At 60.0% G+C, this 57,671-nt stretch carries 46 protein-coding genes and 1 riboswitch (1 of these 47 running past the window's edge); of the genes, 24 read left to right on the top strand and 22 right to left on the bottom strand.

All coding sequences use genetic code 11. From position 1 onward, the window contains the following. From DWW12_RS02420 to DWW12_RS02400, 5 genes are all read left to right on the top strand, one after another. On the top strand, nt 1-10 hold the final stretch of the coding sequence (locus DWW12_RS02420; protein WP_117854811.1) for an ATP-binding protein. The gene continues 1,634 nt to the left of window position 1, outside the view; 10 of the gene's 1,644 nt are visible here — the last part of the coding sequence; its start codon lies off the left edge, out of view; its stop codon occupies nt 8-10. Nucleotides 11-12: 2 nt separating this feature from the next. Next, complete coding sequence (locus DWW12_RS02415) at nt 13-966, top strand: MoxR family ATPase (protein ID WP_117854810.1); 954 nt, start codon at nt 13-15, stop codon at nt 964-966. A 35-nt stretch (nt 967-1,001) separates the two neighbouring features. Next, the gene (locus DWW12_RS02410; protein WP_117854808.1) at nt 1,002-2,174 is read left to right on the top strand and encodes a DUF58 domain-containing protein; all 1,173 of its coding nucleotides are present in this window, start codon (nt 1,002-1,004) and stop codon (nt 2,172-2,174) included. Between the two features lies 1 nt (nt 2,175). Then, nucleotides 2,176-4,488, top strand: coding sequence for a transglutaminase domain-containing protein (locus DWW12_RS02405; RefSeq protein ID WP_158564350.1), 2,313 nt, complete (start codon nt 2,176-2,178; stop codon nt 4,486-4,488). 159 nt (nt 4,489-4,647) lie between these two features. Beyond that, nucleotides 4,648-8,751, top strand: coding sequence for a leucine-rich repeat protein (locus tag DWW12_RS02400; protein ID WP_147345455.1), 4,104 nt, complete (start codon nt 4,648-4,650; stop codon nt 8,749-8,751). 5 nt (nt 8,752-8,756) lie between these two features. Here DWW12_RS02400 and DWW12_RS02395 read toward each other — a convergent pair whose 3' ends face one another. Together DWW12_RS02395 and DWW12_RS02390 are read right to left on the bottom strand one after the other, a co-directional pair. After that, nucleotides 8,757-9,485 (bottom strand): uracil-DNA glycosylase, encoded by a 729-nt coding sequence (locus tag DWW12_RS02395; RefSeq protein ID WP_117854803.1) that lies wholly within the window; start codon nt 9,483-9,485, stop codon nt 8,757-8,759. A gap of 88 nt (nt 9,486-9,573) precedes the next feature. Beyond that, a complete protein-coding gene (locus tag DWW12_RS02390; protein WP_117854802.1) occupies nt 9,574-10,476 on the bottom strand; it encodes a DMT family transporter in 903 nt (300 codons plus the stop codon). 158 nt (nt 10,477-10,634) lie between these two features. On the opposite strand from DWW12_RS02390, the gene DWW12_RS02385 reads away from it, so the two are divergent. Continuing rightward, nucleotides 10,635-11,501: a LysR family transcriptional regulator gene (locus tag DWW12_RS02385; protein ID WP_117797711.1), complete on the top strand. Its 867-nt coding sequence runs from the start codon at nt 10,635-10,637 to the stop codon at nt 11,499-11,501. 29 nt (nt 11,502-11,530) lie between these two features. Here DWW12_RS02385 and DWW12_RS02380 read toward each other — a convergent pair whose 3' ends face one another. Further along, complete coding sequence (locus DWW12_RS02380) at nt 11,531-12,913, bottom strand: MATE family efflux transporter (RefSeq protein WP_117854800.1); 1,383 nt, start codon at nt 12,911-12,913, stop codon at nt 11,531-11,533. A 203-nt stretch (nt 12,914-13,116) separates the two neighbouring features. On the opposite strand from DWW12_RS02380, the gene DWW12_RS02375 reads away from it, so the two are divergent. Beyond that, the gene (locus DWW12_RS02375) at nt 13,117-13,929 is read left to right on the top strand and encodes a putative RNA methyltransferase (RefSeq protein ID WP_117854798.1); all 813 of its coding nucleotides are present in this window, start codon (nt 13,117-13,119) and stop codon (nt 13,927-13,929) included. Between the two features lie 124 nt (nt 13,930-14,053). Here DWW12_RS02375 and DWW12_RS02370 read toward each other — a convergent pair whose 3' ends face one another. Beyond that, nucleotides 14,054-14,455 carry a hypothetical protein gene (locus DWW12_RS02370; RefSeq protein WP_117854797.1) on the bottom strand — a complete coding sequence of 134 codons (402 nt, stop codon included), beginning with the start codon at nt 14,453-14,455 and terminating at the stop codon, nt 14,054-14,056. Nucleotides 14,456-14,890: 435 nt separating this feature from the next. On the opposite strand from DWW12_RS02370, the gene DWW12_RS02365 reads away from it, so the two are divergent. Continuing rightward, the gene (locus DWW12_RS02365; protein WP_117854795.1) at nt 14,891-15,595 is read left to right on the top strand and encodes a class I SAM-dependent methyltransferase; all 705 of its coding nucleotides are present in this window, start codon (nt 14,891-14,893) and stop codon (nt 15,593-15,595) included. Nucleotides 15,596-15,643: 48 nt separating this feature from the next. On the opposite strand, the gene DWW12_RS02360 is transcribed toward DWW12_RS02365, so the two are convergent. Further along, complete coding sequence (locus DWW12_RS02360; protein WP_117854793.1) at nt 15,644-15,940, bottom strand: hypothetical protein; 297 nt, start codon at nt 15,938-15,940, stop codon at nt 15,644-15,646. Between the two features lie 76 nt (nt 15,941-16,016). On the opposite strand from DWW12_RS02360, the gene DWW12_RS02355 reads away from it, so the two are divergent. From DWW12_RS02355 to DWW12_RS02340, 4 genes are all read left to right on the top strand, one after another. Then, on the top strand, nt 16,017-16,505 hold the full coding sequence (locus DWW12_RS02355; protein ID WP_117854792.1) for an N-acetyltransferase: 489 nt from the start codon (nt 16,017-16,019) through the stop codon (nt 16,503-16,505). Between the two features lie 257 nt (nt 16,506-16,762). Next, entirely contained in the window at nt 16,763-18,766 is a 2,004-nt protein-coding gene (locus DWW12_RS02350; protein WP_117854790.1) for a translation factor GTPase family protein, read from the top strand. Nucleotides 18,767-18,859: 93 nt separating this feature from the next. Then, complete coding sequence (locus DWW12_RS02345; protein ID WP_117854788.1) at nt 18,860-19,978, top strand: ATP-binding protein; 1,119 nt, start codon at nt 18,860-18,862, stop codon at nt 19,976-19,978. Beyond that, nucleotides 19,971-22,484: an excinuclease ABC subunit UvrA gene (locus DWW12_RS02340; protein WP_199570636.1), complete on the top strand. Its 2,514-nt coding sequence runs from the start codon at nt 19,971-19,973 to the stop codon at nt 22,482-22,484. Before DWW12_RS02345 ends, DWW12_RS02340 begins: the two co-directional genes overlap by 8 nt. A gap of 41 nt (nt 22,485-22,525) precedes the next feature. Here the strand turns inward: DWW12_RS02340 and DWW12_RS02335 are convergent, their stop codons facing one another. The 5 genes from DWW12_RS02335 to DWW12_RS02315 all read right to left on the bottom strand — a co-directional run bounded on the left by DWW12_RS02335 (nt 22,526) and on the right by DWW12_RS02315 (nt 26,636). After that, nucleotides 22,526-23,626, bottom strand: a complete 1,101-nt coding sequence (locus DWW12_RS02335) for an AAA family ATPase (RefSeq protein ID WP_117854785.1) — start codon at nt 23,624-23,626, stop codon at nt 22,526-22,528. Nucleotides 23,627-23,737: 111 nt separating this feature from the next. Further along, nucleotides 23,738-24,337: a tRNA (cytidine(34)-2'-O)-methyltransferase gene (locus DWW12_RS02330; protein ID WP_117854783.1), complete on the bottom strand. Its 600-nt coding sequence runs from the start codon at nt 24,335-24,337 to the stop codon at nt 23,738-23,740. Nucleotides 24,338-24,436: 99 nt separating this feature from the next. After that, entirely contained in the window at nt 24,437-25,567 is a 1,131-nt protein-coding gene (locus DWW12_RS02325; RefSeq protein ID WP_117854782.1) for a GTP-binding protein, read from the bottom strand. A gap of 86 nt (nt 25,568-25,653) precedes the next feature. Next, nucleotides 25,654-25,995 carry an arsenate reductase family protein gene (locus DWW12_RS02320; RefSeq protein WP_117854780.1) on the bottom strand — a complete coding sequence of 114 codons (342 nt, stop codon included), beginning with the start codon at nt 25,993-25,995 and terminating at the stop codon, nt 25,654-25,656. A gap of 17 nt (nt 25,996-26,012) precedes the next feature. Beyond that, nucleotides 26,013-26,636, bottom strand: coding sequence for a flavodoxin family protein (locus DWW12_RS02315; protein ID WP_117854778.1), 624 nt, complete (start codon nt 26,634-26,636; stop codon nt 26,013-26,015). A gap of 334 nt (nt 26,637-26,970) precedes the next feature. On the opposite strand from DWW12_RS02315, the gene DWW12_RS02310 reads away from it, so the two are divergent. Further along, nucleotides 26,971-27,291, top strand: a complete 321-nt coding sequence (locus tag DWW12_RS02310) for a DUF3784 domain-containing protein (RefSeq protein WP_117635527.1) — start codon at nt 26,971-26,973, stop codon at nt 27,289-27,291. A 284-nt stretch (nt 27,292-27,575) separates the two neighbouring features. Here DWW12_RS02310 and DWW12_RS02305 read toward each other — a convergent pair whose 3' ends face one another. Together DWW12_RS02305 and DWW12_RS02300 are read right to left on the bottom strand one after the other, a co-directional pair. After that, complete coding sequence (locus DWW12_RS02305; protein ID WP_117854777.1) at nt 27,576-29,108, bottom strand: diguanylate cyclase domain-containing protein; 1,533 nt, start codon at nt 29,106-29,108, stop codon at nt 27,576-27,578. A gap of 124 nt (nt 29,109-29,232) precedes the next feature. Further along, complete coding sequence (locus DWW12_RS02300) at nt 29,233-31,950, bottom strand: EAL domain-containing protein (RefSeq protein ID WP_117854775.1); 2,718 nt, start codon at nt 31,948-31,950, stop codon at nt 29,233-29,235. 319 nt (nt 31,951-32,269) lie between these two features. Here DWW12_RS02300 and DWW12_RS02295 point away from each other — a divergent pair, with 319 nt between their 5' ends. Beyond that, a complete protein-coding gene (locus DWW12_RS02295; protein ID WP_117854773.1) occupies nt 32,270-33,139 on the top strand; it encodes a patatin family protein in 870 nt (289 codons plus the stop codon). Nucleotides 33,140-33,362: 223 nt separating this feature from the next. On the opposite strand, the gene DWW12_RS02290 is transcribed toward DWW12_RS02295, so the two are convergent. From DWW12_RS02290 to thiM, 3 genes are read right to left on the bottom strand one after another with little or no spacing between them, the layout of a single operon-like run. Next, nucleotides 33,363-34,058 (bottom strand): thiamine phosphate synthase, encoded by a 696-nt coding sequence (locus tag DWW12_RS02290; protein WP_117736476.1) that lies wholly within the window; start codon nt 34,056-34,058, stop codon nt 33,363-33,365. Then, nucleotides 34,055-34,396: a thiamine-binding protein gene (locus DWW12_RS02285; protein ID WP_225093307.1), complete on the bottom strand. Its 342-nt coding sequence runs from the start codon at nt 34,394-34,396 to the stop codon at nt 34,055-34,057. The genes DWW12_RS02290 and DWW12_RS02285 overlap by 4 nt, the downstream gene beginning before the upstream one ends. 3 nt (nt 34,397-34,399) lie before the next feature. Continuing rightward, entirely contained in the window at nt 34,400-35,239 is an 840-nt protein-coding gene (thiM, locus tag DWW12_RS02280) for a hydroxyethylthiazole kinase (RefSeq protein ID WP_117736475.1), read from the bottom strand. Between the two features lie 51 nt (nt 35,240-35,290). Beyond that, nucleotides 35,291-35,401, bottom strand: a riboswitch (TPP riboswitch). Between the two features lie 163 nt (nt 35,402-35,564). Here thiM and DWW12_RS02275 point away from each other — a divergent pair. The 4 genes from DWW12_RS02275 to DWW12_RS02260 all read left to right on the top strand — a co-directional run bounded on the left by DWW12_RS02275 (nt 35,565) and on the right by DWW12_RS02260 (nt 40,126). Further along, entirely contained in the window at nt 35,565-36,473 is a 909-nt protein-coding gene (locus DWW12_RS02275) for an HAD-IIB family hydrolase (RefSeq protein ID WP_117854772.1), read from the top strand. A gap of 10 nt (nt 36,474-36,483) precedes the next feature. Then, nucleotides 36,484-37,380, top strand: coding sequence for a LysR family transcriptional regulator (locus DWW12_RS02270; protein ID WP_117736473.1), 897 nt, complete (start codon nt 36,484-36,486; stop codon nt 37,378-37,380). A 155-nt stretch (nt 37,381-37,535) separates the two neighbouring features. Further along, on the top strand, nt 37,536-38,669 hold the full coding sequence (locus DWW12_RS02265) for a 5-methyltetrahydropteroyltriglutamate--homocysteine S-methyltransferase (RefSeq protein WP_233544206.1): 1,134 nt from the start codon (nt 37,536-37,538) through the stop codon (nt 38,667-38,669). Between the two features lie 122 nt (nt 38,670-38,791). Beyond that, nucleotides 38,792-40,126, top strand: a complete 1,335-nt coding sequence (locus tag DWW12_RS02260) for a uracil-xanthine permease family protein (protein ID WP_117736471.1) — start codon at nt 38,792-38,794, stop codon at nt 40,124-40,126. 61 nt (nt 40,127-40,187) lie between these two features. On the opposite strand, the gene DWW12_RS02255 is transcribed toward DWW12_RS02260, so the two are convergent. The 4 genes from DWW12_RS02255 to DWW12_RS02240 form a co-directional block, all read right to left on the bottom strand. Further along, a complete protein-coding gene (locus DWW12_RS02255) occupies nt 40,188-40,853 on the bottom strand; it encodes an alpha/beta hydrolase (RefSeq protein ID WP_117736470.1) in 666 nt (221 codons plus the stop codon). 207 nt (nt 40,854-41,060) lie between these two features. Continuing rightward, nucleotides 41,061-42,815 carry a hypothetical protein gene (locus DWW12_RS02250; protein WP_158555291.1) on the bottom strand — a complete coding sequence of 585 codons (1,755 nt, stop codon included), beginning with the start codon at nt 42,813-42,815 and terminating at the stop codon, nt 41,061-41,063. Nucleotides 42,816-43,086: 271 nt separating this feature from the next. After that, nucleotides 43,087-44,859 (bottom strand): carbohydrate-binding domain-containing protein, encoded by a 1,773-nt coding sequence (locus DWW12_RS02245; protein ID WP_158555290.1) that lies wholly within the window; start codon nt 44,857-44,859, stop codon nt 43,087-43,089. Nucleotides 44,860-45,066: 207 nt separating this feature from the next. Then, on the bottom strand, nt 45,067-46,380 hold the full coding sequence (locus DWW12_RS02240; RefSeq protein ID WP_089573357.1) for an NCS2 family permease: 1,314 nt from the start codon (nt 46,378-46,380) through the stop codon (nt 45,067-45,069). Between the two features lie 193 nt (nt 46,381-46,573). Between DWW12_RS02240 and DWW12_RS02235 the strand changes: the two genes are divergently transcribed. Beyond that, a complete protein-coding gene (locus tag DWW12_RS02235) occupies nt 46,574-46,993 on the top strand; it encodes a peptide deformylase (RefSeq protein WP_055250721.1) in 420 nt (139 codons plus the stop codon). A 131-nt stretch (nt 46,994-47,124) separates the two neighbouring features. Further along, nucleotides 47,125-48,090, top strand: a complete 966-nt coding sequence (bsh, locus tag DWW12_RS02230) for a choloylglycine hydrolase (RefSeq protein ID WP_117736467.1) — start codon at nt 47,125-47,127, stop codon at nt 48,088-48,090. Between the two features lie 79 nt (nt 48,091-48,169). On the opposite strand, the gene DWW12_RS02225 is transcribed toward bsh, so the two are convergent. Continuing rightward, complete coding sequence (locus DWW12_RS02225) at nt 48,170-50,419, bottom strand: KUP/HAK/KT family potassium transporter (protein ID WP_117854769.1); 2,250 nt, start codon at nt 50,417-50,419, stop codon at nt 48,170-48,172. A gap of 211 nt (nt 50,420-50,630) precedes the next feature. Next, entirely contained in the window at nt 50,631-51,542 is a 912-nt protein-coding gene (locus DWW12_RS02220) for a DMT family transporter (protein ID WP_117854767.1), read from the bottom strand. A gap of 118 nt (nt 51,543-51,660) precedes the next feature. On the opposite strand from DWW12_RS02220, the gene DWW12_RS02215 reads away from it, so the two are divergent. Together DWW12_RS02215 and DWW12_RS02210 are read left to right on the top strand one after the other, a co-directional pair. Then, nucleotides 51,661-52,518: a LysR family transcriptional regulator gene (locus DWW12_RS02215; protein ID WP_233544205.1), complete on the top strand. Its 858-nt coding sequence runs from the start codon at nt 51,661-51,663 to the stop codon at nt 52,516-52,518. Between the two features lie 203 nt (nt 52,519-52,721). Next, entirely contained in the window at nt 52,722-54,203 is a 1,482-nt protein-coding gene (locus DWW12_RS02210; RefSeq protein WP_117854854.1) for an aminotransferase class I/II-fold pyridoxal phosphate-dependent enzyme, read from the top strand. Nucleotides 54,204-54,277: 74 nt separating this feature from the next. On the opposite strand, the gene DWW12_RS02205 is transcribed toward DWW12_RS02210, so the two are convergent. Beyond that, entirely contained in the window at nt 54,278-54,688 is a 411-nt protein-coding gene (locus tag DWW12_RS02205; RefSeq protein WP_117854764.1) for a peptide deformylase, read from the bottom strand. Nucleotides 54,689-54,892: 204 nt separating this feature from the next. Between DWW12_RS02205 and DWW12_RS02200 the strand changes: the two genes are divergently transcribed. Beyond that, complete coding sequence (locus DWW12_RS02200) at nt 54,893-56,308, top strand: MFS transporter (protein WP_117655207.1); 1,416 nt, start codon at nt 54,893-54,895, stop codon at nt 56,306-56,308. A 152-nt stretch (nt 56,309-56,460) separates the two neighbouring features. Next, nucleotides 56,461-57,369 carry a hypothetical protein gene (locus DWW12_RS02195; RefSeq protein WP_117736459.1) on the top strand — a complete coding sequence of 303 codons (909 nt, stop codon included), beginning with the start codon at nt 56,461-56,463 and terminating at the stop codon, nt 57,367-57,369. Nucleotides 57,370-57,671 lie beyond the last annotated feature (302 nt).

Raw genomic sequence — 57,671 nt, 5'->3', positions numbered from 1 at the left:
AAATGAGTAACCGTGATCGTTGAACAGTCGAACAGTATCATTAACGAAGTGAGCCGCGCCCTGCTGGGCAAGCGCGATGTGATTGAGAAGGCCCTCATGGCCATCTATGCCGGCGGCCATATCCTGTTGGAGGATGTGCCCGGTACCGGTAAGACGACACTGGCCCTGGCGCTTTCGCGCGCGCTGGGCCTGGACTTTAAGCGCGTGCAGTTTACGCCCGATACGCTGCCCTCGGACATTACGGGCTTTACGATGTTCGACCGCGACGCCGGCACGTTTCGCTTTGTGTGGGGCGCCGTCAACTGCAACATGCTGCTGGGCGACGAGATCAACCGCACCAGTGCAAAGACGCAGTCGGCCCTGCTCGAGGTTATGGAAGAGCGTGCGGTGACTATCGACGGGCAGACGCATCAGGTCCCGCGTCCCTTCGTGTGCATCGCAACCGAGAACCCGGTGGGCTCGGCGGGCACGCAACCGCTGCCCGATAGCCAGCTCGACCGCTTTATGGTTCGCCTGTCTGTTGGCTATCCGTCGCGCCAGGACCAGATCGATATCCTCAAGGCCCGTCGCTACGCCAACCCGCTCGACGATATTAAGCCCATGGTTGCCTGCGATGACCTGCTCGATATCCAAAACTACTTGGGTAATGTGCAGGTAGCCGACACGGTGCTGGATTATATCGTCCGTCTGTGCGAGGAGACCCGTCATGACGGTCTTGTTGAGCTGGGCGTGAGCCCCCGCGGCATTATCGCGCTCACGCGCATGGCGCGCGCCTGCGCTTTGATTCGCGAGCGCGACTATGTAGTGCCCGAGGATGTGCGCGAGGTATTTAAGGCTGTTTGCGCCCACCGTCTCGTTTTACGCCCCCAGGCCCGTATTGAATCGATTGGCGCCGCCGACGTTCTCGACCGCATCCTCGCTGCCGTTCCCGCCCCGTCTATGGGTCAGGTTCGCGGCCGCTCGTAGCGGATCGTGTACCTTTTGCGTCCTACGTTACGCCCATGATTGCCAACAAGATTACCTATATCGCGTCCGTCGCGCTCCTGCTCGCCACGTTCGTGTTTACCGCCAATGCGGCTGCGCTTGCTGCTGCCGCGGCGTTGATCGCCATGCCCGTGATTACGGTGGCGGCGTGCCGCTCGAGCGTTGCCTTGCTTAAGCTTAGCTTTGAGCTTCCCCGGTCGTGTGTTGTCAACGCGCCTCTTGTATTGCGCATCACACTGGATCGCCCGCTTATGTTTCGCGGTCGTATGGAGCTGTCGTTTTCGGTTTATAACCAGCTGACGGGAGCGCGGACAGTCTATCCCGTAAGTCTTGCCCCCGCGACGGGCAGGCCCGCTTTGTTTGAGCTGGAGCTCGATTCGACCGTCTGCGGTGCGCACACGATTACCCTTGACACCGCGCGCCTGGTCGACGAGATGGGCTTTACGTCGCTTGCTCTCGAGAATGCAGACTTTCATGGGTTGTTTACGGTCTATCCCGAGGTGCTCGACATCCAGGTTGTTCCTAACCAAAGTGCTTCTGCCGGTCTTGAGGGCACGAGCTACGATCCCCATCGAAGCGGCCAAGATGCCTCCGAGGTCTTTGACATAAGGCCCTATCACGAGGGTGATGCCGTTAAGTCGATTCACTGGAAGCTGTCGACGCGTTTTGACGACATGCTGGTGCGCGAGGCTTCGCGCCCACAAGACCACGCTATTGCCATCTTGTTTGGTGCGTTTGCGTGCGATTTTGAGCACGCAAGCCACGCTGAGGTTCTTTCTGCGGTGCTGGGTTTTACCGCATCGATATCGCTGGCGCTTATGCGTCAGGGATACCATCATGTGGTCGTGGCTGCCCCCGAAGGCTCTTTGGCTGTCTATCCCGTTGATGACCGACGTGGGTTCAATAGGATGCTTGATGCTTTGACGGCAACGCCGCTTGGCCCTGCCTATCCAACATCGCACGAGCACTATGCCAAGCTCGTGGCAGCAAAGGGCATTGGCAAAACGGTGCTGGTAACGGTGGGCGTCGATGAACAGGCCTATATCGAGATAGGCCGTCTGACCGATCTATCGGTACTCCATGTGTCGGATTCGGTCGAGTCGTATGGCATCGAGCACGGCGCCAACTACATCATCACCCATTGCCCGGTATCGAGCGATTCGGCCCGTATCAAGAGTCTGGAGCTCTAAGATGGACTTTGTGACTCTTACCTCGACGGAGCACATCGCTTCGAACAGTCGCGTTGTTGCCGTATTCCTGTCGGTGGCTCCCGCGGTGTTACTGTCTGCAGGTTTTTGCTGCACAATTGCTTGGTGCCTGAGCGTAACGTACATGGGGGTCATGCTTGCCGTCGCCGCTGGCGTGGCTGTTGCGCTGAGCGTTTTGGATGTTTCGCTGGCGTCGAAAAAGACCTCCCTCTGGATAGCCTTGGCTGCGGCGTCCGTGGCGCTTTTATGCGCGCTCTTAGTTCCTTCGGCGCGCTGGGGCTTCTATGCGTGCACCAATGCCGTTATCGCTCGCGTCAACTCGATCTGTGAGCTGTATATTCCATTGGTGGCAGACGCCGGCCTGCTGTGTGAATCTGTGCCGCTGGCAGTGCTCGCCGGTATGTTTGCCGGCTCACTCGCCTGGCTTTTTGCCAACTTGAGCGTTTCGTGGCCCACGCTCTTAATAATCGTTATCTGCGGCTCGGCCTCCATGGAGCTGCAGGCTGGTGATTCTGCGATATCTATGACACTGGGCGTTGCGGGCTGGCTTGTCCAGTGCCGTGCTGGCGAGTTGCGGGGCTCTACGGTAGGTTTGCCCCAGGTTCTTTTTGGTCTTGGTGGCCTGTGCGCCGCATGCGGTGTTCTCTTTGCGCTGATCGTTGCCCTTGTGCAGCCTCTTCCCGAGGTGCCCGCCCTGTCGGCGTCTGCCGTCAAAGCGGTCCAGAACGTTCGATTTGGGGATGATTCGCTGCCCGAGGGCGACCTTTCGCAAGCGGCGGACATGAACGAAGGCGAGTCCACGACGCTGTCGCTTGCCGCCAGCAAGACGCTCGGCGACGACCTGCTCATGAAGGGTTTTGTGGGCACGACGTTTGATGGCATGTCTTGGGGGCGCGGCGACTGGATGTCCTACGAGGGCGAATGGTCCGGCATGCGTGAATGGCTGCGTCAGAACGGTTTGACGGTAGCCGAGCAACGCGCCGCGTTTGATACCGAGACCGAGCGTGAGGGCGGCGAGCCTGTCGAGGCGGTTGAGATTTCAGTCAATGCCTCGGGCGCCAACCGCAGATACACCTATGCTCCCTATACGCTGCGCTCGCTGAGCGGTGCCGACGCAATGTTGACGGGCTCGACGATGCTAAGCATGGACCTTTTGCCGTCTAAGGCGTATCGCGTGATTGTCGATAACGTGCCGGTGGATGACGTCATTGCAGATTCGAGCTGGCTGGCGTCCTCCAAGAGCGACTATGCAAAAAGCGAGCGGGTGTACGCCGCTTTTGTTCGCGATAATTACTTGGACGTTCGCGAAGAGGAGCGGGATGCCATCGATGCATACCTGTTCTCGAGCGACAGCTGGGATGCTGGGGCGACTGTTTCGGATACAGCCGTGATCAGTCGCGTGCGCACGATGTTGGCTTCGCTTGCGGGACAGACGGATAACCCGCCAACCTATACCGGGGCGACGTCGTTTGTCGCGTGGTTCTTGGGCACGGCGCACGAGGGCAACTCTGCCTACTTTGCCACGGCGGCGACGCTTGCGTTTCGATCTGCGGGGATTCCCGCGCGCTATGTCGAGGGCTATCGGGCAGCAGATGATCAGCTGGCCGCTGCTGTTGGGGCAGGCGTAGCGCTCAACTTGACGGCTGCCGATGCGCACGCGTGGACCGAGATCTACCTTGACGGTCAGGGATGGACGCCCGTGGAGGTCACCCCTGGATACTATAGCCAGACGCTCGATGCCGATAAGATTATCGATGTGGGCGAGGCATGGAGCAACGGCGCCAACGATAAGACGCTCGATGCGGGCTCGGTCGCAGGACAGGCCGAGGATAAGCATCGCGAGGATGAGCCGGTAATGCATAACATTCCCGTTGTGGCCAAAGTTGGGGTCGGTTTGATCGGCACGGCGATTGCCGCCCTGCTCGCTCTGTTTGCTCGCAGGTTTGTCTTGCGCGCTCGGCGCACGCGGGCTATCGAGAGCGATGAGCAGGATATCTGCGTGCCGGCGCTCTATGGCTATCTTGCCCTTGTGATGAACCAAAGCGGTCTCGACGCCTTTGACGAGACCAAGCCGCTCGATTGCCTGGATGCCTTTGCTGCAGTGTTCCCCCAGATTGACCCGTGGGAATACCGTCGAGCGATTCGACTTCATCAAGCTTATGCGTTTGGTGGCCGCCAGCTTAAACCGAACGAGTTGCGCACGCTCCGACGTTTTACCGAACGCCTGCATCGGAGCATGCCGGCTCCGCAAACTGTTATTGAACGCTTCCGCCGCTACATGCTGCACGCGTTGTAGAGGGAGTAGGTCTACGTGTTTTCTAAATATCCTCAACATATGGCTTCGCACAAGAACGCGGCGTCGGCCAAATTAAAAGGCCCGCGGAATGCGTCCGCGCGCGTTCAGCATGCCGCTAAAAATATGTATCGCGCCAAGCCTTTGGCTGCAACGCGCGTTGTGGCAGCGGCGGTTTCGGTTGCTGCGGTCGGCGTATTTGGCGCGGTCGCCTTTGAGTTGGCTCAGAGTAATCTGAGCTTCGATCCTTCGGGGTATATCGCTGCATACAGTCACGGTGACGCGGAGTCCGGCGAGGCGTATCGGATCAGTCCGCTCTCGACGGATGCCGAGGCAAATCGTCATGACGAGGATAGCGACAGCCGGGACACGAGCGCACGTGAGCAGCAGGCGCGGCTCGATAATGCGCAGGGACAGGTAAATCTGACGGGGCAAAGCGGCACGACCGCCTACAACGTTACCGGCAGCGCCGATGGAACGGGCGTAGGAGTTGCGGGTGGTTCGGGCAGCGGCGCGGGCGGCGCTGGCGGCTCGGGAGGCGGGCAAAACGTTCCCGTTATCAATGCGGGCGGAGCATCTGGCGGCAATGCCGGCGGCGGTGCGGGCGGAAACGGTTCGGGCGGTAACGGCGGTGGTGGCGGCTCGGCCACCTCGACGGCCAATTCCTACAAGTATCTTCTTGCGGACCCCGCGCCCCAAAAGGGTGCCCCCATGGGAGACACAACGTTCTTTACGCAGTTTAACGGTGCAAATGGATTGATCGATCCCCATGAGGTGCAGATTTCACCCATGGAGGATGCAATCTACGATGGGCAGATGCTCGACGCCTGGACGCTGTTCTGCGCCATGGATGTCCACTGGAGTGACGACAAGGGCCTCTACTATCTTGCCTGCACCAAGGACGAGTTCGCCTCGTTTCCGTATCTCCGCATCGACTCGTGGACCAATGCCGCGGGCGAGAAGAATCCGGCGCTGTGCTCGAGCCAGCTGCTCACGGTAAGCGTCTCGCTGCGCTTGTCGCAGGATACGGCGTGGACGACGCGTAACGTTACCATCCAACCGGCGCGGTCGCGCCTGTTTGTGGTCGGCCAGCCCGATTCGATGGGCCAGCGAAGCGTGATTTGGAGCACGCTGAGCTCCAAGGAGAACCTGCTGGGTGTCAACACACAAGAAGCCTTTATGAAGCAGGCGGGCCATGTCGATTCGGAGGGCTACCTCAATGCCTTGTTGCTGGGGTGGCGCGAGAACGAGGCGGCCGTCCCGTATTTCTACACGCTGACACCCGGTCGCCATGTGGTGGTTCCCGGCGACATCGTGTCCATCGACCCCGCCTACAAGGTGCGTTTTCAGGGTTATGCTCTCGACGAGGACTATCGCTTTGACGACGACCCTACCAGCCTCAATAACTCACGCCTGCAGACGCTTGTCGATGTGGATGAGTCGGTCGTGTCGGTCGATGGCGGGGGCGAGACGCTCAGCGTTCCGCAGGGTGTGCAGGCGGTCGACGCCTATACCGACAGTCGTCAGCGTGAAGTCTTTACGTGGCAGATCAACAATCTAGAGCTACCGTCCTCGGTGTACTACGTCAACGTCAATGCGGGCTTTCAGGTGCTCGATGCCTACCGTGTCGCGTCGGATAACCCCGTCTATGCCGCAACGGATGAGGGTATCTTGACCTCTCGCGATGGCAAGGAGTATCTGGGCGTTCCCTACCGTACGCGCGAGCTCGATGTTCCCGCCGATATTGCCCATGTCGTCATTCCCGATCGCAATAAGCTCGATCGTATTGTTCTGCACGCGTCCAAAGAGGGCGAGTTGCCCCAGATTGACGTGAGCAATCTGCAGGACAGCACCCTGGTCGTCGACGATGCCGCGCTGCTCGATTTTATTACCGAGCACGCGGACGAACTAGAGAATGCCTACGGCGTATACGTGTCGCCCGCGACCAACCCCAGTGTCCAGCTCACGTACTCACAGGGGCTGGTGTACAACATTAATTCGCAGCTCGAAAGCGACCTGTGCTATGTGCTCGATACGGGTTCCAATATTGCCCTGGTGCAGATTTCCAACACCATCAAGAAGGGTGCCTTTGCGGGCAACACGTCGGTTGACACGCTGGTACTCATGCCGTGGTTTGACGATAGGGTGACGCTCGAGGACGGCAGCCTTGCGGGCGGTTCCGTGCGGACCATCGTGTGCGCAACCGACGAGCAGGTCGCGTATGTCGAGCAGCATAAGGCTGCTGCCGGTGCACCCGATGCGCGCGTGATTAAGATGAGCCTGTCTCAAGATGGGTACTTGTATTACGCCAACGCCGGCAAGACGATTTTGCTGTCCGCTGCAGGCGATGAGGATGGCAACCTGTCCGCGACCTTTGACGGCACCTTGCTTGCGGATGGCGGCAAGCAGCTCCAAGTAGATTCCATCGCACCGTATGCTTTCTCGGGCGATGCGGAGCTCAGGTTTGTCAATCTGGGCGAGAAGACGAGTGCCATCGGCCGTAACGCGTTTGAGAACTGCCAAAACCTTCAAGGTGTGTTTATCGGCACGCCTGATAGCATCGAGGTGGGGGCGGATGCCTTTAAGGGCTGCACGGGCCTGGGCTTTGTGGCGTCGCGTGCTAAAAAGGCTGTCTTTGCCACGACCGAGAATCCCAATCCGGCCGGCTGCACCTGGTATGCGTCCGATGGCGAGCTGCAGGGCTACGACAGCCGCTTTGTCACTGTCGACGGCATTTACGATTTTGCTTGCGATGCCCAAAGCGACGACGCGCCCCTTCTCTACGGCTATTACGATGGCGACGAGGAAGGCAAGCCAAGCATCCTGCTCGGTGCGCCCTCGATGCTCAACGGTACGATTGAGCTGCTGCCGAGTACGATTGAGATCTTTGGCGGCTATTCCTTGTCTGGCGCCAAGGACCTGCCTGGTGCCTTTGAGGGGACCGGAGGCGCGTGGGATGTCGATTGGGCTTCGGCTCCCAAGCTGGCATATATCGATCGCTATGCCTTCAGGAATTCCGGCATCGCCGGCGACCTGAACATCGATCTTCCCGATAACGATATCTACGTCGGCGTGTCGGCGTTCGAAGGCTGCACGAATCTTGTCTCGGCGTCTGTGCACGCGGCAACGATCGAAATCAGCGATCAGGCATTCATGGACTGCCCGAGGCTCGCGAGTGCATCGTTTGTGGCGGATACCAATGGCGACTACGACGCAGCTACGGGTGCGGGCTCTCGAAACTACCTGGCGTCATCGGTGTTTGGCAATGATGCCGCCTTTACGAACTTGACCGTCGGTACCGGTATCGCGACGCTGGGCTATCCATCGCCGGGTGTGGGTTTCTTCTTGGACGGCGCAACCGATGTCCAAGAGGAGGCCAGCCGCATTCACCTGTCGTTGCCCAGCGGCATGGAGCAGGACTACCTCAATGCATGGGTCTACGGACTCATTGGCTACGACGACTACGACACGTATTATGGCGTTGTGGAATTTGGCATGCTTTCCGATTGGTTCATGGGGGAGGGTCCGGAGCCGACGGCCGATGCGGTTAGGGCGCAGATGGCTCAGAACCTATTGGAGCCCGAGAATCGCCTGCGAACCATGATGGGGCTGCCGTTGGTCGAGGCTTCTACGGTAATACAGGCGGGTGGCGATGCGGCCGAGAGCCATGAATGGGAGATAGAGGACAACGGTGACGGTACTGCCACGCTGGTCTCGGCGCCGTCCGATATCGGGCGTGCCGATCTGGCGAGCGTGTTGACGGGGCCAACCGTAATCGACTCGAACGCCTTCTCGCGCTGCTCGAACCTCACCGAGATTGAGCTGTGCGATAAGGTGGTCGGCATCCAGAGCGGCGCGTTTATGGGCTGTAGCGATGTGACGGTGACGCTGCCTTCTGGCTGCCCGCTGCCGGAGTTGCTGGGCGGGATGGAGAGCATGCCGTTCTCGTTTGGCGGCAACGTGGCGCTCGATATTGCCGAGGTCGATCGCGAATCGCTGCTCAAGACATGGCCTCGTCAGATGGTGGGAGTTGCCACGGATGACGAGGAAGCCGACTACGTTGAGAGCAAGTGGTTCGGCAACGTCAACATGGATACGTTTGAGTCGCCGACGTTCGATGTGCTCAATAAGGCTGTAAATGAGCCCATCATGGAGTGTGAGAATTGCCTGCGCTCGCTGATGGGCATGGAGGCCATAAGCGATATCGGCGAGCTCGCCGCCCCCATCGATATCAATAAGTATCCGCAGTATTGGATTGCCGGCTAGGCAGGTTATGAGACGAGGCGGCCCCAGTCGATGGGGCTGCTGCCGTTTTGCTCGAGCAACTCGTTGGCAGTGGAGAAGGGGCGCGACCCCATAAAAGCGGGAAGTTCTGCCGTGGCGCGATTTGCCGAAAGCGGCGAGGGGTGCGTAGAGGCTAAACAGAACTTGCTGCTTTCCCTGCCCGCGCCGGTCGCGGCGAGCTTGCCCTCGACCATCTGCTGGGCAAAGCGGCCCCATGCCAAAAAGACGACCGGCTGGGGCAGCTGGCAGCAGCGCTCGATAACGTAGTCGGTAAGCGTGCTCCAGCCCAGCTTGGCTTGCGAGTTCGCGGCATGCTCGCGCACGGTGAGCGTTGTGTTGAGGAGCAGGACGCCCTGTTGAGCCCAGGGGGTGAGGTCTCCCGTGGCGGGAATGGGGCAGTCCAGATCGGCTTTGAGCTCCTTATAGATGTTACGCAGGCTCGGCGGCAACTTGGTTTGCGTCGCGGGGACCGAAAACGACAGCCCCATGGCCTGGTTGGGCCCGTGATAGGGGTCTTGACCCAAGATGACGACCTTGACCTGGTCGGCCGGCGTGTAGGCGAGGGCATTGAGGATGTCGTCTTGTGCCGGGTAGATGGTCTGCACGGCACGCAAAAGGGCGATGCGCTCGAGCAGCTGGTTCGTCGTGTCACGTACCGGCTGCGGCGCATCGCCCAACCAAGTTGCTATGTTGCGGTCGCGGGTTGCGGTGTCCATGGGGCTCCTTTATGGCAGATGCTCTGTTGGTATCTATTGTAAAGGCGCACCGGTTGCCTTTATGCCACGGCTGTATGAAGAGCGGAGTCTACGAGACGTGCTCGGGCGCTCCTGCCATATGAGCGTGTCCATGTGCGCGAAGGCGCGGAAGCTCGACGGTTGCCACCATGACGCCGGTGAGGATGAGGGCGGCGCCAAAGAAGGCGATGGGGCTCAGGACCTCGCCGACCAGGAAAAACGAGAAGACGGCGGAGCAGACCGGCTCGAGCGAGAAGGCGAAGCCAGTGGTTTCGGCAGGTACGTGGGGCTGCACGAGCGTCTGGGTGATAAAGCCGTAGGCAGAGCAGACGAGTGCGAGCGCAACGATAACGACGATCTCGCTCGGCGTGCTGGGAAGCGTGAAGCCGCCAAAGGTAAATGCGGCGATACCCGAGAACAAGCCGCCGAAGCCCAGCTGCCAAACGCCCAGAGCCAGTGGATCGACTTCTTCGACAAAGCGCTTGGCGATGATAATGTGGCCGGCATAGATAAAGGCCGAGAGCAGCATGATGATCGCGCCGGGATTCAGGCTGGTAAAGTCGGCGCCCGAGAGCAGCAACATGCCGCAGGTGACGATGGCTGTGCCGATGAGCGCCTTGCGCTCGGGGGCGCGACGCAGCAGGGCCGCGTTGGCAAACGGCACGATCACGACCGTCAGGCTCTGCAAAAAGCCGGCGGTGGAGGCGGAGGTGAGGCTGGAGCCCAGGCACATGCAGGTGATCTCGGTTGCCATGATGGCGCCGATGATGGCGGCGCGGACCATCAGGTCACGGTTGATGCGCACCGCGTGCTTGTGGAAGAGCAGCAGGCAGGCCGCAAAGGCGATGATGCAGCGCAGCGCGACGATGCTCGTGGCGTTCATGCTGTCCATGCCGATCTTCATGAGGGGGTACGAAAAGCCCCATGCGACGGGAACGGAAAATGAGAGCGCGATTGCTTTTTTGCGATCCATGGGACTCCTTTTGTTACAGAACGGTTTCGCAAAAAGGATTCTGCTCCCAGATATGGATGTAGTAAAGAGAATGTATCTTCAGTATGATTAAGAAATACTAATGTTGGAAGAAAAAACCCTGGCAAAACGTTTTACGGCTACATCGAAGTGGAGGCACGATGGCATCGCGGTATCAGATTGTATGTATGGTGGTCGATTGCGGCAGCCTGAAACGTGCCGCCGACGCGCTGGGCTATACGCAAAGCGCGGTGAGCCAGGCCGTCAAGGCGCTCGAGCGCGAGCTGGGCACCACGATTATCGAGCGCGGCAAGCAGGGCGTCTCGCTTACGCGCGACGGCAAACAGTATCTGCCGTATCTGCGCCAGATCGTAACGGCCGAGGCCGAGCTCGAGGGCAAGCGTCAGGAGTTGCTGGGGCTTTCATCGACCGACATTCGCATTGCGACGTTTACCAACGTGAGCCGTACCGTGCTGCCGCGCGTGATCCGCGACTTTGGGGCCCTGCATCCGGGCGTGCGCTTTACCCTCAAGCAGGGCGATTACACGCGCAACGCCCAATGGGTGCACGATGGCGTGGTTGACTTTTGCTTTACGGCGCGTGGATTTACCACAGGGCTCGAGAAGCGCGTGGCCTATCATGACGAGCTGGTGGCGCTGTTGCCAGCCGCCCATCCGCTGGCGGCAAAGGAAAAGGTGACGCTCGCCGACCTCGCGTCCGAACCGTTTGTGCTGCTGGATGAGGGCGAGCAGAGCCTGGTGCTCGATGCATTCGCGGCGCACGGGCTGTCCCCGCACGTGACAAGTGAGGTTACCGACGACTACACCATTATGGCGATGGTGGAGGAGGGCCTCGGCGTGAGCATGCTCTACCGGCGTACGGTCGAGGGCATGCAGGCTGATATTTGCGTGCGTCCCATCGTGCACGCTCCCTCACGCGACGTCGTGGCAGCCTGGCGCAGCTGGGATACCATGCCGATCGCCACGAGGCGCTTTATCGACTACATGAGCTCACATATCGTGAGCTAGTTGCCGATGCGCCACCTTGTTGGATGTGTCTAGCGCGCCCCAGTCTTGGCTTGCGCCAGACGATAGGTGCGTGCCGGATGGCAGAGCAATACCGCCACGACCATAAAGAACGCTGTGGTGCCCAGGCTGATGGGGTAGACCATCATGATGTTCGCAAAGGTGCGGAAGTGCGGGAACACGCAGAACACCCAATAGAAGCGGATGCCGCAGACGCAAATCATGGTGATGAGGGCGGGCATGAGCGAGATGCCAAAGCCGCGCAGATAACCGGACATGTTTTCGTAGAACATGCTAAAGGCGTACGCCGGGAAGATCGAACACACGCGGATATAGCCGATCGAGACGATGTTGGGGTCGCTGTTGAACAACGCCAGGATCTCGCGCCCCAGACCGACGATGACGATAATCGTGGTGAGTGCAACGATGCCGCCTTCGACCAGGCAGACCTTGAGCGTTTTGGTGCAGCGGTCGATCTGGCGGGCACCGTGGTTTTGTCCCACAAAGGTGGTGCAAGCCTGGCTAAAGCTGTTGAGCAGGTTGTAGCACACGTACTCCAGGCTCATGGCAGCGCTGGATGCCGCCATGACCTCGGTGCCCAGGCTGTTGATGGCGGACTGGATGATGATGTTGGCGACGGCAAAGACAGCGCTTTGGATGCCGGCGGGCAGCCCGATCTTGACGATGCGCTTGAGGGCGACGGGGTCGATAGCCAGGTCGCGTGGGGTGACGCGGACGACGGAGTCAGTCTTGAGCAGGTGGACAAAGAGCGTGCCGGCGCTGACGGTGTAGGCGATGGCGGTGGCGATGGCGACACCCGCGACGCCCCAGTGGAGCACGGGGACAAAGATGAGGTCCAGGCCAATGTTGAGGACGGTGGACACGGCGAGCGCCTGCAGCGGCATGCGGGTGATGCCGACGGAGCGGAAGATCGCGGCCTCAAAGTTGTAGAGCAAGATCGAGGGCATGCTGAGCAAAAAGACGCGCAGGTAGAGCGAAGCGAGCGGCATGGTCTCGGCAGGCACGTTGAGCGCAGTGAGCATGGGCTCGGCAAAGATCTCGCCCAGTGCGATGACGACAAAGCCCACGAGCGCCATTAAAATCGAGGTATGGACGGCGCGTTTGACCATGTTCTGATCGTTGCGGCCGATAGCGTTGGCGATGACCACGTTGGAGCCAAGCGACATGCCAATAAACAGGTTGATCATAAGGCTGGTGAGCGGCACGTTGGAGCCGACCGCTGCCATGGCGAGGGTTCCCTGGTCGCCCGAGAAGTTACCGATAATGACCGTGGCGATGAGATTCGACAGCTGCTCCAAGATGCTCGTGGCGGCGACGGGGAAGGCGAACAGGGGAATATTGCGCCACAGCGAGCCGGTAGTCATGTCAATGTGCTTAGATGCGGTATCAGCCATACGCTCTCAATCTCTAACATGCTCTTTTGTGCTTATTTGCGCAGACGATGATACTCCCAATGCAACCAGTCGGCACTTAGGGACGTTCCTTTTCTGCCGGCAGTTGGGGACACTCCTTAGTCATTTAAGAACGTCCCCAATGACTAGGTGGGGGAGGCGTGCGACAATGGTGGGCGTTGTGTTGTCCGCGCTAAGGAGTTGCCATGTTGTTGTGTCCCGTTTGCCATGAGCCGTTGGTGGACGACGAGCGCGGTGCCGCATGCGCGGGCGGACACCGGTTTGACCGTGCGCGCGAGGGCTATCTGTACCTGTTGCGCTCGTCCAAGAGCGGCGACTCCATGGGCGATCCCAAGTCGCAGGCGCGCAGCCGTCGTGACTTTCTAAACCGCGGTTACTATGCGCCGTTGCGCGATGCGATGGTTGGGCTGGTGCGCGAGCAGGTGTCTGGGCGTGCGGCGTCTACGGGCACTCCTGTGACCTTGCTCGATATTTGCTGTGGCGAGGGCTACTACACCAGCGCCATGGGTGCGGTGCCGGGCGCGGATGCCTACGGGTTCGACTTGGGCAAAGAGATGGTGCGCCTGGCCGCCAAGCGCGGCGATGCGACCTACTTTGTGGCCAACATGAAGGACATCCCCGTGGCGGGCGGCGCCTTCGATATGGTGACCGAGCTCTTTGCCCCCTTCAACGAGCGTGAGTTTGCCCGCGTGCTGGCACCCGAGGGCTCGCTCTACACCGTGGTGCCGGGTGCTCGGCATCTGTTTGGGCTCAAGGAGGTGCTCTACGACACGCCGTACCTTAACGATGAGAAGCTGCCGAAGACCACCGAGCTGGAGCTGGTCGGGACGCAGCGGGTGTCTGCGAACATTACGCTCCAGACCCAGGCCGACATCGAGGCGGTGTTCCAGATGACGCCGTACTATTACCGTACGCGCCCCGCCGACAAAGAGCGCCTGGCAAACCTGGACACCCTTCAAACCGACATCGACTTCATCATCGCCGAGTACCGCCACTAACCTACCAAAAAGGGACAGGTTTATTTTGGCAGGTTTTATCTGGGCAAATGCAAAGGGTCGACTGCGTTGCTGCGCGATCGGCCCTTTTAGTTGCTTGATAGCAGGGGTTATGGGAGGCAGGTGCCTACAGGCGGTCCTTGTTTTCGGCCTTAATGTCGTGTGCCTGCTGAATAAAGAGCAGGTCGTACACCACGATGACAAAGGCGCCAAAGTTGATGGCGTCGCCGCCAAACGCGGGAAGCGTGAGCACGGCCCGCGCAATCGTGGCGATTGCGGCGACGATGCCGAGCTTAAACGCGCCATCCACCTGCGAAGGCTTGTTGGCGCCCTTGATGCCCGCAACGCCCGCGGCAAGATCGACAACGCCCTTGGCGACCAGCACGACCGCGGCGAGCATGGCGTTCGATCCGTAGGTGGACTCGAGCTTGCCGGTCGCGATGCCGGCGATTCCCATGACGAGACTGGCGATGCCCAGAACAAAATAAATCAGGGCAAGGATTTTGAGTGTCTTGCGAGCGGCGCTCATAGCTGGTCCTTTCGATGCGGGCGCGGAGAATCTGTCGCACCCAGGTTGCGGCACATATCGTGAAGCACATTGTAGTTCAACGGGGCGATGCGTGCGTTTGAAAGCGTTTCTTACCTGCACGGTCCAACCTTTCAAAAAGGAAAGCTGGGCGTAAGTCAAATCGATGGCAGCGCATGCGCGGCGCTGCGATGATGAGGCCATGGTAAGAGCTGGACCGAAGGAGGAGCCATGATGTACGGAGTCAAGCAAGTGGATGAGCCGCGGTCGCTGGGAAGGCGCATGAGTGATTCTGTGATCGCTGCCGTGTGCACGGTATTGATGGCTGTGCTTTGCATTGGGATGCTGTGGACCATGTCGCATGTGGGACAATAACGGACGGTTGGGTGCCAACTGAGGTGGCGCTCACGTATTCGTTTTGTTTGCTAAGGAGTGTCCATGGGCGTCGTCGATCCCTTTTCTGTTGCTCGGGCTGCTGGGCTCGAGCTCGTGCGGACGTCCGAGGGCCTTACGCTCACCGACGGCACGATGGAGTTGCGTGCCGATTTTGGCCGCATGCTTCCACGGCTCAAGCAGGGTCGTCTGCAGCAAGAGCTGCTGGTAAAGGCTGCGCGCGCAAAAGGCATCGAGCAGCCGTGGGCGATTGACGCCACGGCAGGCTTTGGCGAGGATTCGCTGCTGCTGGCGGCCGCGGGCTTTACCGTCGATTTGTATGAACAGGATTGCGTGATTGCGGCGCTCCTCAAGGATGCCTTGGATCGCGCGGCAGATGATCCGGCGCTTGCGGTTGCCGTGTCGCGTATGTGCTTACATGCGGGCGAGGACAGCATTGCTGGCCTTCGCCATACAGCCGAGCTGATCGGGCAGGGCGAGCTTGCCGCTCCCGACGTGGTGTATCTGGACCCCATGTTTCCCGAGCGCACCAAGAGCGCGGCGGTGAAAAAGAAGTTCCAACTCTTGCACCATTTGGAACAGCCGTGTGCCGATGAGGAGACGCTGGTCGAAGCTGCGCTTGCGGCGCGCCCGCGCAAGGTCGTTATCAAGCGGCCGGTAAAGGGCCCGCTGCTTGCCGGCGTTAAGCCGAGCTATCAACTTGCGGGCAAGGCCGTTCGCTATGATGTTTTGGTGCCGCCGCGCCCGTAGCTTGCGTGCGATGGCCGGCGCTTCGCCAGCGCCGTGCCGATGCGGGGTCTATTTCCAGGGGTGCGACGTCAGATGCCACCCGCCGCAGTATTCGCATTTGTAGCAGGCTAAACCACGCCGCCCACGGTTTTCGCAGTCGGCCATAGCGGCCTCGGCCTCGGCGCGTGTGTCGTAACGGTTTTTGCGCTCGCACGACTTGTAGCGCCAGGCCTCATCGCGCTCGGCGTCCAGGGCGTCGCGGCGCTCGTCCTCGCGCGCAAACAGGTCGCTCATATCGCCGCCCGTGGCAGCGCCCAAAAACTCGCTTTTGGCCTTTGACCAGGCGGCTCGCTTTTTGCTTCCCATCTGCTTCGTGCCCTTTCCAAACGCTGGTATCATTGCTCAATCAAAGTGATACCAATAAACGTGAGGTCGCCGCGTGATGATCAGAAAAACCCTCGATACCGACATTCCCGCCGTCATGGCTATCTATGATGCCGCCCGCGCCTTTATGCGCGCGCATGGCAACGCCACGCAGTGGCCCGAGGGCACGCCTTCGACCGAGCAGTTGGCTGCCGATATCGCCGCTGGTGGCAGCTATGTGTGCGAAGTCGACGGTCGCGTGGTGGCGACGTTTGCCTTTTTGCCGGGCCCGGACGAGTGCTATGACGTCATCGAGGACGGTCAATGGCGCAGCGACACTCCGTACGCCGTGCTGCACCGCGTGGCATCCGACGGCACCGTGCACGGTATCGCGGCCGCGATGTTTGCCTTTGCCAAGGAGCGCGCCGACCATCTGCGTATCGACACGCACGCGGACAACCTGCCCATGCAGGGCGCGAGCATGAGGGCGGGGTTCGAGCGCGCCGGCGTCGTGTATGTGTCAGACGGCACGCCGCGTGTTGCGTTCGACTGGCTGCGCGAGGCATAAGAGCGGGGACGCGTATCAGCAATCCATATACATGAAAATGGCCCCGGATGGGCCCTTTTTGATCGCTGGGCTGTTAAGGGGAGGTGCCGGCTTTCGCAAGGCGCGAACCTGCGAAAATCGCCGCGCGGCAACGCGGGGCGATGAGCTCGGTCGGGGGATAGGGCCCGCTTCGCCCGCCGGCCCGTAAATTGTATCATCCAGTGTGGAACGAGGGTGCCCGTTGCCACGTGCGATGGGCTTGCAATAAGAGGAGAGCCATGTCGAAGCAAGCGGTCGTTGGAATCTTGGCGCATGTCGATGCCGGCAAGACTACGCTGGCCGAGGCCATGCTGTTCAACGCAGGTCGCATTCGCAAGCGCGGCCGTGTGGACGACGGCGACTCGCACCTGGATACCAACGCTATCGAACGCGAGCGCGGCATCACGATTTTCTCGTCGCAGGCCGTGCTCGACCACGGAGATGCCCACGTCATGCTCGTGGATGCACCCGGCCACGTCGATTTTTCTGCCGAGGCAGAGCGCACATTGCGTGCGCTCGACTACGCGATTTTGGTTGTGGGCGCCAACGACGGCGTGCAGGGACACACCGAAACCCTGTGGCGCCTGCTTGCGCGCTATGACATCCCGACGTTCGTCTTTATCAACAAAATCGATTTGGAGAATCCTGGCCGCGATGTTTTACTGGCGCAACTTGGGCAGCGCCTTTCCGAGGGCTGCCTCGATGCGAACGAACTGCTGGCGGGCGGCGCCGCTTGGGAGGACGCTGCCGCGTTGGACGAGGCGGCCCTCGAGGAGTTTCTTGAGACGGGTGAGCTTTCCATCGCAACGCTGTCGCGCATGGTTGCCGAGCGCAGGCTCTTTCCCTGCTTTGCCGGCTCGGCGCTCAAGGACCAGGGCGTGGGCGAGCTGCTGGATGGTATGTGCACGCTGATGCGTGAGCAGGCGTGGGCCTCGGAGTTCGCCGCGCGTGTCTATCGTGTCAGCCGAGGTGTTCGCGGCGAGCGCTTGGCTTGGATAAAAGTGACCGGCGGCACGCTGCGTGCAAAACAGATGATTGACGGGCGCTCCGGTGCCGAGGTATGGGAGCAGAAGGTCGATCAGGTGCGCATCTATAACGGCGAGAAGTACGAGCTTGCCCAGGAAGTTGCCGCTGGCGGTATTTGTGCCGTGACGGGTCTTGCGCACGTTCGCCCAGGGGACGCCTTGGGCGCGGAACCCGCGTGCGATGCGCCCGTCATTGCGCCAGTTCTCACCTATACGGTGCTTCCGGGCGAACACGACGTCCACACGGTGTTCAAAGCATTGACTGAGTTGGCGGATGAAGATCCTATGCTCGGCGTAAGCTGGAATACGCATCTTGAGCAGATTCATTTGCAGTTGATGGGCGCCGTGCAACTCGAGGTCGTACAGCGGGTGTTGGTCGATCGCTTTGGCCTTTCGGTTGCGTTTGAGTCTGGCGGCATTCTCTATAAGGAGACTATTTCGCAGCCGGTCGAGGGCGTGGGCCACTTTGAGCCGCTGCGCCACTATGCCGAGGTGCATTTGCGCCTGGAGCCGTTGCCAGCGGGTTCGGGCGTGCAGTTTGGCACCGTGACCTCGACCGACAAGCTCGATCTTAACTGGCAGCGTTTGGCACTCACCAACGCCATGGAGCGCGATCACCTGGGCGCACTGACCGGCTCGCCCATCACCGATGTGCGCATTGCGCTTACGGGCGGCCGCGCGCATGCCAAACACACCGAGGGCGGCGATTTTCGCCAGGCCACGTACCGCGCGATTCGCCAGGGTTTGATGCAGGCGCGTGAGGTCGGCGCAGCCGTGCTGCTGGAGCCGTGGTATCACTTTGAGCTCGAGGTGCCGGGGGAGTGCGTGGGCCGGGCGCTCTCGGATGCCACGCACATGGGCGCCGAGTACAAGCCGCCGACGATGGCGGGAGACCGGGCGAAGCTTGTGGGTCGCGTGCCGGCATCCGAGGTGCAGGATTATGCGCTGGAGGTGGCTGCCTACACGAGCGGTCGCGGTCATCTGTACCTGGAGTTCGCCGGCTATGCGGCTTGCCATGATGCCGAGCGCGTCATCGAGGCGGCCGCCTATGAGCCCGAGGCCGATCTGCCCAACACGCCCGATTCGGTCTTTTGCTCTCACGGCGCCGGCTATACCGTCAAGTGGTACGACGTACCCGCCGCGGCGCACGTAAAGATCGATCCCGCCACCTTCCGCCCCTATCGCCCCGCCGACGCGGAATTTTTCGGCCACATGTGACAAAGGGACAGCTCCTTTGTCACATTCAGTTGGTATAACTCGGTATAAGTTGGTATAACTATTGCAGGCCTTTGCCAATCCGAGGAGGCCGACATGAATCCAAATCCCTTTAAGCCAACGGCTGGTAAGCGGCCTCCGATACTCATCGGTCGCGAGTCGGTCATCGAAGATTTTGAGGAAGGGCTCGATAACGGTGCCGGAGCGCCGGGCAGACTCATGCTCATTACAGGAAACCGCGGCTGTGGCAAAACAGTTCTCCTGCGGGAGCTGCAACGTCTGGCCAGTGAGCGCGGATGGGCGGTTGTCTCCGATACCGCTTCGCTTGGTTTATGCGACCGCTTGGCCGACGCACTCCGCTCGAATAAGCCCGTTGTGACGTCAATGGAGTTTGGCCCATCGTTTGGACGGATGTCGGTTGAGGCGGCGCGGGCAAAAGGCGAGACGTTGCGAGGGCTGGTCAACGAACGTCTCAAGAAACTCGGCCCAAGCAAGGGTATTCTGTTTGCGATTGACGAGGCTCGATCTGCGTCTATCGAGGAACTGGCGGCTCTCGCCGTTCTCTATCAGCAGGTGCTCGGAGATCAGGATGCCACGGGCTTGCCCGATAGCGACCAGCGAGGTCTTGCGTTGGTCTTTGCCGGCTTGCCCAGTATGGTTGACGATCTGCTCGAAGAGCCGAGCGTGACGTTTTTGCGACGTGCCCAGCAGCGTACGTTGGGGACGATTTCTTTGCCCAAGGTGCGCGATTCGTATATCCAGACGGTCGAGTGTGCCGGTCTTTGCGTTGATGCGGGGACGGCGGACCTTGCAGCGCACAAGAGCATGGGGCATCCCTATATGGTTCAGCTGGTGGGATATTACATGTGGCGGTCTGCTGTCCGGCGTGGCTCGCAAGTCATTGAAAGGCGCGATGTCGAGGATGGCCATGCGGATGCCGTCTCCGAGTTCTACGAAGCGGTTGACGCGCCTCTGTATTACGGGCTGCGCACCCCACAGCGTCTCTTTATCGAGGCCATGGCGGTTGACGAGGACAAGCCGACGCGTATGGCGGATATCATTGAGCGCTGCGACCGCACCCAGAGCTGGGTGAGCAAATACCGCGCGAGCCTGATTCGCGAGCGCGTCATCGAGGCCGCCGGATACGGCCTCGTCCGGTTTGCCGTGCCCATGCTGGGCGAGTACATCCGCGAACGCATTTTATGGCATGAGTAGGGTGATAAAAGTGACGGAACAGAAGATGAGCCCGCAGGCTATCGAGGTGCGTGGCGCGCGCGTGCACAACCTCAAGGACATCGATATCGATATCCCGCTGGGAAGGCTCGTGGGTATTGCCGGCGTGTCGGGCTCGGGCAAGAGTTCGCTGGCGCTGGGAGTTCTTTATGCCGAGGGCTCGCGCCGTTACCTGGAGGCGCTCAGCACCTATACCCGCCGTCGCCTAACGCAGGCCGAGCACGCTCAGGTGGATGAAGTGCTGCACGTGCCGGCGGCACTCGCGTTGCATCAGCGTCCCAGTGTGCCGGGCGTGCGCTCGACCTTTGGCACCATGACCGAGCTCAACAATAGCCTGCGTCTGCTCTTTAGCCGCTGCGCCCATCACGTGTGCCCGCATTGTGGGGCGCGTGTGGAGCCGAGCCTTAACGTGGCTGCGGGCCTGTCGCTCACGTGCCCCGCATGCGGTCACGAGTTCTACGCGCCGGGCGCCGAGGACCTTGCCTTTAACAGCGGCGGCGCGTGTCCTACCTGCGGCGGTACCGGCGTCATGCGCGAGGTGGACGAGGCGAGTCTGGTGCCCGACGAGTCAAAGACCATCAACGAGGGCGCGGTGCTTCCCTGGGGCACGCTCATGTGGGATCTGATGAAGCAGGTGGCTGGCGAGATGGGTGTGCGCACCGACGTGCCGTTTAACCAGCTCACGCCTGCCGAGCGCGATACCGTGTTTCATGGTCCGGCGGTTAAGAAGCACATTCTTTACGTTCCCAAAAACGGCGAGGGCGCCACGCCGCTCGACTTTACCTATTACAACGCCGTCTATACCGTTGAGAATGCGCTCGCCAAGGTTAAGGACGATAAGGGACTTAAGCGCGTAGCTCGCTTTTTGCGCGAGGGCCCGTGCCGCGATTGCGGCGGCACGCGTCTCTCCGAGGCTGCGCGCCAGCCCCAGGTGCGTGGTATCAATCTGGCACAGGCGGCGGCCATGACGCTGGGCGAGGCGATTGAGTGGGTGCGCGAGGTGCCTTCATCCTTGCCGGCCGAGATGCGGCCCATGGCCGGGGACATCTGCGATTCGTTTTTGAGTACGGCCCGCCGCCTGGTCGACCTGGGCCTCGATTACCTTTCGCTCGACCGCGCCGGTGCCACGCTATCCACAGGTGAGCGCCAGCGCGTGCAACTTGCCCGCGTGGTGCGCAACCGATCGACGGGCGTGCTGTATGTGCTGGACGAGCCTTCGATCGGCTTGCATCCCGCCAATGTCGATGGCCTGGTGGGCGTGATGCGCGATCTGGTGGACGACGGCAACACCGTGGTTGTTGTCGACCACGACACACGCGTGCTGGCAGAAGCCGACTATCTGGTCGAGATGGGTCCCGTTGCCGGAGCGGGCGGCGGTCATGTAATCGCCGCCGGTTCGGTGGACGAGGTCGAACAATCGCAGGGTAGCCGCATCGCGCCGTTTTTGCGCTCGGACCCCAAGCGCCTGCGCCCGCAGGTGGCTGACGACGAAATGTTCGATCTGGGCCATATCCGCATGGCGACCGATGCCATCCATACCGTCAAACCGCTTGAAGTCGATATCCCGCGCGGCCGCCTTGTCGCGGTAACGGGTGTTTCAGGCTCGGGCAAGACGACATTGGTGCTCGAGACGCTCATCCCGGCGCTCAAGGCGCAAGCGGCCGGCGAGCGCCTGCCCAGGCACGTGCGTTGGATCGATGCCGATGACATTGCCCGCGCCAACCTGATTGACGCTACGCCCATCGGCGCCAATGTGCGCTCGACGGTGGCAACTTATGCCGACATCCATGATGAGCTGCGCCGCGCCTTTGCCCGTGCGCCCGAGGCCAAGGCGGCCGGCTACAAGGCGGGTGCTTTTAGCTACAACACCGGCGCCTTGCGCTGCCCTACGTGCGACGGTACGGGCTCGATATCGCTCGACGTGCAGTTTTTACCCGATGTCGAAATCGTCTGCCCGGCATGTCGTGGTTCGCGTTATGCAGACGTGGCTTCACATATCCATCGCGAGGGCAAGGACGGGAGTCTGCTTACGTTGCCTCAGCTCATGGACATGAGCGTGGACGAGGCCATCGACGCCACACTGGGACTCAAGAAAGTTCAGACGCGCTTGCAGACCTTGCACGACCTGGGATTGGGTTATCTCACGCTTGGTGAGCCTACGCCGGCGCTTTCGGGCGGCGAGGCGCAGCGCCTTAAGCTTGCGAGCGAGATGGGCCGCGTGCAGGATGATGCCGTGTTCGTGTTCGATGAACCCACGATCGGCCTGCACCCGCTCGATGTTCAGGTGCTGCTGAGTGTGTTTGACGGCCTCGTTGCCAAGGGCGCCACAGTTATCGTGATCGAGCACGACCTCGACCTTATCCGTAACGCCGATTATGTGATCGACATGGGTCCGGGCGGTGGCGATGCGGGCGGGCGAATCGTCTACGCCGGTACGCCGGGCGACATCGCAGCTTGCTCCAAGAGCATTACCGGCCGCTATCTATAGGCGATGTGACAAAGGGACAGTCCCTTTGTCACATCCGATGCCTATTTCACGCATTGAGCTGCGAGATAGTCGCGGAAGAACGGTAATTCAAAAGCGACGATTCCGCGCCCGCGTTCTCCAATGATGCCGGCGTCTATCATGCGGCGTCGGTAGCGGGAGACCTGTTGCGGCGAACGCTTAAGGCGCTCGACAAGGTCAGCGGTGGTGGACTCTTCTTCGTCATCGAGCATGGCGATGAGAAATCGCTTGTCCTCTGCAGTGAGTTCCCGGTAAGTCGCTGCGAGGATTCGGTCGTCCATTTCATCGCGTGCGATTTTGATTCCCTGGTCAAAGTCGCGAGATGATATTTCCCTCGAGTTGCTCGTGAGATCCCAGGCGCGGTAACCCACAAGCTGCAAAAGGAAAGGAAAGCCCGAAATCGAGCGAACGGCCTTGTCGATTCCCTCGGCATCCGCCAAACGGTCGTTTTCCTGGATCGTTCGGATCAAGGCCTCGCGCACGTCATAGTCGGCAATGCGACCCAGATGATATTGCTGGGCGCGACGAAGGAACGAGACCGTCTTGTGATTCAGTAACGTCGAGACGTTGTTAGGAAGTCCCGCCATGAGCAGCGCGACGCGTTTCCCATCGGTCACAAAGTGCTGATACGTGGCTGCGAGCTGGATCATCTCGTCGAGCGTCGGGTCGACCTCATCAACCGTGACGAGCAGGCCGGTGCCCGTTTCGTTGAGCTGGTCGATGATGCCGCTCATGCGATAACGCCAAGTCGAGGCATCGTGAACGCGATTGACCTCGATACTGCCGAGCGGCGCGATTCCAAGGCCGGTGACTTCGAGGTGACTGGACGAGTCGATGAGATGGACTGCGGCGCGTTTCGTCCCGAACTCGATTTCCTCAAGCATTCCAGGGAGCGCGGTCGTCTTTACGGCTATCCAGCCGTGGGATTCCGCCCTTGTCGCGAGCGACGACATGAGAGCGGTTTTGCCGGTTCCACGCGCGCCTGAGAAGATCGAGGTCAATTCCGGGCGTCTACGCTGACTCAAGAAGGCACGGTCCAAATCCCGAATAATCTGTTGTCTGCCGGCGAGATGGGCAGGAACCTCGCCAAAGCTAGGGGTAAACGGGTTTTCGAGATATTCCACAAGGCTCTCCTTTCGCATCGCCGTTTAACTTCATTTTATTCTAGTAAATTCTGATTAAAAGCGATGGCTCGTTATTTGGTGCATCAATGTGACAAAGGGACTGTCCCTTTGTCACATTCCCGGAAAGCCTGTCTGGCGCAGGGCCTCGTAGAGGACGATGGCGGCGCTGTTGGAGAGGTTGAGTGCGCTGATGCGGTAGTCGTCCGGATTGACGAAGTTGCCGCAGATATCCTGCCGAAGGATGGCCTCGTGGCTGTCCTCGGTATGTCCCAGCGATTCCTCGTGGGCTTCCCATGCCTCGGCGTTGTCAAGCGAATCGCAATCGCGCAGCATCGGGATGCGCTCGCAGCGCTCGGGCGCCGCGGCAAGCAGTGGCTCGGGAATCCCCGAGCTCTCGCTGCCAAAGACCAGATAGTCGCCGTCGCGGTAGGTGCTTTGCGCATAGGTGCGGCGTGCCTTTTTGGTCAACAGATGTAGGTGCTCGTCGGCAGGGGAGAGGCCATTGCGCGCAAGGAAATCCTCCCAGCCGGCATATGTCGTCACGTCCAAGTTTTGCCAGTAACCCAGGCCGGCGCGACGCACCGTCTTGTCGTCGAGCGAAAAGCCCAGCGGTTCCACCAGATGCAGGCGTGCGCCGGTAACCACGCAGGTGCGGCCGATATTGCCCGTATTGGCCGGAATCTCGGGTGCATACAGCACGATATTGAACATGAATCTCCTTGGCTCAGAATGAAAAACCACCACGAAGGGGACAGGCACCTTCGTGGTGGTTAGGCGGTTACGTGGGCGGAAAACGCCCGCTTTGATAACCTAGGCGCGGTGCCAGTCGGTCAGGCAGGCATCGAGGGCGGCGATGAGCGCGTCCTTGTCCATGTGACGCCCGATGATGCACAGGCTCGTCATGCGGTCGCCCGTCTCGTCGTCCCAAATCTGCATGATCTCGGGGTTCTCGTCGATAATCTTCTGCTTCTCGCCCTCGGGCGCAGAATCGACAAACAGACCGTTCTCCATCAGGCGCATCTGGTGGCCGGCCTGCTCAAACATGTAGCACATGTCCGGATCGCCGGTCTGCCACAGCGGACCCTTGACGCGAATGACTTCGTCGGGCCACTCCTGCTCAACAAAATCGGTGAACTTCTGCAGGTCAAACGGCTTGCGGCGCGAGTACACAAAGGTCTCGATGTCGTACTCGAGCACCTCGGGGTCGTCGTGCTCCTCGGGATGCTCCATGGCCTCGATCCAAGCGGCGGAGTTGTAGGCGCGCATAAAGTCGAAGCGGCCGGTGTCGAGCAGCTCCTCCATGGGGACCTCACCGTTTTGGGCCTCGACAATCGCGGCGTCCTTCTGCAGGCTGCGCACGATGGCCTTGAGCTCGGCAATCTGCTCGGGCGTGACGGTATCGGTCTTGTTGAGGATCAGCGTAGAGCAAAACTCGATCTGCTGAATGAGCAGGCTCTCGATGTCATCCTCGTCAATGTCCTCGGCCAGCAGGTCGCGACCGCCGTTGAACTCGTCGTACATGCGGGCGCAGTCGACCACGGCCACGATGTTGTCGAGCGCGAGCTTGGGCTCGCCGCCCACCTTGGCCTCGTCGCAGAAGCTCGAGATGGTGTAGGCGATGGGGATAGGCTCGCAAATACCCGAGGCCTCGATGATGATGTAGTCGAACTTGCCCGAATCGGCGATGCCCTGCAGCTGGTTGGCCAGGTCGTCCGAAAGCGTGCAGCAGATGCAGCCGTTGGTGAGCGGGATGAGGTCGTCGGTCTCGGAAAGGCCGCCGTCGGCGATAAGGCTAGCGTCGACGTTGATCTCGCCGATATCGTTGACGATCACGGCGGCGCGGATGCCGCCGTCGTTGGCGAGGATGTGGTTGAGCAGCGTGGTCTTGCCGGCACCGAGGTAGCCGGTAAGCATGATGATCTTCACGGGTTTGTTGGGCATGTGCCCTCCTTTGTTAGACATGGCTTACAGTTGAATCTTATGCCAAACGCCTGCTCTTATACCCACGCGCCGACAAATAACACAGGCTACTCCCAGGCTCCCCATACATCAGGGCAATAACCGGCGGTGGCCTTTTTGCCGTTGCGCACGATGGGCTCGGCCAGAACCTGCTGGTTCTCGAGTAGCTTGTCGAAGCGCTGGCTGGGGGTGAGGTGCTGGATGAGTGCGAGCGTCTCCTCGTCCTTAGCCTTGGGGTTGAGCAGCTTGTCGATGCCGCCGACCGCCTGCATCACGCTCGTGAGCTCGCCCTTGCTCATCTCCTTTTCCTTAAGGTCGATAAACTGCACCTTAATGCGGCGCTCCTTAAAATAGCGCTGGGCCTTCTTGGTATCGAAGGACTTTTTGGTGCCGAAGATTTGCACGTTCATATTTATGTTCCGCCGTTCTACCGAATAAAGTTGGTTCGCTCGCGATCGGCCTCGGGGGCTTCGATGCCGGCGGCCTTTCCCGCCTCGATGCAACGCAGCAGCCAGGCCATGTTTTTACCGATGTTTCGCATGGTGGCAAGGCCCTCGGCGTCCTGGGCGGCCTCGCCCGGCATGGCACCGAAGACGTTGTTCCAGTAGGTGGATGCTACCACGGGCATCTGGTTGATGGTGAAGTACTTGTTGAGCACGTCGAAGGTGGTCGACGTGCCGCCGCGACGGGCAACGGCGACAGCGGCGCCCGGCTTGTGCGTAAAGGCCTTGCTGCCTGCATAGAATGCGCGGTCGAGTGCCGAGAGGATGCGTCCGCTGGGATGTGCGTAGTAGACGGGCGAGCCAAAGACAAAGCCGTCGGCCTGTTCGGCGGCAGCGATCAGCTCGTTGACCACGTCGTCGTCAAAGGTGCAGCGACCGCTAAGCTTGCCACACTGGCCGCAACCGATGCAATCGCGAATAGGCTTGGCGCCCAGCTGAAACATCTCGGCCTCGATGCCTTCGGCGTTAAGCTGCTCGGCGACCTCGGCGAGTGCGCGGGCCGTGTTGCCGTTTGCCTTGGGGCTGCCATTGACCAAAAGAACCTTCATCACAAACTCCCTCTGCTGTCGGTGACTTCTGCAGAGGATTATCGCACGAGCGGGCAGATGGCGTGGGGCACGATGCCGGCCCCGAGGGCCCACGGCAGGCACGCTTACCAGGTACGAGCGGGATACGGTCCAGAGGATGTTGGAGTGCGGGGCCTCGTGCGAGCAGATTGTAAGGGGTCTGGGCGGGTCGCCCTCGATGGCGAGCTTTGAGGCCTTGGAAGGCGGGCTGCTGCGGCGGCTATGGTTTATACTAAGGCGGTTGCTATCGAGTAATTCATACTTGGTTTGATTCGATTGTGAATGCGTAACTAGGATGGAAAGCAAAGGAAACTCTATGGAAACAGAGGATGCTGTTTGCTTGATGACTTCGATTGCCTTGATTGTCCTTTCAATCCAATACCGAAGAGGAAGATGGCTCTGCTCAATTGCTGGATATGATGTCACAAAAAGGGAGAGCGAGATTGATATACGCCCTTACGCAAAGCTGATTTCTTCTGTGACGTTATGGATGGGGCTGCTGTTTTTCTTGTGGGCGGTAGAGGGCTGGGTACGCGATTGGAATACCAGCGTTTTTGAAGTTTTGGTTCTACTTCTGTTCAGCTTGGCCTCTTTGTCGTTCGTGCGGCTCGTTAGGTTTGTGTTTATGAGGCGATAGCCAGCGGAAGTGGCTGGACGACAAAATGGACCAATGCAGCCAATTGTCAATAGAATTTGATAGGCTTGGCTTAACAGATTTACTCGAGGGCATATCCGTGGCGGGGGATAGGTTCTATCTTGTTGAGCACTTATTTGCATCAGGCAAAGTAAACCAAGAGTATCGAAACGGTGCCCCCGGGCCCCGGGAGGGACTGAGGGGACGTTCGGCTAACTGCGGGTACGACCTATTTGCCCAATGTGTTCGGTTGAGATCGGAAATTAACCATCATGCGCCCCATAACGCTAGTCCAGCTTGGTGCCCGGTACCTGCGGCGCCTCTTTAATCAGCGCATTAAGTTCGTTCAAAATGGAAACGGGCTGTCGGTCGACGGCGTCCAGATGAAGCGTCGCCACGCGAAGGGGCGGCTGATATTCAAATGAGCCGAGGAGCACGGGCGATCCCAAGAACCGTTCGATTTCGTCTGCAACCGCGTCGGTCTCTTCGGGATCAAGCTCGTCAAAGAGCGCCACGAACATCGGTCCGGTCGAGCGGAACAGACGACCCTTGCCGCGCGAGCAATCCATGAGGCAGGCGGCGCTTTCTGCCAAAACGCGGTCGCCTGCATCAAAGCCAAAGCGGGCATTGACCTGTGCGATTTCGTCGATTTTAATGGCGATCAAGTCCGCGTTTCGTGCCACGCGACGCATCTCGCCAATGGCGTTGACCAGGGCGTGGATATCGCCCAGACCGGTCACGGAATCGGTCGTATCTGCCAAGCTTCGGTTGGTGACAATGCCCACATACATGTTGGGCTCGGTATCGGTGCCGTCCAGGCGGTAACCCGTGCAGTCGCAAAGCGCGTATTTTCCGGCGGTATTCATGACGCGATACTGCATGCAGTGGAAGTGCCACGTGCCGTTTACCACCATATCGAGCTCGGCACGTACGTTGTCGCGGTCCTCGGGGTGAACACGGGCAAGCCATATATCGAGCGAGTTGTAGGGATGCTGGGAGGGTAGGTCAAAATCGCGCACGGCATTAACCGACCATTGCGATTCGCCGGTGTCGAGGTTAATGATGAACGGATAGCGTGTCTCGGAGCTCATGGAGATCGCTTGGAACACTCGGTCGTTGCAGGGGGGGGGTTGTTCGGTGACCGGGCGTTGCGGCGCATCGCCTTCTTCCGGTTGTTGCACACGGTACATGAGCTTGTAGCGATACATTTTGCGGTCGGCGTCCTTTGTCATCTGGCGACGCGTATCGCCTGCAAGCGGGTCGACGCGCGAGCAGCCAAAACTAAAGCTGGCGATCATGGGCGCCTTGCCGTCCGATGTTGCCTCGATAAGATTGGCACGCGTCCGCTCCAGGCGCTGCTCGAGCTCGGCTTCGTCTGTCGTGGGGGATATAAGTACAAATTCGTCTCCACCGATACGGAACAGCAGCTCATCGTGCTCCATTGTCTCGGTGAGTGCGCGGCAGATGCTCAGAATGTAGCGATTGCCCTCGGCGTGGCCAAACTTATCGTTGCAATGCTTAAGGCGGTCGATATCGATATAGGCGCAGGTGAAGGGGGTGCCTTTGCGCCAGAGCTGATCGACATGGCGGTCGAGTCCGCCACGGTTGCCAAGATTGGTGAGCGAGTCGATATAGGCGCCGTGCTCAAGCAGCTCGCGTTCTTGTTGCAGGATGGCGAGCGTTTTCTGCAGTTGCTCACCAATGGCACGCAACTCCGGGGGCAGCGCGGCAACATCGAGCTCGGTGGTTGAGGCCCCGTTCGCAAGTCGCTGAAGATGAGCGATGATTGATTGCTCGCCCAGGCGATACGACTCGTTCATGATGGATGACCTCCTTGGATGGAACAATGGTTTGTATCTTACTCCCAATTTGGTTTAGATTGGGGTATTAGTTAGCTCATGGGAACAAACGCTCCCTCGACGGTGGCGTTTGCGCACGAGCGTATTAGTTGCTGTCGCCACCGTCGAGCAGTGCCTCAAAATCCTCCGCCTGCATGGGACGGTAGTAGAGGAAGCCCTGAGCGTAGCGGGCGCCCATTTGGCGTAGCATGTTTGCCTGCTCATTTGTCTCGATGCCTTCGACCACAACGGGCAGATGGAGCGACTGCGCCATCTCGAGCATTGAAGAAATGATTTGCACGCTGCGGCCTTGATCGCCGTCGACGGGCACAAACGTGCGGTCGAGCTTGATGACGTCGACGTTGACGTTCTTGAGCATCGCGAGCGTGGACTGGCCGGTGCCAAAATCGTCCATGTAGGTCGAGAAGCCGCGGTTGTGCAGGTCGGCCGTCAGCTTATCCACAGCTTCGGACTCTCCCGTATAAGCCGTCTCGGTGATCTCGATGCGCATGAGCTCGGGCGGCAGGTTGTATTGGGCGGCGAGTGCCCCCATATGTTCGGCGACGTCGCAGGCAAGGATATCCACGCGCGACACATTGAGCGAGATCGGAACCACGCGCAGCCCTCGATCGATGCGCTCACGCAGCCACGAGGCGACGCCCTGCCAAACGTATTTGTCGAGCGTCACCACAAAACCGCTTTCCTCGAGAGCGGGGATAAAGGTGGCAGGTGAAATGAGGGAGCCGTCCTTGTCAATCCAGCGCGTGAGTGCCTCGGCGCCAATGATCTCGCCGGTTTCCATGTCGACCTGGGGCTGCAAGTAGTAGGTAATGCGGCCGTTTGAGAGCGCATACTGGAATTCGGTCAGCGTGCGGTGGAACGCGATTTCGTGCTCGTATTCCTCGGGGCGGAAAATGGCAATGCGCTCCTTAAAGTCGTTTTTTGCGCGCCGATTGGTAAACATTGCCTTGGCCTGCGCATCGATGGTGATTTCTTCGTTGGAGTCGATGGGGTAAACGCCCATGGACGGCCAGAAGCCCACGCCGTCATCGTGCTTGGCCACGGCTTCGCGAACACGGCTATAGATTTGATGGACGGCGACGTGCTCAAAGGGGATGAGTACGCAAAAATCGTCTTGGCCCCAGTACCCTGCGACGCCCATGTCGGCATTCTCGATGTCCTTGAGAACCGTGCCCACATCGGCGAGCATGCGGTCGCCCTCGGCCTGTCCGTGCCATTCGTTGAACAGCCGCATGTGTCCCATATCGACGGTGGCGATACACCAGGCGCCGTTGCGCCTTGTCTCAAGAAATTCGTTGGCGCGGCGCATAAACTCGCTGGGTCGATAGAGACCCGTGAGCGGATCGATGCGTTCGGCGATGGCGCTTTTGCGCTCCACCTCGGGTATGGGGAGGCTGTCGTTGGGAACAAGCCCGCCGGCCGTGCGAATGCGACGGTCGAGTTCGCCTAAAACGGCGGCCGTTTGATTGGTCAGGTGCTCGTAAAAGGCCGGAACGACAAGACAGACGGGGGTAATAGTGTCGCCCGCGATTCGAACGGGAGCGAAAACGGCCTCTTTGAGATGTTGGATCAGTTGCTCGAATGCTTCGTGATCCAAATTGTTGCTAAGCACGACGAACTGGGCGTTGCGTGAACGGAAGACGCGACTCCTGCCGCGAGTAATCGACAGCATGCGGCCTGCGTATTCGGCGAGCATGTTGTCGACGGCCTCGGCCCCGTAGAGCTCGTTGAGCTTTGCCGTGCCGCGAACGCGCACTGCTATAAGCCCCGTCTCGCAACGGTCGCGACGGCAGGCATCGATAGCGTTGATCAGCGTGCGCTGCGTTCCGAGACCCGTGGCGGCGTCGACGGTCTCGGCAAGCGAGTGGTTGACGAGCTCGCCGACGTAGAGCGAGGGGGTATTTCCGTCGCTGTCGATACGAAACCCGCGAGCGCGGCCGAGGATGTAGTCGCCGGCGGCATTGCGCACGCGGTACTGCATGACGTGACGATGTTTGGAGCCGTCATAGATTTGGTCGATGTCGTTGGTATAGGCCTCAAGGTCATCGGGATGGACACGCGTTTTCCAATAATCGTGACAGTTGTCTATATGCTCCGAAGGAAGACCAAGATCGCGCAAGGCGCCTTGTGACCAAAGGGTTCGATGTTTGTCCAAGTTCTCGATAAAGAAATATCGGCCTTCGTTGAGCATCGAAAGGGCGTCGAAAACGCGATCGCTTATTTCAAAGTCGTCGGTGTGGGCTTGTGCGATATTGCGTCGATCAAGGTGCACGGCATGGCGCAGCTTATAGTCGTACATGCGATGGTCGGCATCGTTCGTCAAGCGATTGGGGGCTTCGCCCAGGGCGGGGTCGGCGTGCGACACTCCGTAGCTAAACGAGTGAGGCATCTCGGCATCGTTGTTTTTGAGCAGGACCGTCCGGCAGTGTTCCAGACGCTCGGCGAGGTCGTCCTCGGTCGCGATCGTAGACAGGATGGCAAACTCGTCGCCTCCCAGGCGAAATGCCGCCTCGTCCACCTTCATATACAGCTTGAGATAGAGGCTCACCTGTAAGATATAGCGGTTGCCCTCGTCATGGCCAAAGATGTCGTTGCAGTGCTTAAGGTTATCGATGTCGATAAACGCCATGGTTACGGGCAATTCCTGTTCCCAGAGCTCCTCTAAGGAACGGGTGAAACCGCCGCGGTTGCCCAGTCCGGTGAGCTGGTCGGTAAAGGCAGTCCTGATCAGATCGTCCTGACGCTCGAGAAGGTCACGGATGGTCTTTTCGAGCGTCTCGGTGTAATTGCTGGCGATATCCATGCTGTAAGCGGCTTCCTGAGGTCGGGGTGTATTGCGTCGGGCGAGCTCGTTGTACACACGCGTTGCTGCTCAACGCTTTGCGTGTATCCAGGCCCCCGCCTTGCTGCGTCGCTGGTTTAATATGTCGGTCCGTGTTCGCTGCTGATAACTATTGAGTAGTATAAACAACAATAGAGGATTGTATATGGGTGCCCCTGCCGCGGGCGGCCATTATTCGCCAAACGGTAACGCGACGATGTTCGATGAAAATGCGACTGAGGCGATATATGTTGACGGGTATACTTGTTTCGTTTTAAAACGCAGGAACGGAGATGGTCGCATGGCACAGTCAAATCTGACGCGCACGGTGGGGCTTGCGCTCGAGGGAGGCGGCTACCGCGGTATGTATACGGCGGGCGTGCTCGACGTATGGATGGAGCGTGGCTTGACCTGCGACCATATGGTGGGCGTCTCGGCGGGCGCGGCGTTTGGCTACAACTTTAAATCGCGCCAGATCGGCCGTGCCATTCGCTACAACAAGGCCTATTGCGCCGACAAGCGCTATGCGAGCGTGACGAGCTGGCTGCGAACCGGCGACATGTTCAATGCCGAGTTTGCCTATCACGAGGTTCCCATCGAGCGCGATCCCATCGACCTGGAGGCTTATCGTGCCTGCCCCATGCGGTTTACCTGCGTGTGCACCGATCTTAAGACGGGGCGGGCCGTCTACCATGACCTGCCTTACGGTGATGAGCATGATATCGAGTGGATCCGGGCGTCGTCGGCGATTCCCGTGGCAACACGACCCGTTGCCATTGAGGGGCACAAGTACCTGGATGGCGGCGTTGCCGATTCCATTCCCAGCGCATGGCTGTTTGCGCAGGGCTATGACCGCAACGTGGTGGTGCTGACGCAGCCGGCGGGCTTTGTAAAGCAGCCCAATAGCGTGATGCCTATGCTGCGTCGCGTGTATCGTCACTATCCGGAGTTTGTTGCGGCGCTTGAGCACCGGCACGAGGTATATAACGCCACGCTCGACGACCTGGCGCGTCGCGAGGCCGCTGGCGAGATCTTTGTGGTGCGGCCGAGCGAATCGGTGAAGGTGCCGTCGCTGTGCCGCGAGCCCGAGGAACTCGAACGCATCTATCAGATCGGCCGTCGCGATGCGGAGGCGACGCTGCCCGCGCTGGAAGCGTATCTGGCGGGGTAAGGGCTGCTACGGAAAGCGCATCCCGGAATATGCGCTCAGACTGGGATGCGGTTTCCGCGAGGGGGCGGTCGCGGAAACCGCATCCCAAAATTTGCGCTTGGAATGGGATGCGTTTTCCGCTGGCCCTCTATATGGAAAGCGCATCCCAGAATGGACGTCCAAACTGGGATGCGCTTTCCGCTGTTGAAGATATAGGGCTGCGGAGCAGCTGCTCGGCATGAGTCTATGCCTGCTGCCAGGTATCGACGAGCTCCTTGGCTGCGGCGTAGGGGTCGTCGGCACTGCAGACGGCGCTCACCACAAAGAAGCCGTCGACGCCGGTAGTCTTGAGCTGCGGCAGATCGGCCGTTTTGACGCCGCCGCCCACCACGATGGGCACGGGGCTTGCTGCATGGAGGGCAGCCAGGTCCTCAAAGCTCTTGGTGATGATGGAGCCGTCGGCCGCACGTCCGCAGTCGCGCTTGGTTTCGGTCTCGTGGAGCGGGCCTACGCCCAGGTAATCGACCAGGCTCATGTCGGCGGTCTTGACGTACTCGAGCATCTCCTCGCAGCGGGCGGAAAGGCCCACGATGGCATCGGGACCCAGCAGCTTGCGGCAGACCTCGACGGGGATATCGCTCTGGCCCACGTGCACGCCGTCGACGGCGATGCCCTGCTCGCGTGCGGCAAGTACGCAGTCAAGGCGGTCGTCGATCAGCAGCGCGACCTGCCCGGTTTTGCCGGCCTGGGCGATGGCCTGCGCGGCATCGCCCGTCAGTGCGATGATCTCGCGGGCGCTTGCCACCTTGGAACGCACTTGGATGCAGGTAAAGCCGGCGTCGAGCGCCTGAGCCACCACATCGCCCACGGGTCGCCCGAGGGTGTTTTCGGGGCCGAGTACCAGATAGGCAGAGATATCAAGGTTGTCGCGGATGCTCATCGTGCTTCCTCCTGCTTTTTGATCTGAGCTTCCATGCGCTCGAGTTTGCCGGTCATGGTATCGGTAAAACCGGGGCGAATATCGGCTTTGAGCACGACTTCGGTACGGATACCTTTGCTCGCCAACACAAAGGTTGCGTCGCGCACGACCTGCATGACCTCGTCCCAGTCGCCCTCGATCTCGGTGAACATCGAGGTGGTGCGGTTAGGAAGGCCACTCTCGCGAATGACGCGCACGACCTCGGCGACCTCGGCGGATAGCTCGTCACCGGTGCCGCACGGGGCGATGGCCACGGCGACCAGGGTGTTCATGCCGGCATTGGTTGCGGGCTCGGACATGCCTTATGCCTCCTCGAGCTCGAGTTGGTTGTCGGCAATGTCCCGGGCGGTTGCGCGGTAGAGCTCGTCGATAAAGGCGACCTTAAAGCTTGCCGGGGCATCGGCAACGGCGGCGGCACGCGTACCGGCAACGTTGTATACGGCGGTGCCGCAGATGGCCGCCGTAAACGGGTCGGTGGCGCAGGCGTACACGGCCAACACGCCGCCCTGCGAGCAACCGCAGCCGGTGATCTTGGACATGAGCGGGCTGCCGCCGTGGGACTTGGCCACGGTCGTGCCGTCGGTAATCAGGTCGACTTCGCCCGAGACCACTACGGCGCCGCCGGTGTAGCGGGCGAGCGCCGCGGCGGCATCGCGGGCGGCGTCAACCGTATCGGTGGTGTCGACGCCGCGCACGCGGCTCAGATCGGCCGCTTCGCCCTCAAGTCCCCATAGGCCGGCGAGCGCAATGATCTCGGAGGCGTTGCCGCGCACGATGGCGGGCTTGTACTGCTTGAGTTCGCCTACCAGCTGGGTGCGCAGGCTGCCGATGCCCAGGCCCACCGGATCGAGCACCCAGGGCTTGCCGGCGTCGTGTGCCGCCTTGGCCGCGCGGGGAATCGTCTGCTCGTAGATGGGGAAGAGCGTTCCCATGTTCAGATAGATGGCGCCGCCGCCGGCAACGAGCGCCTCGCCCTCGTCGGGCAGATAGACCATGGCGGCCGAACCGCCCACGGCGAGCTGCGCGTTGGCGACAAAGTCAATCGTCACCGTGTTGGTGATGGAGCCGGCCATGGGATTGGTGGCGCGAATCTTCTCCACGGCCTTGACCACATTTTGCTTAAGCTGTTCCGAATCGATCACTGCACATGCCTCCTTGGCATAGAAAAGGGGCGCTGTGCATAGACAGCGCCCCTAAAAAGGCGGCATGCTCCCTACGCCAGCATTAACTGACAGGTTCAAAGGATTGGGCCCTATGCCCTCTCAGCCTTGTGGTTTGCACCGCCGGCACTCCCGCATCGAATCTGTTGTTCCCTATACTAGCGCACCTGCCAATAAGGGACAGGTTTATTTTGGCAGGTAACAACTGGGGCTTTGCGTTTTCCCAGATAAAACCTGCCAATATAAACCTGTCTCTTTTTGGCAGGTCGGTACAATAGACGGGATTAAGAATGACCGAGGGGGCCTTATGATTAAACTTGTGCTGACCGATATGGACGATACGCTGATTCCAGCCGGGCATGACGGCGCCAGCGACTACGCCATCGAGGGCATTCATGCCATGCAGGCGGCGGGTCTGCACTTTGGCCCGGTTTCGGGTCGCCAGCCCTCCGCGATGGGCTGGATGTTCCGCAATCGCGCCGAGTGCTTCTCGACCGGCGCGTTCTGCAACGGCCAGGTCATGTTTGTGGACGGCGAGGTGGTAGCCTCGCATGCGACCGACAACGCCGCCCTGATGCGCTTGGCTGACTACTTGGAGCAAGAGACCGACGATACGTATCTGAAGGTCTACGGCCTGGGTGACGACTTTTGGGATAACGATGCCTATTGCGTGACGAGCGACCCCGAGCGCGTGCGCCGCGCCATGGAGTCGGGCGGCAACGCATGGCTCAAGGGCGAAGAGGCCCCGTGCCGTCCTGTCGTCGATGACGCGTCGGTGTTCAAGGCGAATATCTGGAGTGCTCGTTCGCGTGAGGAGCTCGCGGAGCTACGCGAGCGCGTTGCCGCTGAGGTGCCGGAACTCTCGCTTGTGTTTCCCAACAATCGTGTGCGCCTGTTCGACATTCTTCCAGCAGGTTGGGACAAGGGTTGCGCTGCGCTGGAGCTGGCGCGCGCTTTGGACCTGACGTCCGACGAGGTGGCCGTATTTGGCGATTCCGATAACGACCTGCCCATGATCGGTGCCGTCCCCAACTCCGTTGCAGTCGCCAATGCCAACGAGGCCGTCACGGCTGCCGCGCGCTGGCATATCGGCGCTGCGGCAGACGATGCGGTTGCCGGGGCTCTGCATCAGATTGCCGCCTGCGCCGCGACGGGGGAGATGCCGTCGTTTATGCGTCAGATGAGCACGACGGGTTTCGACGTCACGAACGTCTAGGGAGAAAGCCATGAAGCTTCAGCAGCTCAGGTATGTCGTCAAAGTTGCCGAATGCGGCAGCATCACCGAGGCCTCGCGCCGGCTCTTTGTGTCGCAGCCTTCGATTACCGCGTCGATTCGCGATCTCGAAAACGAGATGGGTGTGCACATCTTTGAGCGCACCAACAAGGGCGTCATTGTGTCCGAGGAAGGCGAGACCTTCTTAGGCTACGCGCGCCAGGTGCTCGACCAGGCGGATCTGCTCGAAGGCAAGTACAAGGGCGAGTCCGAGCAGGTGCCGCACTTTAGTGTGAGCTGCCAGCATTATTCCTTTGCCGTTAACGCGTTTGTTGACGTGATCCGCGAGTTCGATGCCGCACGTTACGACTTCACCCTGCGCGAGGAGCAGACTCACGAGATTATCGAGGACGTCGCGCATATGAAAAGCGAACTGGGCATCCTGTACTTATCCGAGCATAACCGCGAGGTTATCGAGCGCATGCTGGCGGCCAACGAGCTCGTATTCGAGGGGCTTTTCTGCGCCACGCCGCATGTCTTCGTCTGTGCCGACCATCCGCTGGCGGCCCGCTCCAGCGTGACGCTCGAGGACTTGGAAGACTACCCGTTCCTGTCCTACGAGCAGGGCAGTTACAACTCGTTTTACTATTCCGAGGAGCTGACCTCGACGTTTGAGCGTCGCAAGAATATCCGCGTGCGCGACCGTGCGACGCTGTTCAATTTGGCCATGGGCCTCAACGGCTACACGGTATGCTCGGGCGTGATCAGCCACGAGCTCAACGGCCCCGGCATTATCTCGATTCCGCTCGATGTGGATGAGTACATGGAGATCGGCATCATCACGCGCAAGAACACGACGCTTACGCGCTACGGTCAAGCCTATATCGACGCGATCCGTCAGCATATCTAGACTGCTGCGTCCTGCACAGGTCAAATCTCTTCATGGCAGTCCCAACTGATATAGGAAGCATCTATATCAAACTGTTATAAACGTATATTTTACGATGGCTATATGAGCGCTCATACTCTGTTCCAGTAAAGCAACCAATGCAAAGGGAGATATCTATGAGCACTTCAATTCAACCGAACGCGCCGTTTCGCGCTGATATCGTCGGCAGCTTTCTTCGTCCGCAGGCCGTAAAGGATGCCCGCGCTGCCTATGCGGCAGGCGCGCTTGATGCCGAGGGGCTTAAGGCCGTCGAGGATGAGGCTATTCGCGACCTGGTGGACAAGCAAAAGGCCGCTGGCCTGCAGGTGATTACCGATGGCGAGTTTCGTCGCAGTTACTGGCACCTCGACTTTATGTGGGGGCTCAACGGCATTGAACGCCGCACCTCGCGTACGGGCTATATGTTCCACGACGAGGAGACCACGGCTGACACCGCCGTGGTGACCGGCCCCATCAGCGGCGAGAACCACCCCTTCGTCGAGCACTTTAAGTTTGTCAAGGCGCTCGAGGGGGATGGCCACGTTGCACGCCAGACCATTCCGGCGCCGATCCAGACGTTCTCGGAGGTTACGCTCGACCGCTGCGATGGCCAGCAGGAGAGCCTGCGCGCTGTCTATAAGACCGATGAGGAACTTGCCGACGCAATTGCAGCCGCTTATCGCACGGTGATCGCCGACCTGTACGCAGCGGGTTGCCGCAACATCCAGTTTGATGACTGCACCTGGGGCATCTATTGCGATACCGACTTTGTGTCCAAGACTGGCATGAGCCCGGTTGACCTGCAAAAGGTGAGCGAGCTGGGCGTGGCGCTCAACAACGCCGCCATCGAGGGCAAGCCCGACGACCTCGTCATTAACACGCACGTGTGCCGCGGCAACTACCACTCTACCTATGCTTTCGAGGGCGGCTATGACCCCATCGCGCCGTACCTGTTTGCACATGAGGATGTCGACGCATTCTACCTGGAGTTCGATACGCCGCGCGCCGGCGGTTTTGAGCCGCTCGGCTACGTTGCCCCGGGCAAGAAGGTCGTGCTGGGCTTGGTGACCACCAAGGCCGCAGAGCTCGAGGACGAGGACGTTATCGTTGAGCGCATCCGCGAAGCCGCAAAGTACGTGCCGCTCGAGAACCTGTATCTGTCTCCCCAGTGCGGCTTTGCCAGCTGCGAGATTGGCAACAAGCTGACCGAGGACGAGCAGTGGGCAAAGATCGCCCTGGTCAAACGCATCGCCGAGCGCATCTGGAAGTAGTGCTGCCGTTCGCAGGGGCGTCGTGGTCGGAGCGGCATGCATCGCGTACAATGGTTCGGATCGTATCGTTCGGGCAGGTAATCCGATATGCCCGGGCGCCCTTCCATTATGAAAGGACATCCATGTCCCAATCCTCGACGCCCGCCGTCGCCGATGCCATCTACGATGCGTCGTCGCTCGGTCGCCCGCGCATGTTCCTACTCGGTCTGCAGCATCTATTCGCGATGTTCGGTGCCACGGTGCTCGTACCCGTGCTCACCGGTCTCTCGGTGTCGGCGACCCTTTTGTTTGCCGGCCTGGGCACGCTGCTCTTCCACTTCCTATCGCGCGGCAAGGTGCCAGCGTTTTTGGGATCTTCGTTTGCCTTTATCGCGGGCTATGCCGCCATCGCGCCCAACGGCGAGGCCGAGCTTTTGCCCTACGCCTGCCTAGGTGTAGCCTGTGCCGGCCTGCTCTATCCGGTGCTGGCGGCCCTGTTTCGCGCGTTTGGTGCCAAGCGCGTTATGCGCTTCTTCCCGCCGGTAGTGACTGGCCCCATCGTCATTTCCATCGGCCTGATCTTGGCAAGCTCTGCCATCGCCAACTGCCAGACCAATTGGCTTGTTGCCGTTGTCGCTGTGGCGGTGATCGTCATCTGCAACATCTGGGGCCGTGGCATGGTCAAGATCGTGCCGATTCTGCTGGGCGTTGTGGTGAGCTATGCCGTTGCGACTGCGCTCGGCGAGGTTGATTTCTCGGGCGTTGCCGCCGCTCCGTGGGTCGGTCTGCCCATCGTGTGGGACAACACCGTGTTTGCACTCTTTGGGCCGCAGTTCGATAGCGGTCTTGCCATGACGGCCATCATCACCATTATGCCGCTGGCATTTGCGACCATGATCGAGCATGTCGGTGATATCTCGGCTATCGGCTCCACCTGCGAGCGTAACTACATCGCCGATCCTGGCCTGCATCGCACGCTGCTTGGCGACGGCCTGGCGACCATTCTCGCATCGCTCTTTGGCGCTCCGGCTAACACCACCTATGGCGAGAACACCGGTGTGCTTGCCCTAACGCGTGTGTTTGACCCGCGCGTGATTCGCATTGCCGCATGTTGTGCCATTGTGCTCTCGTTCTGCCCCAAGTTCGCGGCTGTCATTGCGGCCATGCCGGCGTGTGTAATCGGCGGTGTGTCGCTCGTGCTCTATGGCATGATCAGCGCCGTGGGCGTTCGCAACCTCATCGAGAACCAGGTCGATTTCCAAAATAACCGCAACGTGCTGGTGGCCGCCCTGGTGCTCGTGCTTTCGCTCGGCATTGCGTACAGCACCGCCGGCGCCATCGTGCTGGAATTGGGCGGCGTGACGATTTCGCTTTCCGGTCTTGCCGTGGGCTCGCTGGTGGGCATTGTGCTCAACGCCATCCTGCCGGGTAACGACTTTGAGTTTGATGTCTCCGAGCTTGAGGAGGCTGCTGAGTAGCAGCTGTGTTCAGCTAAAACAAGATATGGTGCCCATGCGTATATGCGCGTGGACACCATTTTTAATGCGTCAGTATCCAGTGGATGCCGCGGGCCATGCGCAAGTCGGTCTGGGAAAAGTGATTGCCGGGGTTGAGCTCCAGCGTCGTGGGAATACCACGTTCGCCGAGCAGCTTTTCCATTGCGCGCGTGTCGTCGAGCACATGCCGCATCATGCGGTTGGGCGTCTTGGTCTCTTTTTTGCCGAGCGACAGATAGACGGCTTGCGGGCTGCCGGCAAAAGGGGCCGTGCTGGCACGGTCGACAAAGTCGGGAAACCATAGCGACCCCGATGCGCTCGCGGCGCGGTCAAAGGCGTCGGTTTGCCAGAGGGACCAGAGTGCGAAGAGGCCCGCGAGCGAGTAACCGGCAATGCCGCGCCAGGTGGGCGGCTGAGGAAGCGACGACTCGACCTGGGGGATTATCTGATTCAGCAGCTCATCAAGAAAATCGGCAGCTTGGCCGCCGAAAGGCTCGGCATCGCGTACGGTCCCGTCGCATGCCCAGGGGCTCAGCTCGCGATTCCAATCGAGCCCGCCAATGGTGACGAGGGCGAATGGCGGACAGTCGAGCTCTCGGCAGCGTTCATAAACCTCCGTGCCGTCGCCCATGACCACGGGAAGATAGATGACTGGTGCGCTTTCGGCATGCTGTGCATGAACGGTTATCTGCTTTTGATGCGCTTCCATGACGGGCTTCTCTCGGCGTTGTGATATCGACGGCCCCCATTGTCGCACGCCGGCTCATGCAGGTTGGGCTAGACCAAAGACAATCTCGTGCATACCCTGCGGACACATATGGAAAACGCCACCGCCGGAGGGGAGCTCGGCGGTGGCGTTGTTAAACGGTGCTGGGGCTCGGGGCCTTCGCGGGAGCTGCCATGTGCGCAGAGGCGTCTAAGAGCGCTTACGGCTCGCCATGGTGCCTGCGGCGATAGCGGCTGTTCCCGCAAGGACGGTTGCCACGATGGCCGCACCCGAGGTGTCGCCGGTTGCCGCGAGCACGCCGGTAGTCTTGGCTTTCGTGGTTGAAGCCGCAACGGCCTTGGTCGGCTTTGAGCCCTCAGGCTTGGGGTTTTGCTTGGTCTCGTCGGGCTTGGGGTCTTCCGGCTTGGCTACCTCGGGAGGTGCGATGGTCGTGCTTTTGGCGACTGCTTTGATATAGAGGGAGTCGACCGTGGCGTCGCCCGTGCCGATGGCTTGGCCTGCCTCGTAGATGCCGTCACGGAGCTTGTGATAGTCAATGACCTTGCCGCCTTCGGGCGTCTGGATGGCGGCGTTCTCAATCTTGATGGTGCCGATTGTCTTGCCGTCAGCGCTCATGGCACGGGCAAAGATTGCCGCTGTATATCCTTCGGCCGTTACCTTGCTGCGGGTGATCGAGATGACTGCGGGTGTGACGCCCTCGCTGGTCTGGGCGATGATGCCGATGTTCTCGCCTTGGGGTTCGCGCCTCGTCTCGCCATCTTGGTTTTCGCTGTAGGGGATGGGGCCGTCGCCGTTCTCGACATAGCGGGCTATGGCCTTGACAACGGAGTCGCTGATGTAGATGTGGCCACCCTTCTCGTTGGGTCGATCGTTTCTGGTGGAGAATGCAGCCGAAACCTCGCCTTCCGCAGACGCGTCCACGGTGGAGCCGTTCTTGACGACGATGTCGTCCTGGTAGGTGAAGAGGGCGATGGCGCCACCGTATCTGCCTTTACCTGCACGGACCGTCACGTTTGCATGATCGAGGGTGATGCCCTTGTGGGCATAGACGCCATATTCAACACCGTTTACGTTGAGGGAGGCGTTTGTGGCTGCGAGGCTGCCCTTGGCCTCGACGGCAGCGTCTTTCTCGGAGCTTGCCTTGACCTGGCTGCCGTCCGAGATGTTGATATTGCCGCCGCTCCAAAGGGCCTCACCATCAGCTGAGCTTGCCTCGACCGTCCCGCCACCCTTGATGGTGAGGTTCTTGTCGGTTCCAATACCCTTGTCCTCGGTAGCCCTGGCGGTGACGGCTCCGCTGTCGTCAATCGTGATATTGCCGTTTGCCCTGATGCCATCCGATGCACCCGTGGCGTTGACGTTGCCCGAACCTTTGATAGCGAGATCACCCCCGGCATTGATGGCATCAAACCCAGTGCTCGTGGCGTTGACGGATCCGGCTCCGTCGATGTTGATATTACCCGTGGAGAGGATAGCGTCCTCAGTAGATGTCACGCTGAGCGTGCTGCCCGCGTCGCCTTGGATATTGAGCTCGGCATTCTCGTTAGTGCCATGAGAAACGTTGATGCTTTCGATCCATTCGGCAGTGACGATGTTGGTTCCTGAGTAATTCACGTTGAGCTTGCCTGCGGCCTGGATCTCGCCGCCGTTATAGTTGTTGAGCTTCAAGTCGTCGGCGCCGTCCCACGACCAGGTACCGGCTTCGTCGCTCGCCGCGGTGTTGTACTTGTTGCCGCCGACCTTGACCCATTCCGCTGCGAGCGAGACGCTCGGCATGAGCAGCGAGCTCACCGTGAGCGCGCATACGGCTCCCACGACGATGCGGCGCGTCACGCGGCGCCAGCTGCCGTGCGCGAGTCTTATGCGACGGCGAACGTCGGGTTCGGCAACATGGGTTCCGGCGGTAGTGTCATTGCGTTTGGGGGTCGTGAACAAGGCTGCCATGGTTGCTCCCGTTCTCATAGGGCCTATACGACTAGATTCAGCGTATCTGCTGGATGTTGCCGGCGGTAGTGCCGTTTGGAGGGCAAAATGGCCAAAATGGGGGAGAAATAGGCCGCACGCCGGCGCAGGGATCGGCGCTAAAAGAAAAGCGCGGGGCCGCATGGCGACTCCGCGCTTTATTGTTCAGCTTTTGCAGCCTTGCCCTCACGCTACGAAGAAGTAGACGAGGAAGGCAAGGGCCGTGATCCACCCGTCCTGTGCGAAAAAGTGTTTACGAGCGTTTGCGACTCGCCAGGGCGCCTGTGACGATAGCGGCCGTTCCTACAAGGGCGGTCGCTATGATGGCCGCGCTCGAGGTGTCGCCGGTTGCGGCGAGGATGCCGGTGGTTTTGGCTCCCGCGGTTGCAGCCGCAACGGTCTTGGTCGTCTTCGTGCCCTCGGACTTGGAACCCTCGGGCTTGGTCTCGCCTGGCTTCTCCTCGGGTTTGATCTCCTCGGGAGGCACGATGACCGTGCTCTTGGCGACAGCTGCATCGTAGGGGGAGTCAATCGTGGCATCGCCCGTGCCGATGGTCTGCCCCGCCTCGTAGACGATGCCGTCGCTGAGCTCTTCCTTGTTGCGATAGTCAATGACTTTGCCGCCTGCAGGCGTCTGGATGATGGCGTCCTTGATTTCGATGGTGCCGATCGCCTTGCCGTCCGCGCTCATGGCAAGGGCGAAGATAGCCGCCGTGTCTCCCTCGGCCGTGACCTTGCTGCGGACGATCGAGATGGTCGCGGGCGTGATGCCCTTCTCGGTCTGCGCGAAGATGCCGATGTTCAGGCCCTCGGACTCAGGGATGATTTCGTCGTTTTGGTCTCCACTGTAGTGGTCGGGGCCGTCGCCGCCGGTCTCGGCATAGCGGGCTATGGCCTTGACAACGGAGTCGCTGATGTAGATATGGCCACCCGCTTCGTCGGAGTAGAAATTACTGGTGGAGATTGCAACCGAGAACCTGCCTTCTGCGAGCGCATCCACAGTCGAGCCGTTCTTGATGACGATGTCGTCCTCATCGGTGAAGAGTGCGCTGGCTTCCCCGCCATCTGAGCTTGCGCGGACCGTCACGGTCGCGCCATCGAGCGTGATGCCCTTGTAGACATAGATGCCATACCCAACGCCACTTGCGTTGAGGGAAGCGTTCGTGACCGTGAGGCTGTTTTTACCGTCGATGGCGGCGTCTTCCTCGGAGCTTGCCTTGACCTGGCTGCCACCCGAGATCTCGATGTTGCCGTCGGCCCAAATCGCATTGTCTTTGATAGAGCTTGCCTCTACCTTGCCGCCGCCCTTTATGATGAGGTTCTCGTTAGCATCGATACTCTGATCGTCGGTGGCCTTGGCGGTGACGGTTCCGCTGTTGTCGATCGTGATGTTGCCGTCGGCCCTGACGCCATCAGAATCGCCCGTGGCGTTAACGTTTCCCGAGCCCTTGATGGTGACATCGCCCCCGGCATCGATGGCATCGTGCTCGGTGCTCGTGGCGTTGACAGTGCCAGCGCCGTCGATGTTGATGTTGCCGACGGAAGTGATGGCGTCACGAGAAGAGGTCACGTTGAGCGTGCTGGACGCGTCGCCCTGAATATTAAGCTCGGCGTTCTCGTTCGCGCCATCCTTAACCTTGATGCCGCGGCCGTTGTCGTTAGTGACGGTGTTGTTGCCCTCGTAGCTCACGTTGAGCTTGCCCGCTGCCTCGATCGCGCCGCCGTTATAGCCGTTGAGCTTCATGTCGTCGGCACCGTCCCATGACCAGGTGCCGGCGGCGTCGCCCGCCGCAGTGCCGGCGTTGTACTGGGCGCCGCCGACGTTGACCCACTCCGCCGCGAGCGAGACGCTCGGCATGAGCAGCGAGCTTACCGTAAGCGCGCATACGGCGCCTACAACGATGCGGCGCGTCACGCGGCGCCAGCTGCCGTGTGCGAGCAACGTGCGACGGCGCACGTCGGGCTCGATAAAATGGGCTCCAGAGGTTTTGTCATTGCGCTTGGGGGTCGTGAACAAGGCGGCCATGGTTACTCCCATCCTCATAGGGCCTATGCGATTACGCCCAGCATATCTGCAGGATGTAGCCGGCGGTAGTGCCGTTTGGAGGGCAAAATGTCCAAAACTTGGGAAGCAATACATCGCGCATCCGTGCGTTGCCTGGGCTTAAAAGAAAAGCGCGGAGCCGCTCGATGCGACTCCGCGCTTTGGTGTTCTGCTTTGGCAGCTTTGCCGTTACGCTACGAAGAAGTAGACGAGGAAGGCAAGGGCTGCGATCCACATGAGCGGCTTGATCTTGGAGGCCTCGCCCTTAAAGAGCGCGACGATCACGTAGGCGATAAAGCCCAGGCCAATGCCGGCGGAGATGGAGTAGGTGAAGGGCACGCCGGCGACAATCATGAACGCCGGGAAGCCCTGCGACACGTCGGACCAGTCGATCTCGGAGGCCTCGCTCATCATGAGGTAGCCGACGTAGACCAGAGCACCGCAGGTGGCGGCACTGGAAACGATGGTGACGATGGGGGAGAAGAACGCGGCGAGAATGAACAGCACGCCGGTGGTGACGGAGGTGAGGCCCGTGCGACCACCGTCGGCAGCGCCAGAGGTGGACTCGACGAAGGTAGTGATGGAGGAGACGCCCATAAAGCCACCGGCAGCAGCGGCCACGGAGTCGACGACCAGGATGGGACGGATGTCCTCGACATTGCCGTCCTCGGTCAAGAACTCGCCCTGCTTGGCGACGGCCATCGCGGTGCCCATGGTGTCGAAGAAGTCGCTCATGAGCAGCGAGAAGGCAACGACGAGCAGCATCGGGTCGGTCAGGACCTTCACGATGGCAAGGTTGCCGTCGGCAGTGCTGGCAAACGGGGCGCCGAAGGTCGAGAAGTCGAGCGGTGCGATGAGGCCCTCGGGCGCATGGGTGACGCCCAGCGGGATTCCGGCGATAACGGCGACGATGATGCCGATGAGCAGCGAGCCCGGCACGTTGCGGGAAGCTAGGGCAACCGTCACGACGATGGAGATGATGCCGACGATAAAGGTGGGGGAGGCGATGTCGCCCAGGCCGACGAGCGTACCGGCGCCAGCGGTGATGATGCCGGCGTCGCACAGGCCGATCATGGCGATAAACAGGCCCAGACCCACCGAGATGGCGTGGCGCAGGACCACGGGGATGGCGTCCATGATGGCCTCGCGCAGGCCGCAAAGGACGAGCAGCAAGATGACGACGCCCTCGAGGAAGATAACGCTCATGGCCACGTGCCAGTCGCCGCCGCACATGGTGGTGGCGATGCCCGCAATCATGGCGTTGATGCCCAGACCCGACGCACAGGCGAGCGGGCGGTTGGCGAAGATGCCCATGCAGATGGTCATGATGCCGGCGCCCAGGCAGGTGGCGCAGGCGAGCGCTCCCGCATCGATGCCAGCGCCCGAGAGCACTGCGGGGTTGACGGCGATGATGTAGGCCATCGCCAGGAATGTTGTCAGTCCAGCGCGAAGTTCGGTCCCGATTGTGGACTTGCGCTCACTGACGTGAAAAAGTTCGTCCATGCATACCCTTTCCTTGTTCGGCCCCGAGTTTAGGCCGATTGACACGAACTCACTTACTATATCGTCTTTACAACCTTGCCGTTCCTCGCATGTTGATGTTCGGCGCTTTGTAACAGACGGACGGTATTTATCGCATGAAAATGTGTGGGTACCGTATACTTAAGCGGTTACAACGACCCCTATGGAGGAACGTATGATTAAAGAGCTTTGCCACGACGAGGCTATCCTGTCCCAGCGTTGCGAGGTTGCGACCGTCGAGGACGAGTCGGTTGCTCAGGACCTGATCGATACCATCAAGTCGCTCGACGATGCCGGCTGCCTTGCCGCTAACCAGATTGGCGTTACCAAGAAGGTCTGCGTCTACCTGGACGACGCCGGCGAGCCCCACGTGCTCTACAACCCCCGTCTGGTGTTTGGCCTGGGCGCCAGCAAGATGGAGGAGAGCTGCCTGACGCACGAGGAGGTCACCAAGTCCACGCGCTATATCAAGTGCAAGGTTGCCTTTGACCAGATCGTCGATGGCAAGATGCGCGAGCGCAAGCAGGACTTTGTCGGCTTCGAGGCGCAGATGATTCAGCATATGATCGATCACTGTCTTGGCAAGCTTGTCTAGGGCGACCACAGCACCGCACTTCGTCGTTTTTGGTCCGGGCGTGACATTGTTGTCATGTCCGGGCTTTTGTGTTTAGCGCCTTTTTGTTTGGTGACAATAACCTTAGCAGGACCGTAAAGCTAGGAGGCGCTATGTGCACGAGCATTCGATTTACCGATAATTCTGGCCACATGTATCTGGGCCGCAACCTCGACTGGAGCTTTGACTACGGCCAACAGGTTCGCGTGATGCCGCGCGGGTTCCACATTCCGTATTCGTTTATCGACGATGCGTCGGCGGCACACGCGGTAATCGGCATGTGCATCGATTACAAGAACTATCCCATGTTTTTCGACTGTGGTAACGATGCGGGTCTGGCTGTGGCGGGGCTCAACTTTCCCGGCTATGCCGAGTATGCCGAGGGCCCTGTCGACGGCAAGAACAATATCGCGGCCTATGAGTTTCCCCTGTGGGTGGCAGCGACGTTCTCGACGGTCGACGAGGTCGAGGCCGCGCTGCGCGACACGGTGATTGTCGCCAAATCTGCCGGAGAGGGGCTGGGCGTGTCGCTGCTCCATTGGATTATCGGCGACAGCCGGCGCAGCATCGTGGTCGAGATGATGGCTGACGGCCTGCATGTATACGACGATCCGGTCGACACCCTTGCCAACCAGCCGACCTTCCCGTGGCACATGGAAAACCTGCGCACCTATATCACCGCCACAAGCGATTTTCCGCAGACGGCGACATGGCGTGGCGCCGAGCTTAAGCCCTATGGAGCCGGTGCCGGCATGCGCGGCATTCCGGGCGATTGCTATTCGCCGAGCCGTTTCGTAAAGGCGGCGTACCTCAATGCCAATTACCCGCAAAAGGAGAGCGAGACCGAAAACGTCGTTCGCATGTTCCGCTCGCTCGAGGGCGTGGTGATGATCGAGGGAGCGTCCAGGATGGGCGATGGCAAGTTCGAGAAGACTATCTACACCGGATGCTTTAGCGCGCGCACGGGCAATTATTACTACGCGATGTATGGGGATCCGTCGATTCGCTACGTGAGCCTGATGGATGCCGAGGGCGCGAGCCCCGATAGGCTCGTGGTTCCCGAGCCGCGCCGTTCGTAGCTCATAGCTTTACTGCAATGCAAAATGGCCCTGCATCTCCCGTGAGGTGCAGGGCCACTGTCATCGATGTGTGACGTCGCTAGAAGTTGACGTCGTTGAGCTGGGCACTCTCGAGGCCGTCGAGCAGTTGCTGTTCGGGCGTATCGGCGACGCTCTCGAGCAATTCGGTGGGATCGACGTTCATGTCCCTACCGGCCTCGTTGCCGTTGACCAGGTCGTCCGAGAAGATATCGACTTCCATTTCCTCGGCTTCCTCGATCTGGACCTCGAGCGGCACATGGGTGCGTACGAGTTTGACCGCCGGACGCATGCGGGCAAAGAGAGGCACGTACTCGATGATGATCGCCGAGTTCTCAAGACCGTACCAGCGTGCCGGGCTTCCGCAGGCGCGGCGGACGGCGTACTTGATGGCCATCACGCGGTGGTCGTTGCGGTTGATGTCCGTTTCGGGGGCAAGCATCTTGCGCAGCATGCAAAAACGGAAGTCGCCCACGTTGCCGCGCGTCTCGTAGATGGAGTAGGTGTGATGCTGCGGTGGCAGCTCACCCGATGTCATCAAGTCGCCAACGATCTGACGCAGATAGGCGTTGATGCGCTGGTTGACCTTAAAGCCCAGGTCCAGGCGCACGCGGAACAAAAAGTCCGTGCCAAAGGTCTCGACGGAATACTCGTGCGTATAGGGCTCGTCGGTAACGTGCACGTTGATGAACCAATATGCCTTGGCGCGCTTGGGGTGCTTGTCCAGGATGGAATAGAGCACGTCGCGGTCGAGCGTGAGCGGGTCGGGGCTGTTGGTGAGGAACACCAGATTGTCGGCGAGCACGGGGTAGGTCTCGTCGTTGCGCAGGCGGTTGAGCTGATCGATGTACTTGGAGACGGGCAGCAGGATCGTCTGCGTGCGCTCGATGGCGGTGCCGCGGCGCCACACGTACATAAGGCCAAACAGCAGCGAGGCCAGGAAGATCATCACATAGCCGCCGTTAAAGAACATGGTGAGGCACGAGGCAAAGAAGCAGAGCTCGATGGCGCCAAAAAGCAGGGCAAAGACGCAGGCGCCCAACTTGTGCTTGAGGATGCCGGCGATATAGCTCGTCAAAAGCGTCGTGGTCATGAGCATAGTCACGGTGATGGCGAGGCCGTAGGCGCTCTCCATGCGCTCGGAGTTTTGGAACAGCAGCACGATGAAGATACAGCCGACCCACATGATGTTGTTGACGAGCGGAATATAGAGTTGACCCTTGGTGTCGCTGGGGTAGTGGATGCGCAGATGCGGCATAAGGTTGAGACGCGTGGCCTCGGATACCAGCGAGAACGAGCCGGTGATAAGCGCCTGCGAGGCGATGATGGCCGCTACGGCCGATAGCACGATGGCAAAGGGGCGCAGGGGCTCGGGAAGCATCATGTAGAACGGGTTGACGATGTCCATCGCGAGCATCTGGGGATTGGAGTTGTTGGCGAGCAGCCAAGCGCCCTGACCCAGATAGTTAAGGATGAGGGCCGCCTTTACGAACGGCCAGGATGCGTAAATGTTAGCCTTGCCCACGTGACCCATGTCCGAATAGAGCGCCTCGGCGCCGGTCGTCGACAGGAAGACGAAACCGAGCACCATGATGCCCGAGTGGTTGATGGGCGAGAACAGGAACATGATGCCGCGGATGGGGTTGAGTGCGCGCAAGATGGACAGGTTGCCGAGCATGTTGAACAGGCCGGCGCCCGCCAGGAACAGGAACCATAGCGTCATGAGCGGGCCGAAGAGCTTGCCGATTGACGAGGTGCCGGCGCGCTGCATGGCAAATAGGCCGCAGATAATGATGATGGTAATAATGATGACGTTGGTCTGGCCGTCGCCCAATAGCGCGTGGCCCCACTCGATGGTGCGCAGACCCTCGATGGCTGTGGTGACCGTGACGGCGGGGGTGAGGATGCCGTCGGCAAGCAGCGCCGCACCGCCGATCATGGCGGGAAGGATCAGCCACGGCGCCACTTTGCGCACGAGACTGAACAGGGCGAAGATACCGCCCTCGTTGTGGTTGTCGGCCCTCATGGCGATTAGCACGTACTTGACCGTGGTTACGAGCGTCATGGTCCAGATGACGAGCGAAAGCGCGCCCAGGATCATGTCCTCGCTGACGGTACCGACGCCGCCGTTGTTGGCGACGATTGATTTCATGGTGTACATAGGGCTCGTGCCGATGTCGCCATAGACGACGCCGAGCGTTACGAGCAACATACCAGCAGAAAGGGGAATGGCTCCATGCCCGCTCTGTCCGTGCTGGTCTTGGAGGTTTGCCTCCAGTTTGTTGTGTGCCACGTGGACTCCCTTAGACATCCGGTTATCTGTCTAGGGCAGATAACCTTTATGCCATCTTTATACATATAAGAGCAGTTTGGCACATCGGGGTGTTTTAGACAATAATCCCCATCTGGGGATTATTCATGTACGCAGGTAGCATTTCAAAACAGGGGCGCACCGGCTGTATGGTCTTGCTGCAATGTGATAACCACGGACGCGCCTCTGCTTTGAAACTGAAGAGGGGCTTTTAGGCGCGTGCTACTTGGGCGATGCTTGCTTTGGTGTCTGCGCGTTTGCCGGCGACTTCGCAAAAGATCGCGCCGCCGATGATCAACGCGGCGCCCATGAGGCGGATGGGCGTCATGGTCTCTCCCAAAAGGGCAACGGAGAACACGACGGCCGAAAGCGGCTCGAGGTAGCCGACGACCGCGACGGTCTGGACGGGCAGCTTGGCGACGGCACTAAAGTAGAGCAGGCAACCGATGCCGGTGTTGACGACGCCGAGCATGGCGACGGCGCCCCAATCGATGCCGGCGGCAATGCTGGGGGAGAGGAACGAGGGAGCGCCTTGGGTGACGAGTGTGAGAACCAGCGCGGTCACAAAGGCGGCGCTCACCTGGAGCGTGGAGTTCTCGAGGCCTTCGATGTGCGGCGCGCCCTTGCTGGCGATGACCATCAATGCATAGCAGAAGGCCGAGGCGATGCCGCAGGCGATGCCCGCAATGGGCATATTGCCGCCGAGACCTTGCGCTGCAATGAGAAAAGCGCCGCAGGCGACGGCGATAAACCCGGCGATTTTGCCGCCGGTCAGTTTTTCGCCAAAGATAAGCGGCGAGAGGGCCATGACGATGATGGGGCCGCAGTAGTACAGCAGCGAGGAGATGCCGACGCCGATCGTCTGATAGGCGCGGAACAGAAAAATCCAGCTGGCGCCAAGCGCGGCTCCAGAGAGGAGGAGGGCCGCGGCTTCGCGGGGGCGAGATGGCGCCTGCAGCTTATGGCGTTGGGTGATGGCAAGGATGATGACGAGCGAGAGGGCTCCCAGAAAGGTGCGCAGCAGCACGATATCGGAGCTCGGCAGCGCGATGGCGGCGGCGATGATGCCGTTGGAGCCAAACAGCAGCAATGCTGCCAAATACGTAATCAGTCCGTTATTCATGTACTGCCGTCCCCTCTATATCCTTGCATGTTTACTATGGGCGAGGTGGTTCTAGAAGAAAAGCGAATATAATGCATGAATGACATGACAAAAACTCATGCAATGGTGGAGGCCTGCCGTGGAAACGAATATTCAAAAGATGCAGGTGCTGCTCGAGACCGTGCGCGCCGGAAGCTTTACGCGCGCCGCAGAGCGCCTGAGCTATTCGCAATCGGGCGTGAGCCGCATGGTGGCCGATCTTGAGGCCGATTGGGGCTTTAAGGTGCTCGACCGCAGTCGCGAGGGCGTAGCTCTTTCTGCCGACGGGCGGCAGATTATGCCGGCCGTGGAGGCGCTCTGCGAGGAATTCGTTCGCTTGCAGCGACGCGTGGATGAGATGCGCGGGCTCATGCGCGGCAAAATCTGCATCGGTACGTTTTCGAGCGTGGCGACCCACGTGCTGCCGCCGGTGATCGCGCGTTTTCGTGCCGATTATCCAGACGTCGATTACGAGTTGCTGATGGGCGACTATTCGGAGATTGAACAATGGGTGGCAGAGGGCCGCTGCGATCTGGGCTTTATCCCGCATGAGCCCCGAGAAAATGGCATGACGTCGCGGTCTTTGGTGCGCGACGAGTTGATGGCGGTAGTGCCGGCAGAGTCTTTGCTTGCCACCGAGGAGGTCGTCTCTCTTGCCGATTTGGCCAACGAGCAGTTTATTCTGCTGGAACGCGGCACCGATGACGAGATTACGCCACTGTTCCGTCGGGCGGGGCTGACCGTGCGCTCAAAGCTGTCGACCTGGGATGACTATGCGATTATGGCCATGGTCGAGGACGGCCTGGGCGTGAGCGTTCTTCCGGCGCTCATCTTGCGCCGCTGCCAGTTCAACGTTGCCATTCGTTCGCTCGAAGGACATCCCCACCGGCAGATCAACGCTATATATCGAACGGCCGATGTTTCACTTGCCGCCGCCCGTTTTCTCGAATACCTCTAGCATGCTCGGCGAGGGCTGCTCAGATGTCGAATCGTACGAGCACTCAGCATATTTTCTTGTGAAATTGAGCTTACTCGCTACGCATGGCGCTATACTGCTTGCTAAATTGAACTTCGGTTCAATTCGTGTTCTATAAATTGAACTTTGCCAGCAAGGAGGTTCTAGTGGCCCAAGAGACGTTTAGCGATCGCCTGCGACAGACTATGTCCGATCGCGACGTTCGCCAGTCGGACGTAATCCGCGCATCGGAGATGCTCGGCAAAAAACTCGGCAAGAGTCAGATGAGCCAATATGTGAGCGGCAAGACGATTCCGCGGCGCGATGTGGCAGAGCTGCTCGCCCGTATTTTGGAGGTCGATGTTACCTGGCTGCTCGCCGGTGACGCCGACCGAGGCGAGGAATCATCTCCCCGCAACGATTCCAAGCCCGAACACCATCCCTCAGCTCAAATTGCAAGGAGCACCACCATGCGTACTTTTTCTAAATCCACCAAGCTCGATAACGTCCTGTATGACGTGCGCGGTCCCGTCGTCGACGAGGCCGCCCGTATGGAGGACGAGGGCGAGCGCATTCTCAAGCTCAATATCGGCAACCCGGCGCCCTTCGGTTTCCGCACGCCCGATGAGGTCATCAAGGACATGCGCCAGCAGCTGCCCGACTGCGAAGGCTATTCCAACTCGCGCGGCTTGTTCTCCGCGCGCAAGGCGATCATGCAGTATTCGCAGATCAAGGGCCTGCCCAACGTTCAGATGGAGCATATCTACACGGGCAACGGCGTGTCCGAGCTCATTCAGCTTTCGATGAACGCGCTGCTCGACAATGGCGACGAGATTCTGATCCCCAGCCCTGACTATCCGCTCTGGACGGCGTGCGCAACCCTTGCCGGCGGTCATCCCGTACATTATTTGTGTGATGAGCAGGCGGATTGGTATCCCGACCTGGAGGATATGGAGTCCAAGATCACGAGCGCGACCAAAGCCCTCGTCATCATCAACCCTAACAACCCCACGGGTTCCGTCTATCCGCGTGAGGTGCTCGAGGGCATCGTTGAGGTTGCGCGCAGGCATCAGCTGATGATCTTTGCCGATGAGATTTACGACCGCCTGTGCATGGACGGCTATGAGCACGTCTCGATTGCCTCGCTCGCTCCCGATCTGCCCTGTGTCACCTTTAGCGGCCTTTCCAAGTCGCACATGATTGCGGGCTATCGTATTGGCTGGATGGTGCTTTCGGGCAACCAGCGCTGCATGAGCGACTTCATCATGGGTATCAACATGCTCTCCAACATGCGCCTGTGCTCCAACGTGCCGGCTCAGTCGATCGTTCAGACGGCACTCGGTGGTCATCAGTCCGTTAACGACTACATCCGTCCTGGCGGCCGTGTCTACGAGCAGCGCAACTTTGTGTATGAGGCGCTCAACAAGATTGACGGCATCTCGGTGGTTAAGCCGCGCGCGGCGTTCTACATCTTCCCCAAGATGGATGTGAAGAAGTTCAACATCACCGATGACGAGCAGTTCGCCCTTGACCTGCTGCACGAGAAGAAGATCCTGATCACGCGCGGCGGCGGCTTCAACTGGGCTGAGCCCGACCACTTCCGTATCGTGTACCTGCCGCGCATGGAAGTACTCAAAGAGTCCCTCGAAGACCTCGCCGACTTCTTTGACCATTACCGCCAGGCGTAGGGGATAGAAGTTCCGCACTATGAAGAGCTCCCTGCAGTTGCTTGGCTGCAGGGAGCTTTCTTGAATTGGCGCAACTATATAACTATTCCTTGGCAGTGGTCGATTTCGTGCTGGATGATCTCGGCGGTGTAGCCCGAGAAGTTTTTGATGCAGCGGGCAAAGTTCTCGTCCAAATACTCAACCTTAATGCGGCGATATCGGGTACAGGGACGCTCGCCGACGAGCGAAAGACATCCTTCGCTCGTCTGGTAGGCGTTGACCTGCTCAAGAATCTGCGGGTTGTACATAAGCAGCGCCCTGTTGCCGTCCTTTACGCAGATGATGCGCTTGCGTACGCCGATCATGTTGGCGGCAAGCCCCACGCACTCGTGCTCGTGTTCATGCAGCGTGTCCAGAAGATCCTGCCCGGTCGCGGCGTCGTCGGGCCCCGCGTCTTCGGAAGGCAGGCGCAAAAAGAACTCGGATTTCATGATGGGCTTAATCATGGCGGGCTCCTCATGTCTCGTGCTTTCGTGGACTTTTAATAATAGCGCGGAAGGAAAGCTGCGCGTCAGCGTTACAATCTTTCAACGTTGGACCATGTTGTCGGATCCGTCGCGTGCGGCGTCTGACGTAAGTCTAGGGCTCATGCTCGCCCTGGACTGTTCCTCTGGGGCGATGCGACTGTCGTTCCAAGAGGAAGGAAATGCATGGGGAGCAAATCTCAGCAACAAGTTCAAGCAACGCCATCGGCCACTTCGGCGTTTCTCGTCGTAATGTATATTGCAGCCTTTGTCGCCGCGTTTAACGAGAACATCATTAACGTGGCACTGCACGATATCATGGCGGCCTTTTCGGTGAGTGCCACCACGGCGCAGTGGCTAGTTTCGGGATACATGATCGTGACGTCGATCTTTACGGCCATCATGGCCTTTCTGTCCGGTCGTTTCTCGACGCGCAAGCTGCTGTTTTTCGCATGCGGATGCATGGTCGCCGGAGAAGTTCTGTGCCTGGTCGCCCCGTCGTTTACCGTTTTGCTGCCAAGTCGTATTTTGCAGGCTGCGGGATCGGGCATCTTGTTTCCGCTCATGATGAATGTGGTGCTATCTTGTGCTCCGCGCGAGAAGCTCGGTCTGTATCTGAGCCTGGGCGGTGCCTGCATTACGCTAGGGCCGGCGTTTGGGCCCGTGATTAGTGGTCTTATGTGCACGTTGTTTGGCTGGAGGGCGGTGTTCGTAGTGCCGCTGGTGGGCGGTGTCGTGGTCGCCGCGGCGGCAGCAAAGCTCGTTCGGAATGTCGGAGAGCGCTCGAACACCACGCTTGATATTCTGTCGGTTGTTTTGCTCGCTGCCGGCATTACGGCGTTCGTGTATTCCGTAGGCGAGTTCTCGACCAATGTGATGGCCGGTATCGTGGCGCTTTTCGCCGCTGTTGTGGTGCTCGGCCTGTTTGCGGTTCGTCAGCTCAAGCTCGAGCATCCGGTGCTTAACGTGCGTCCCATGGCGAGCGTTCGTTTTTGGCCTGCATGCCTGCTTGTGGTGGTGTCGATGATGACGACGTTCTCGATGAGCGTTTTGTTGCCGCTCTATTTTGAGGGCGCATACGGCATGACCGCACTTGTCGCGGGTTTGCTCATTTTGCCGGCGATCGCCTGCAACGCCGTGACCTCGATTGTGGGCGGACGCGTGATGGATGCCCGTGGTGCGTGGCCGCTGCTGCCGGTCGGCTTTGCCCTGATCGCTGTGGGGCAGACGGCAATCTCGATGACCGCGGCAAGCATGAACATCGGCGTTGTCGTGCTGCTGACCGTTGTGGTGTATGCCGGCGTCGGTTTGGTACTGAGCCCCTCGCAGACCGCCGGTTTGGAGACGCTCCCCGCCGCTGAGCATCCTCACGGAACGGCATTGCTTAACACGTGGAACATGATTGCCGCGTCGTTTGGTCCGTCGCTGTTTATCGGCCTGCTTTCGAGTTCTGCGGTGGCTGCTGGCGCCGCAGGCGTTGCGTCGGACGTTGCCCAGGCGATAGGATTTGCAGCCGCCGTGCGCGTGGCGGCCGTGATTGCCGTTGTCGGGTTCGCGGTGTCGCTGGTGTACGCTCGCCGCGAGTCGCACATGTCGCATTAATGTGTGCACATAGATTCTGCAGTTAGATTGGGTGACGACACCATAAACTAATGGACGATTTGCCGAGAGGCATGAATGTTTAAAGCGCAAAGAGTGCGCGACGGGCCCCGCGAATGGGGCGATGATGCCCGAGAGGGCCAAGAAGGAGTCTCATGTCTGAGAACGAAGAGATCATGAACGAGACCGAGAACGAGACCATGGCTGCCGAGGTTGAGGCAGTCGAGACTGTGGAGACCGAAGCTGCCGAGGTTGAGGCTGCTGACGAGGTTTCCGCCGAGGAGGCCGAGGTTGTCGAGGCCGCCGCTGATTACGATGACGAAGAGCTGATGGACAAGATGCAGAAGGCCGCCCGCCTGCTGCGCAGCCGTCGCTTTGCTATTTCCAAGGAGGAGGAGGCCAAGGCCGAGCGCATGGCGAACATCGAGCGCGCCATCAAGCTTCTTGACCTCAAGCCCAAGATGGAGCAGAAGGAAATGTCCGACCTGCTGGGCATGCGCCTTCGTGAGCTCGATGGCCTGATGGCCGAGGCCGAGGCTGCCGATCTGGTCGGCCGCATCGACGACGCCGAGGGCGATATGCGCAAGATCGTTGTCTTCGCTGCCGAGGATGCCGCTGAGGGCCTGGTCGAGCTTGCCAACAAGAAGGAGAAGCTCCTGCCCGAGCTTTCTTACGAGGAGGCTACCGAGCTGATGGCCGCTCTCGATAAGGTTATCGCTCCGCTCGTCGCCATGGGCCTGGACGAGGACCGCGGTCCTCGCGGCGGCCGTGACGAGCGCGGTGGCCGTGGCGGCGACCGTGGCGGTCGCGGCGGCTTTGGCGATCGCGGTGGCCGTGGCGGCGACCGTGGCGGTCGCGGTGGCGATCGCGGTGGCCGTGGCGGCTTTGGCGACCGTGGCGGCGACCGTGGCGGTCGCGGCGGCTTTGGTGGCAACCGTGGTGGCTATGGCGATCGCGGTGGCAACCGTGGTGGCTTCGGCGGCAACCGTGGTAACGACCGCGGCGGTCGCGGTGGCGACCGTGGCGGCCGCAACGGTGGCGGCTTCCGCGGCAACCGCTTCTAGTTGAGTTACGGCGTTTTACCAAACGCCGTAACTGCTCGACGCTGCAAACCCGCCAGGGCGGCAATCTGCCTTTCAACTTCGGCGGCATGACCAAAAGATCAATGCCGCCTCGTTTCAAGGCACCTTGCTCGCTCTGGCGGGTTTTCGCTGTCGGTACCAAGGCATCGGCGTCGCCTTGATCCAAACCTACCAAAAAGGGACAGGTTTATTTTGGTCGGTTTTATCTGGGCAAACGTGGTCGTCTATCGCAATATGGTCGTTGGGGACGTTCTTGTTTGACTAGTCGTTTAAGAACGTCCATT

The organism is Collinsella sp. AF14-35, assembly GCF_003464565.1.
Lineage (GTDB): Bacteria > Actinomycetota > Coriobacteriia > Coriobacteriales > Coriobacteriaceae > Collinsella.
Note: the sequence above shows the minus strand (reverse complement) of the source record. Positions and strands in the feature narration are given on the sequence as shown.

Bases quoted from the DNA above. Each gene is read 5' to 3' on its own strand.
- DWW12_RS02410 (WP_117854808.1), top strand. From the start codon at position 1,002: ATGATTGCCAACAAGATTACCTATATCGCGTCCGTCGCGCTCCTGCTC.
- DWW12_RS02405 (WP_158564350.1), top strand. From the start codon at position 2,176: ATGGACTTTGTGACTCTTACCTCGACGGAGCACATCGCTTCGAACAGT.
- DWW12_RS02395 (WP_117854803.1), bottom strand. From the start codon at position 9,485: ATGGACACCGCAACCCGCGACCGCAACATAGCAACTTGGTTGGGCGAT.
- DWW12_RS02390 (WP_117854802.1), bottom strand. From the start codon at position 10,476: ATGGATCGCAAAAAAGCAATCGCGCTCTCATTTTCCGTTCCCGTCGCA.
- DWW12_RS02385 (WP_117797711.1), top strand. From the start codon at position 10,635: ATGGCATCGCGGTATCAGATTGTATGTATGGTGGTCGATTGCGGCAGC.
- DWW12_RS02380 (WP_117854800.1), bottom strand. From the start codon at position 12,913: ATGGCTGATACCGCATCTAAGCACATTGACATGACTACCGGCTCGCTG.
- DWW12_RS02375 (WP_117854798.1), top strand. From the start codon at position 13,117: ATGTTGTTGTGTCCCGTTTGCCATGAGCCGTTGGTGGACGACGAGCGC.
- DWW12_RS02370 (WP_117854797.1), bottom strand. From the start codon at position 14,455: ATGAGCGCCGCTCGCAAGACACTCAAAATCCTTGCCCTGATTTATTTT.
- DWW12_RS02365 (WP_117854795.1), top strand. From the start codon at position 14,891: ATGGGCGTCGTCGATCCCTTTTCTGTTGCTCGGGCTGCTGGGCTCGAG.
- DWW12_RS02360 (WP_117854793.1), bottom strand. From the start codon at position 15,940: ATGGGAAGCAAAAAGCGAGCCGCCTGGTCAAAGGCCAAAAGCGAGTTT.
- DWW12_RS02355 (WP_117854792.1), top strand. From the start codon at position 16,017: ATGATCAGAAAAACCCTCGATACCGACATTCCCGCCGTCATGGCTATC.
- DWW12_RS02350 (WP_117854790.1), top strand. From the start codon at position 16,763: ATGTCGAAGCAAGCGGTCGTTGGAATCTTGGCGCATGTCGATGCCGGC.
- DWW12_RS02345 (WP_117854788.1), top strand. From the start codon at position 18,860: ATGAATCCAAATCCCTTTAAGCCAACGGCTGGTAAGCGGCCTCCGATA.
- DWW12_RS02340 (WP_199570636.1), top strand. From the start codon at position 19,971: ATGAGTAGGGTGATAAAAGTGACGGAACAGAAGATGAGCCCGCAGGCT.
- DWW12_RS02330 (WP_117854783.1), bottom strand. From the start codon at position 24,337: ATGTTCAATATCGTGCTGTATGCACCCGAGATTCCGGCCAATACGGGC.
- DWW12_RS02325 (WP_117854782.1), bottom strand. From the start codon at position 25,567: ATGCCCAACAAACCCGTGAAGATCATCATGCTTACCGGCTACCTCGGT.
- DWW12_RS02320 (WP_117854780.1), bottom strand. From the start codon at position 25,995: ATGAACGTGCAAATCTTCGGCACCAAAAAGTCCTTCGATACCAAGAAG.
- DWW12_RS02315 (WP_117854778.1), bottom strand. From the start codon at position 26,636: ATGAAGGTTCTTTTGGTCAATGGCAGCCCCAAGGCAAACGGCAACACG.
- DWW12_RS02310 (WP_117635527.1), top strand. From the start codon at position 26,971: ATGGAAACAGAGGATGCTGTTTGCTTGATGACTTCGATTGCCTTGATT.
- DWW12_RS02305 (WP_117854777.1), bottom strand. From the start codon at position 29,108: ATGAACGAGTCGTATCGCCTGGGCGAGCAATCAATCATCGCTCATCTT.
- DWW12_RS02300 (WP_117854775.1), bottom strand. From the start codon at position 31,950: ATGGATATCGCCAGCAATTACACCGAGACGCTCGAAAAGACCATCCGT.
- DWW12_RS02295 (WP_117854773.1), top strand. From the start codon at position 32,270: ATGGCACAGTCAAATCTGACGCGCACGGTGGGGCTTGCGCTCGAGGGA.
- DWW12_RS02290 (WP_117736476.1), bottom strand. From the start codon at position 34,058: ATGAGCATCCGCGACAACCTTGATATCTCTGCCTATCTGGTACTCGGC.
- DWW12_RS02285 (WP_225093307.1), bottom strand. From the start codon at position 34,396: ATGTCCGAGCCCGCAACCAATGCCGGCATGAACACCCTGGTCGCCGTG.
- DWW12_RS02275 (WP_117854772.1), top strand. From the start codon at position 35,565: ATGATTAAACTTGTGCTGACCGATATGGACGATACGCTGATTCCAGCC.
- DWW12_RS02270 (WP_117736473.1), top strand. From the start codon at position 36,484: ATGAAGCTTCAGCAGCTCAGGTATGTCGTCAAAGTTGCCGAATGCGGC.
- DWW12_RS02265 (WP_233544206.1), top strand. From the start codon at position 37,536: ATGAGCACTTCAATTCAACCGAACGCGCCGTTTCGCGCTGATATCGTC.
- DWW12_RS02260 (WP_117736471.1), top strand. From the start codon at position 38,792: ATGTCCCAATCCTCGACGCCCGCCGTCGCCGATGCCATCTACGATGCG.
- DWW12_RS02255 (WP_117736470.1), bottom strand. From the start codon at position 40,853: ATGGAAGCGCATCAAAAGCAGATAACCGTTCATGCACAGCATGCCGAA.
- DWW12_RS02250 (WP_158555291.1), bottom strand. From the start codon at position 42,815: ATGGCAGCCTTGTTCACGACCCCCAAACGCAATGACACTACCGCCGGA.
- DWW12_RS02245 (WP_158555290.1), bottom strand. From the start codon at position 44,859: ATGGCCGCCTTGTTCACGACCCCCAAGCGCAATGACAAAACCTCTGGA.
- DWW12_RS02240 (WP_089573357.1), bottom strand. From the start codon at position 46,380: ATGGACGAACTTTTTCACGTCAGTGAGCGCAAGTCCACAATCGGGACC.
- DWW12_RS02235 (WP_055250721.1), top strand. From the start codon at position 46,574: ATGATTAAAGAGCTTTGCCACGACGAGGCTATCCTGTCCCAGCGTTGC.
- bsh (WP_117736467.1), top strand. From the start codon at position 47,125: ATGTGCACGAGCATTCGATTTACCGATAATTCTGGCCACATGTATCTG.
- DWW12_RS02225 (WP_117854769.1), bottom strand. From the start codon at position 50,419: ATGTCTAAGGGAGTCCACGTGGCACACAACAAACTGGAGGCAAACCTC.
- DWW12_RS02220 (WP_117854767.1), bottom strand. From the start codon at position 51,542: ATGAATAACGGACTGATTACGTATTTGGCAGCATTGCTGCTGTTTGGC.
- DWW12_RS02210 (WP_117854854.1), top strand. From the start codon at position 52,722: ATGTCCGATCGCGACGTTCGCCAGTCGGACGTAATCCGCGCATCGGAG.
- DWW12_RS02205 (WP_117854764.1), bottom strand. From the start codon at position 54,688: ATGATTAAGCCCATCATGAAATCCGAGTTCTTTTTGCGCCTGCCTTCC.
- DWW12_RS02200 (WP_117655207.1), top strand. From the start codon at position 54,893: ATGGGGAGCAAATCTCAGCAACAAGTTCAAGCAACGCCATCGGCCACT.
- DWW12_RS02195 (WP_117736459.1), top strand. From the start codon at position 56,461: ATGTCTGAGAACGAAGAGATCATGAACGAGACCGAGAACGAGACCATG.